Consider the following 57,671-nt stretch of genomic DNA (forward strand, 5'->3'; position numbering starts at 1 on the left):
CTTTAGCCGCCCATTGTCGCTGCGTCGCAGCGACAGAAAATCGCCTCAAGGCTAGACACCAACGATGGCGGCATGCCTTTTCCGCCCCGTCAGTTGGTGCCGCGACCCCGGGCCAGCCCGACCGCTTTGCCGTGGGGTGATCAGGGCGTTACGATGGAGACGTTTGTAACGCGTCGCGTGTCTCGTTCTTGTGAATTCCTTCACCGGAGAACCTTTCCATGCCTGCCGGTCCAGCGCCTTCGATTCGGGCCGTCGCGTGCCGCATTGCCGTCTCACCGGTGGTCGCCTTTGTCGTCTTGTCGGTGATTTTTGCATCGTTTCCGCATCCATCCGCCGCGGCCGATCGCAACGAGGCCCGCTTTCGTCGATTGCTGACCGGTCGTCATGACGAAGCGCGTGTCGCGGCGCTGAGGTCGGTTCCGAGCGACTTTCAAAGCCGTCTGTATGCGTTACCGATCATCGTCGACGCCTTGGAAATACTCTGCGAGGACGCCCGTTTCGACCGGGCGATCAAGCAGGGCCAGCCGGAGTTGCCCGGCGGCGTGCGATTGATGATCGACTTCATCGGAACAGTCGATCGCCCCGAGGCGACCGAAGCGCTCGTCGACCTGCTCGATTGCGGTCGTCTGACCTGGGCGATGGCATCGATCCAAACCCTCTGCAAGAACCAACACCACGCCGCCATCGATGACGTCGTCGGCCTGATCGGTTCAGACGCCTTTGATGCCAGCTATGGATTCCGGTTCACACTCGCACGCGGACTGAAGGAGATGAAACATCCCGACGCGTGGGAAGGCCTCGCCAAAGTCTTCGAGCGCGTCGATGGACAATTGGCCCATCGGCTCGACCAGGAATTCCGACACGTCACGAGCGAAGATTTCGATGGCGACGAGGAACGCTTTCAAGCCTGGCGAGGCCTGGTCGGATTAACCCCCGAACCGAAGTCTGCTCAAGTGGACGCCTTGGCCAAGGCGTCCGAGATCCTCCGCCAAGAAGGCCAACCGGAACTGCCGATCCCGCAGCAGATGGGATTGCAACCGGCCAAATCTGCCGCCTCCTACGCGCGTGAAAAACGATTGCAGCCGTCGCACTATTATGGCATCAACATCTATGCCAAGCGATTGCTGTTCGTGATCGACCGCAGCGGCAGCATGCGGACGGTGGTGGGCGGCCATGCCAGGATCCAACGCGCCAAAATGGAATTGATCACCGCGATCAACGGACTGGACGAACAATGCCAGTTCGGCATCCTAGTGTTCGACAACGACGTCCGTGCCTGGCGCGAAGAATTGGTCGAAGCCGACGAGACGAACAAACGCAATGCGATCCGATTTGTCGAGTACTTGTCCGCCGGGCGGAGCACCAACACCTATGCCGCGCTGCGTCGATCGCTCAGCTTTGATCCGCAACTCGAAGCCGTCTTCTTACTGACCGACGGCGAACCGACGTATGGACCAATCGTGAATCCCTCGGCAATCCTGCTGGACATTCTTCGCCGCAACGAAGTCCACAATGTGACGATCAATACGATCGCGATCGCCGTGGAACCGCTGATGGCGACGTTCCTGAGAAACCTGAGCGAACCGAGCAACGGGGAGTTTCGTGAGGTCAAATGAAGGCGTGGGCGAGTCGCGTGGGACGCGAGTGGAACCGTGCGGGAGGTGGCAAAACGATGTGGGCAAAACAATGTCAAGCCACCCAGGACGGCACCACCTGCCGCCCCCATCGTCTTGCCCTCATCGTCTTGCCCTCATCGTCTTGCCCTCATCGTCTTGCCCTCATCGTCTTGCCCCCATCGTCTTGCCACACCCGCTCATTTCTTCTCCACCACCGAGCCCTCGATCGTCTCCGGCTCCTTCAACGTCGCGGCCGTCACCAGCTTTTCTCGCTGATGGGTGTGCCACAATTTCAGCGACAGAAACAGGGTGGCGAAGGTGACAACAAAGGCGATCACGGTCAGAAACAGTGGTTGCAGATAATTGACCGAGACGTGGGCGATGGCTTCACCACCGGCCTTCATCGTCCGCCCGGCGATGCCGGCCTTGCTGACCACGATCGGGTTTCCTTCGGCGTCAAAAACGATTTCATCCCCGCCGAGAATGCGTTCCGACTCGGCCAGAATGATCGTGGTGGTCGCCGCGGTGAATAGCGTCTTGCCGGGATTGTCCGCGGCGAACCGCCCCATGAAGCCGACCATCCGCTCGGCATCATTTCGCAACAGCGACAACACGCCGTTGCGTGGCGTGGTCGGCAGCGCGGCCAGATCATCGGCATGTCGGCCGACGACGATGGCTTGATCGCTCGTCAGTTTGGTCGCCAGTTCCGCCCCGTCGTCACCCAGCACGCGGGCAAGCATCCCTCCCACGCCCGGATGCTTCAATTCACTTCGCAGTGCCGAAACACCCACGCGTCCGACGGTCTGGGCCAATTCGCGTCCGGCGGGCCCCGCCGACAGACGTGCCAATGCAGCGCGAACTTGGGACTCGGGCAATTCGTCCAGTGCGGCCAACAGCGGCGCCAACTCGGGGGCATTGTCCAGCGCCGTGAGCGCTTCGGGGCCATACTTGCTGGCCAACCGACCGACCTGTTCGGCCGCCTCTTGGCCACCTTCACGCACGGCCGCGGCGCCGACACGCTCGGCCATTTCACGTCCGCCTTGGCGAGCCAAAAATTCGGTCGCCTCCTCGGTGCCTTCTTTACCAAAGTACTTCAGGATTGCGCGGGCAACCGACGTCCCCGACAGGACGGCCAAGGGTGATCCCGCGCGGGCGACGGGCGAGGGCCCGATCGCGGACAGGGCGGTCAGGATTCCGATCAACGCGAGTGTCAAACGGCCACTGGCATTCATCACAACGATTCTCCGTCGACAATTTGCTGATAGAAACGATCACGATAGGCGTCGCGCAATTGGCCACACAGTTGGGGCAGGGCATCCCGAAGACCGTTCCGCTGCCCCGCGGCGCCGCCGGCTGCTTGGTTTGTCGTCGCATCGCCACGCGACGCCCCACCCGAAATCAACGTCGCCTCCAGATCGTTCAGGTAGATGTGCATTTGCTCGGTTAATTCCGTTTCAAACCGTTCGGTCATCCACCAGTCGATCACCAGACCGATCGCCAACCCCGCCCCGAAACCGACAACGGCACCGACCGGCCCCCCGATGGATCCGCCGCCGGCACCGGTCGCCGAAGCCCCCACCGTCGCGCTCGCACCGGCCGCCGAGCTGATCGCCACCGAGGGTGCAAAACGGACCAGCAAGCCGGCAACGACCGATCGAGCGGCAAAGGCGCCGACTTCGCCGAGCACCAAGGCCCCGAGCATGTTTTCCACGCTCGTCGTTCCCTGACCGGCCGCATAACGCCCCAGATCGGTCGACAATTCTCGAAAAAAGGTATCGTGTTGTTGCATTTGCACGCCCGGCAAGTCGGACGTCGTCAGCGCCGCCTGGACGCGTGTCAGCATCAACGTCTGGTTCGCATCGATGTCGTTACGAAATTGAAGCAGCGCGGTGGAGATGTCATGGAGCAGCGTTTCTTCGGAAAACAAATGTGACTCAAATTTGTCCTGCACGTACGCTTCGACGCGGCCATCGCTCGTCCACCAGCCGCCGGGCATGCGTTTCAGCACGCCCAGTCGCGTGGAAAGGCTGGTCATGTCTGCGACAAACGGCTCGACCCCCGCATGGTATCGCTGCAATGTCCGATCGATCCGCTGCAGGCAACGATCGGCGGCCGACCGATTCTGTTGATCGATCTCTGCAATCAATGGAATGATTTCGGCGTCATAGAACCGTGCCCGCGCGACGCGTCGTGCCGTCTGCGAACTCAGTGCCGCATCCCGAGTCGATTCGGAGGGACGCGGCATCGATTGCGTTGATGCCTGGGACAGTTGCTCCGCCTGGGGCTGAAGCGCCACGCCCAACGTGATCAAGGCGACCGCGGTGGCGACCGTCAGCGGCACCTTCAAGGGCGTACGGCTGGGAAGCATCTGATCTGCCATTTCTGATCGTCGCCGAACCAACGTTTCATCTCCCCCCGTTTCGAAACAGGTCCGCAAGACGGCCTGTCGAATTCATCGATGTTCCCAATTCAACGCGATCACGTGAGACGCGAACGCGCAAGCGAGGGAGTCGCCGCCCAGCCCCTTGGCAACGCATGGCAGCCCATTGGCAACGCATGGCAGCCCCTTGGCAACGCATGCGGGCTTGATCAATCGGCCGAAGAGGGCTTTTGGCCCATCCGCCCGCAGCGTCAGGAGCGACACGGACGCCATGCTTACGATGCCCAGAATTTCCACTTCGATCGCTTGGGAGTCGGTCGCTTGGGATGCACGCCCAAGACGCCCCACTGCTGTGTGTCGCCGACCTTGATATCGGCCACTCTCAACAACGACGCCTCCTTGAGTTTCCGGATCAATCGATTATTTCTGTCGGTCTGGACCACCTGGACACGATTCTGGAATTGAGCCATCGCCGACATGATCGCGGACAGAGCCTGCCTGGCCGATGTCGGTTCCCCGAAATCTTCAATCACAAACACTGATTCGTTTTTGGGGCGTCCCACGGTATCCGCGAAACGCCATCGGTCGCCCTCCTGGTCCCAGCCGTGGTAATCACCAGCCATTGATATGCCTCAGTCCCAAACGACCCGAAACTCAATTCTCTCAGACCAGTAGCTTACACGAAGAACGGCAGCACAATCAAAGTCGATTCAGCCAAGCGATCAAACAATCGTCCATCCAATACGATCGCTGCCGGCCGACAAATCCTGCATGCCCCCCGGTTGTGGTCAACAACACGCGTGTTCGATCGGGCCATCGTGCATTGAGGAAACAATCCGCCGGGACGATCGGATCGTCCTTTGCCGCCAGAACCAAAGTTTTGACGGGGTTGGACGCGGTCACATGGGTCGCCCCACACTGTCGGTAATACTCCAATGCCCCCTGGAAACCACTCAACGGAGCGGTCAACCGATCATCCAGCTCGAGCAGTGTTTTGGGGCGACCGAGCGAAGCGATTTTCTGGAAATGCTCGCGCTCGCGGACCGCCGGCGCGATGCGTTCAAACAGGGCCCGGATGAAGTAGTAGTTGTACAACCGTCTGGAGAGCCGCTCCATGTTTTCGCTGCAGCGGACCAAATCGATGGGCGGGGCGACCACCGCGATTCGCTCCAGCCGATCGAACCACTCCGGCCTGGCATCCAATCCCGCCCCGACCCGACCGGCCAAACGCAGCAACTGGTTCCCTCCCAGCGAGACGCCCACCGCGGCCAGCTGTGAATCCGGATGCCGCCGCGCGACGAAATCCAGCGCGGCCATCACGTCTTCGCTGCGGCCGGCGTGACTCAAGCCCCGCGACAAATCCCGGGCCGCCCCGCAACCACGCATGTCCACGCGGTAAACCGTCCACCCCAACCGCACGAACCGCCCGGCCAAACGAATCATGTACGGAGAACCGTGACAACCGCTGAGCCCGTGGAACAACACCACAATGCGATCGCCCGACACACGATCGCCCGACACACGATCGCCCGACGGCACCGCCCGGTCGACCTCCGATGCAAACGATTGCCCGGCCGATTGCCCGGCCGATTGCCCGGCCGCGACCACCCCACCATCGACCGCTGCGTTCTCATGCAGCACAATGGCGTCCCCGTCGGGCAACTCCACCACGTGGTTTGCGTCAGCGGCGATCTGTTGCCCGGGTGCCCGAAGCGACGCGAGCGTTTGCAAATGCCCGCCGCGGATCAACAGGTCGGGCTTGAACGGTGGGGGCACAAAGTTTTTCATTTCCCGATCAGTGTAAAGAAACGCGTTGGATTCATGCAAACGATCCGATCCTTCATCTCCATTCCGGTCCCTCCCGTCGTCACCTCGGCCGCCGGAAAGATCATGAAACGGCTCAAACCGCTCGACGACAGCTTCAAATGGGTGCCGATCGAAAACTTTCACTTAACCCTGAAGTTTCTCGGCGAAGTCGACAACGTCGAAGTCCCCGCGGTTTGCAAAGCGATTCGTCGCGTGACCGACAACCTCGAACCCTTTGAATTAGGTTTTGCCGGGACCGGCGGTTTTCCCAATGCCGAAAAACCACGTGTCGTCTTCATCGGTGTGGATGACCCGACGGGAAACCTGGTCCAACTGGTCGCCGGACTGGAAAAGCAACTCGCCGAGCTGGGATTCAAACCCGAACCACGCGACTACACCCCGCACCTGACCCTCGGACGCACCCGCAGCAATTCCAGGCGGGGCGGCGATGCGTTGGTCGAGGCGATGAAGGATTTGGCCGACATCCAGATCGGCGAAATGGTCGTCGACGAAGTTCACCTGATGGCCAGTTTTCTCGACAAGTCCGGGCCGACGTATCAAGTCATGGACACGATCGAGTTGGAATAGCCGTCGTTTGCCGCGCGGCGCTCGGCCGGATTAAACTGGTGGCATGAGCACCGTACCCGATCCCGATGCCTCGCCGTCGGCTACCCCAGCGGTCACCGATCCGCTGGCGAGGAAATCGCCGCCGACCGATTCACCCTCGCCCCATCCCCCACGGAATCTTAGCGTGACGGATCGCGTCGCCGACGTGCTGGCCGACCTGGGCGGGATTGCCGCTGATCGCCTGTACTCGGGAACCGCCGAACCCGCCGGCCCGGATGAATTACTCAAAGCACACCGGCAAGGCAACGTGTGTGAATTGGTCGACGGCTATCTGGTGGAGCGTGCGATGGGGTATCGAGAGTCATTGATTGCGGCCGTTTTCATCGAACTGCTCAACCAGATCGTACGGACCAATAAACTCGGTGTCGTCTCGGGAGCCGACGGATTCTTCCGCTTGTCCCCCTCTTTGATCCGTGGCCCCGACGTCGCGTTCACCTCCTGGGATCGTCTTCCCGACCGCAAGGTTCCCGCCGAAGCCTATCCCGCCGTGATCCCCGACCTGGTCGTTGAAGTAGTCAGTGCGGGCAACACGCGAACAGAGATGACCAACAAACGTCGTGACTATTTCGCGCGTGGCGTCCGACTGGTTTGGATGGTCGATCCGGATCAACGCAGCGTCGCCGTGTGGCGATCGATGACCGACTACCGCGTGCTCGATGAAACTCAATCGCTCGACGGCGAAGACGTGATCCCGGGTCTTTCCATTCCCCTGGCCGAAGTCTTTGAAGTGCTCAACGGACCCGATGAAGCACCCCCGGAAGGGAATGAAGGTTCCGTTTAGTTTTCCCAACAGACGTTTCCCGGTTTCATCGCGGCGTTCTAATGACGGTGTCGACTGAAACACCAATCGGAAACGGATTCACTCCACTTTCTCTCCCCTCCTATCTCCCATCGCTTCCATGAATCTTGCTACGCGTGTCTCACTGTTCGTTGCCACCGCGCTGTTCACATCTGGGATCGCATCGGCGCATGAAACCAGCGGCGATCACCCGCACGACCACGGCACCGCACCAAGCGTCTTGACGACCCGTTCGGCGGCGAAAGTCATCGCGCCGACGGTCGCCGAAGACGGTTTTCAATTCATCGTCTACGGCGACCGAACCGGGGGCGTTCCCGCCGGTTTAAAAGTCCTCGAACAGGCCGTTGCCGACACCAATCTGCTGGACCCCGATCTGGTCATGACCGTCGGCGATCTGATCCAAGGTTACAACGAAACGCCCGAGTGGCTTGAACAAGCCGACGAATACAAACAGATCATGAATCGTCTGAAGATGCGTTGGTTCCCGGTGGCGGGAAACCACGACATCTACTGGCGCGGCGACAACCCCGCACCTCCGGGACACCATGAATCCAACTACGAACAACATTTTGGTCCGCTCTGGTATTCCTTCCGCCATAAAAACGCCGGCTTCATCGTGCTGTACAGCGACGAAGGCGACCCGGCGACCAACTTAAAAGCGTTCAATGCCGGGCGACTGCAGCAGATGAGCCGGCAACAACTCGATTTCCTCGATCAAGCGTTGAAGGACCTCTCCGGCCAAGATCATGTGTTCGTGTTCTTGCATCATCCGCGCTGGATCGGCGGCGGCTACACCGGATCCAACTGGGACACCGTTCATCAACGCTTGGCCGACGCGGGCAATGTTTCCGCCGTCTTCGCCGGACACATCCACAAGATGCGTTACGACGGCGTCAAGGACGGCATCGAGTACTACGCCTTGGCGACCACCGGCGGCCATATCCCTAACGATGTGCCGATCCCTGGCGCGGGCCATCTGCATCACTTCAACGTCGTCACCGTGCGTCCCAAACGCATCACCGTCTCGTCACTGCCGGTCGGCGCGGTGTTTGACCCCAAGCAATTCACGCCAGAGTTCTTGAAGGAGATTGAACTGGCCCAATCGATTCGACCGAAACAACTTTCCGAAGACGTGATGCTCTCGTTCGACGGTTCGGCCAACGGAGCAGTCAAACTGCAACTCAACAACCCCGCCGAGCACCCCGTCGACTTGACGATCCTGTTGTCCCGCCAATCGTTGCAAAGCCAATGGTCCTCGACGCTCGATCACCAACACATGAAGCTGCAAGCGGGGGAAACGAAGACCGTTGAATTCGCGATCCGTCGCGGCTCCAACTCCGGCGTCGCAACCGGCAACCCGGCGGTCACGATCGCCAAACGCTACCGCGGTGAAAACGCCGCAGTCGACTTGCCCGAGGCGGAGTTCCCGATCGGACTGCAATTGGTCGAGGTTCCGGCTGACTTTTTTGCCCCGTCGACCAATCGATCACTGCTGGTCAACGACGAAGCCTCCGCGATCGCGATCCGCAACGATGCCTTTGAGTTGCCCGCCGGTCCCTTCACGATCGAAACCTGGGTCAAACCGACACGGCAAGATGGCTTTGACGCGATCCTCGCGAAAACACAAAGCTCGGAATACGCGTTTTTCTCCGACCACGGAATCGTCCAATTCGACGTGCACCTGGGCGGCCGCTACGTCTCGGCGATCAGCCAAGACGCCTTGCCGCTGAACCAGTGGTCGCACCTTGCCGGCGTCTACGACGGAAACAACGTGATCTTGTACATCAACGGCAAACGGGTTGCCTCGAAGCCCGCCAAGGGGAAACGCAAATCCAACCAGTTGCCGTTGTTTCTCGGTGCCGATCCCGATCACAGCGGCAATCCGACTCGATCGTTTACAGGCCAGCTGGACGAATTCAGACTGTCGACGGGGGTCCGCTACGATGACGACTTCACGCCAGCGAAGCGTCACGAGCCCGACGCAACGACCGTGCTGTTGCACCACTTTGATCGGACCGTCGGACCGTTCCTGCTCGATCACAGTGTGTCGGCCGCCAACGGATTGCTGGGCAAAACCAGCGAACTGGTCCCGGTGGAGTAGCATGCGATCCAAACACCAAGTGGGGTAAGCATCCTGCTTGCCATCCCCGCCGGCTCTGCCGGCGAGTCGGTAGGGCATGCTGTGCATGCCATTGGTCAGCCATTCGTCACGCACAGCGTGACCTACGCCTCTGCCGCTAAAAAAGCGTGCCCACCTCTCGGGCATTTACGATTAATTTTCAATCGATCAGACAAATCCGCGACGCCGGCGCATCAGCCTTTTGCCCTGACGATCCCATCCGCCGCCGGCACGCCTTTTCATGTCTGAATCAACCGCTGCGCGACTCCTCTCTCTCAACCAGCAAGCGATCGCCATTGTTGGCCTGAACCTCCCGTTGGACTTTGGACTCGGGAGCGAGACGGCGGAACGGCTTTGTGAAATCAACGAACGGTTGCTCGTCGACGTGGGACGCGACCTTTCGCCCGATGCGTTGCTGGAAAAGCATGACTTGCCGGAGCGATATCGGGCGATCGCAAGAATGCTGCTGGCGTCCGACGATCCCGTCCCGGTGTTCGAGTCGATCGCGATCCAACAGCTTGATCGTGAAGCGACAACTGCCCCGCTCCGCCAAGCGATCAAAGAACCACTCGTCGTGGCCGGGCTCGCCTACCTCGGGATGATCCTCTTTTGCACGCTCTCGGTCCCGTCGATCGAAACTCAATACACCCAACAGGGGCTGTCCCCCGGCGGTGTGACAGCGTGGTTGATTGCGATCCGTGGTGCCATGCCGTATTGGATTATCGGCTTTCCGATCCTGATGATCGCGTGCTGGTGGATCTGGCGCAAACTGACCAACGGCCCGCTGTTGTCACTCTTTCCCGGCGGTCCCGCGTACTCGCGATGGCTCGCGGCCGAATCACAATCGCGTCGATTGGCGGTGCTGATCGCGTCGGGTGTCGACCAAGAAACGGCTCTCTCACTGGCCAGCACCAGTGTTTCTCCGCGCGTCCCGATCCGGCCGATCGTCGAAAACATCGTTCGAAACGGATCCCCCCAGTCCCAGTCGCGAGCATTGACCCGTCTGGCCGGGTTTTACCATTTCTTGGCCGGTGACCGTCGCCAAACCTTCGTGACAAAAGTGCCCGCCTTTATCGGTTTGCTGTTCGCCGGACTGATCGTGCTCGGCTATGGCTTGGCCACGTTCCTGCCCTGGATCGCGATCTTGCAAACCGAGGGTGCCATGGAGGTGTTGAACCGATGAAGATTGAATCCAGACGCGACGACTCGCGCGGCGAAACGACGCTGACCCCGATGAAGTCGCTGTACGAGCGCATCGAACAGGTGCGAAGCACGCGCCAGGACTTGCCGGCGCAACTGCGAAACATCGCCCAAGAGATCCCGAGTACTTGGACGCGCAATACACTGCGTCAACTCGCCGCCGCTCTCGAAGACAACGCGACCCCCGCACAGCTCGTCGCCCGATTCCCAGAGCATTGCTGGCTGCTCACGCTCCAGTCGTCGGCAGCGACGACCGACGCGTTGACCGCGATGCTCGAACAGTCCGCCTTTCAGCACAGCCTGCGGACCAAGAAGATACGCACCATCGCCTATCCGTTGGTCCTGATGCTGATCGCAATCGCCTTGCTGATGGCGGTGGTCGTCTTCCTGGTCCCGACCTTCGATGAAATGTACCTGGAGTTCGGCTTGCGACTGCCGGCTCCGACCGAGGCATTGATCAATCTCTCCCGCGGGATCAACTCCCATCCCCTGCTGGCCTTCATCCTGCTGTGCACGTTTCTGTCGGGCGTGGCGGGTCTGTTGTGGGTCTGGATTGGCGACACTTCCATCAAGCGAAAGCTGTTCGGAACGTCGGTGCACGGCCCGATGATGAGACAATCGCTGGCCAAAGTCGCCTTGCAAGTCGCGGAACTGGTCGACGAAGGGATCGGGCTGGACCGGTCACTCAAGATTGCCGCCGAATCCAATGCCGACGTCGCGATGCGCAGCCTGATCGGCGACCTTGCGATCCAAGCCGGCCACGACGCAAGCCTCTTGCACCGGACCCGTTCCGCGTTGATCTTTCCGCCGAACTTTCTGTTTGCACTCAACCCTGCCCTACCGGCTGCCCAGCCCGTCCCCTCGCCGCCCAACACAACCATGCTTCGCGAACTGGCCGCCAGCTATCGTGACTTGTCCATGCGTCGCAAGGACTGGGTGGCGTTTATCCTCGGACAGTTCACCGTCATCGGTGTCGGTTTGATGATCGGCTTTCTCGTCCTCGCGTTGTTTTCGCCAATGGTCAGCCTGGTCTCGTCTCTCTCCTCCTGATCGATCACATGTTCAATTTTCTCTCCGGAATGCTCCAATCGATGCTTCCCAGTGGGCTGGTCGGCAATTCGACGCGCAGCAAACAGAACGCGCTGCTTCGAATTCTGGCACTGTCCCACTCGCAACGTTTGGATCCGAAAACATTGATTCGGAATTTGGCGGCCGAGCATCCCGGACGCTACGGAAAAAAGCTGATGATGCTTCAGCGTTGGATCGCCGCGGACAGTTCGATGAGCGCCGCACTGGCACACACGCCGGGTGTTTTGGATGAAGACGACACGTTGGCCATTCAATGTGCAATTGAAACTCAGACGCTCGATGAAACGTTTGCGTTCTTGCTGGAACGAAGCGATGACGCGGGCCAAGCCGCGGCCGGCGAAATCATCCGCGGCATGCTCGGTTACGTCCTCGGCGTGCTCTGCTTTGCGATGCTGGTCGCTTCGTTCTTGATGATCTTTATCGTGCCCACCTTCGAGCAGATCTTTGAAGAATTTGCAATGGAATTGCCGCCGTTGATGCTCGCATTGGTCAAATTCAGCAACACCTTCGCGGCCGCATTTCCGATCGCACTGCTGGTCGTCTTGGGTGCCTGCATCCTGATGCTCTTTGAAGACGTTCGGCGTGGAATTCGATTCTCCCCGCTGGGACGACTGCTGCCGACGACCGCCGAACGACGATCCGCCGGTCTGCTGCGACTGTTGGCCGTCCCCACCAAGCAAGGCACACCGATCGCGCCGACAGTGACCGCCGCAGCCCAGTTCCATCCCGACCGCCGAACCCGAAAACGCCTGCTCCGCGCCCGCACCGATGCCCGCACCGATGCCCAGACCGATGCGGACATCTGGATTCAATTGGCCAGTCAAGGTTTGATCAGCAGAAACCAGGCCGACCAGATCAACAAAATCCGATCGCCGTCACTCCGCGGTTGGACCCTCGACACGTTGGCCGTCAAACAACGCAGACATGCCTACCAAAAAGCGGAATCGATGGCCCGCGTGCTGCAACACGTTCCGATCCTTGTCCTGGGACTGTTGGTCGGTTGGATCACGATCGCCGTCATGCATACCCTGACAAGCTTGGTCACTTCACTCGCCTAATCCCCCACGTCAATGCTCCACCGACTCCACCCACGAAAACGCAACCGACGCAACGGGCTCGTGTTGCTCGAAACATTGATCGCCGCCGGCGTCACCCTGGTCATGCTCTCGGTCGCAGTCCCGATGGTGATCCGTTCGGCGCGGATTTGGAAACAAACCCGACACCAACAGGTTGCCGCCGATGAACTGTCCGGACAGCTGGACCGTCTGATCGCGATGCCGGCCGAATCCAGGCGGCAAGCGATGGAACAACTGACGGTCTCTCCGGCAATCGCAGAGGTGCTGCATGACGCGACGATCGATGCAACCCTCGTCAACGACGACGACGGCAAACGCATCGAAATGTCGCTGCAATGGACTCGCGCCGGTGACCCGTTGCCGGTCACCCTGGTCGCCTGGATCGATCCCCTGCCGACCACCTCATCGGAATCTCCCAGCCCCGACGAGACAAACTCCGACGAGACAAACTCCGACGACGCTGAACCGACCGACGCTGAACCGACCGACGCTGAATCCGCCGCTGGCGATCAGGAGGCCGACCAATGAAGTCGCTGACCCGAACCCGAACCGCACGCCGCGGATTCACGCTCCGCGAACTCAGCATCGCGATCGCCATCGGCAGCTCGGTGATGATGGTTGCCGTGGGCTTGGTCCACCATGCCTTCGATTGGTCGACACTGGCGCGACATCGACGCTCGGACGACCAGACGTTTTTTCAGCTCAGCCGCCAACTCCGCGACGACCTGCACGTCGCCCACCAGGCGGACCTGGATTCCGGCGACACGTCGGGCCAGTCCCTTCGACTTTCCGTCAACGGCAATGATCTGGTTTACACCCTCACGGACATGACCGTCACCCGCACCGAGCGTCATGGTGATGCAGTCGTTCGAAACGAAGTCTATCGATTCAAACGTCCGCGGACCCTCGTGTTGACGCGATTGGAAGCGGACAACCAGATTCAACTGAACGTCAAAACGATCACGCCCTTCGCCGAATCCGAAACTCCCCTTTGGCGATCGCTGCGGATATCGATCGGCTTGCGACTACGCCATCAAAACGGAGACATCGCATCATGAGGATTCAACCAAGACGCCGACGGCGTGGCGCGCTGATGATCTGTGTCCTCGCCTGCCTGATCGTGGTCGGGTCGCTGATCGGCCTGATCGCCAAAGACGCATTATCCGCCCGAAGCGAAACCCGAATCCGGTTGCAAATGCATCAAACCCAGCGATTGCTGGACGCCGGAATCCTGCGGGCGGCGATGCAATCGAAACGAAACCGCGACTACAGCGGCGAAATCTGGCAGCCGCGGTTGTCCTTTGCCGGACGCGACGCCGAGGCAACGGTCACGATTTCTGTCGACGACGACCAGACGACCGTGACCGCCAAACTCGGAACCGCCCCCAACATCACCTCCCAATCCTACGTTTACTCATCGAGCGAAGTCCAATGAAACGAAACGCATTTACCCTTGTCGAATTACTGGTCGTGATCGCGATCATCGGCGTGCTGGTCGGCTTGCTCTTGCCGGCCGTCCAAGCCGCACGCGAAGCCGCGCGGCGCATGTCCTGCTCCAACAACATGGTGCAAATCGCTCTTGCGGTCCATCATTACGAATTTTCGATGGAACATCTTCCCGACGGCGTGACCGACGACCAAGGCCCGATTCGCAACGAAGAAAATGCCGGCAACCATATCGGCTGGATGGCACGCATCTTGCCTTACATCGAACAGCAATCCGCGTTTACGAAACTGGATTTCAGCAAGAGTGCCTACAGCCCGGAAAATGCTGAAGTGCGTAGCTACAGCATTCCGACCTATCGATGCCCGTCCAATCCAATGATGTTCGGCCGCAGTGGGATGAACCAGGTCGGCACCTCGGACTACGCCGGCTGTTATCACGACGTCGAAGCCCCCATCGATGCCGACAACAACGGCATCTTCTTTCTCAACAGCTCACTCCGCTTTGCCCAGATCACCGACGGGTCAACCAACACGATCTTGATCGGCGAACATCTCGGCGATCAAGACGCCTTGGGCTGGATCACCGGAACCCGCGCGACCTTGCGCAACACTGGAGAATTCATCGACAGACCCCGAAACGACCTGATGAACCAAGAACTGGGTGCCTTGGAAGTCGGCGGCTTCGACAGCTACCACGCCGGCGGAGGAAACTTTGCCATGGCCGACGGTTCGGTCACCTTCCTGACCCACGGCGTCGACGAACAAGTCTACCGCTACCTCGGCAACCGTGCCGACGGCGAACTGATTGACGAATCCGATCGCTATTAGCCCAGGACGCGTTCGACCATGCGTCGGCTGTAGTCGGTCAACTTGGGATGCGTCGCGCACCAGCCGCACAAGAAACGATGAAAATCGGCCCAAGCCCAAGGGAACAGCGATCGCCATTCCCGCTCCAGCTCGTCGGCGATCGATGCATCGAGCCGCGATTGCAACACGCCGAAGTAGACGTCCAAGCATTCCGCTTCGCGACGGTCACATTGCTCGTCGCTCAGACAGCTGCCCATCAAGTACGCCAGGTCCTTCATCCCACACCCGCCGCCGACATATTGAAAGTCCACCGCGGCCACGCTGTCGTGATGATCGCCGAAACAAAAGTTGGCGACTTTGGCGTCCCCGTGCACGAGTGTCTGGAAACGACACGCCGACAAACGGGCATCGATTTTGGCCGCGGCGTTCTTGAGCGGACCGGGTTGCATCGCGGACCATTCGTCCGGCCGGGTTTCCCAATGCCAGTACGTGCCGGTTTCCCAGAGCCCGCTCGGGACTCGACCGAGAAACGTTGCGTGAAAACTCGCTAGCCAACCGATACAGGCATGGAGCTGCGGATCGGTCAGCCGCCCGCAACGACTCGGGAAACCGGCCGCGTCAAGGTCTTCCAACACCAACACACGGCCGCCGGCCAACGACTCGATCGCGTAGCACACCGGGACGCGACAGCGTGCATCGCATGCGCGACTCCAATCGCGGTACCAATTCGTTTCGACTTCGTAAGACCGCAACTTGCGAGCGTGCGAAACATCGCCGGACCAGCCCCTTGGATTGGCCACGCCGAAGCCCGGCGGCGCGATGTGTTTAACGATCACCGATGACGGCACGCCATCGCCGCGGAGCGTCATCCGCAGAATTTGACCGTAGCCACTCCACAGCGATTGGATCGGCTCGGTGGCGTTCACGCCGTCGGCGCCCATCATCCGACAGACGACCGACTGAAGTTGCTGTTCGTTCATTCCACCGTATGGACGACAACGGAATTGTGCGCATTCTCAGTGACGCCGCTGCCGCTGACAAAGACGATGCGATCACCGGTCTTGAGATAGCCTTTGCGTTTGGCCCAATCGCACACCTCGGCGCGGATCATCGCGGGATGTTCCATCTGTGACACCTTGCGGGGTTTGATGCCCCAAAACAGGTTGATCCGTCGCAGGGTTGCCGGGCAATCGCTAACGCCCAGGGTCGGAATCAAACTGCGCGATTTACTTTTGACCCAAGCCGTCCCGCCGCTCTTGGTGGCGATGATGATCATCGCGGCACCGATCGCTTCGGCGATATTGGTCGCCGCATACGTGACCGCGGTCGTGATCGGATGCACGCGGTTGGTGATCGTCCGATCGGACATGTCGTGCCGCAACGATTTCTCGGTGAACTGCATGATGCGACTCATCATTTGAACCGCTTTGACCGGATGATCGCCCACCGCCGTTTCACCGCTCAGCATGCAGGCGTCGGCACCATCGAGAATCGCGTTGGCGACGTCGCTCGCTTCGGCACGCGTCGGTCGCGCGCTGTGATGCATCGACTCCAACATCTGCGTCGCGACAATGACAGGTTTTATTTTTTCCTTGCAAACATCGATGATCCGCTTTTGCGCCATCGGGGTTTCGGCGACATCGATTTCGACGCCCAGGTCGCCGCGCGCGACCATGATCCCGTCGGCAGCGCAAACGATCTCTTCCAGGTTTTCCATCGCTTCGGGTTTTTCGATCTTGGCGATCACCAGCGCCTCACAATCATGCGCCGACAAGACACTCTTGAGCGAGTAGACGTCTTCGGCGGTCCGCACAAACGAAAGGCTGATGAAGTCGATCTCGTGATCCGCGGCCCAGATCGCGTTCTTGATGTCCTTGCGTTGCAGTGCCGAGACGGACAATTTGACACCGGGTAAATTGATCCCCTGTCGGCTACGGACTTCGCCGGCAGCGGTCACCCGACAGACCGCGCGTGCGCGGTCGACCGAGACAACTTCCAACGCCACCATTCCGTCGGCCAACATGACGCGATTGCCGGGACGCAGTTCGTCGATCAGCTTGGCGTAGCTCGCCGTGACTTCGTGTGCCGTCGTGGGCTCGCCTTCACGGAGGAACGTCAGCTCCATCCCGACATCACACTGCAGGGGGTCACAGAACAATTCCCCCAAACGAATCTTGGGACCGGCCAAGTCCAACAGAATTCCAACCGGAGTCCCCGTCTGCTCGGACGCCTGCCGGATCGCCACGACCTTCTTTTCGTGATCCGGGATCTCCCCGTGAGCGGTGTTGATGCGAAAGACGTCCACGCCGGCGGTGATCAACTCGGCAAGCTGCTCGGGCGAATCACAGGCCGGGCCGACGGTGGCGACGATCTTGGTGCAGGACTGATGAAGCGTCGGACTGGTCATGGTCAATGTGGGTGCGTGAGTGGCGTTTCCGTCCTGGAGTGTGACATTTTGTAGCGTCCTCAACCCAATCTGCAAAGAAAGCGCGCCGCGGGGTCACTGTCGATCACCGTTACTTTGCCTACAATGGGCCGATCGCTTCCATACACCGAGTGGTCGTGATCACGTCACTTCCGGACCGCCCTGCCCTTCCCTGCCCTCCCCCACCCTCTTGCCCAAACCACCCCCAACCGCTGGCGTCTCGACCGTGCTCGTCACCGGGGGCTCGGCCGGTTTGGGCCAGGTCATCGCGGCGACATTTGCCGACGCCGGATACCGGGTCATTCTTGTCGGGCGATCGAGCGAGCGACTCGATGCGGCAAAGCAGCAACTGGACACGAAACCGGGGCGAAGCGTCGTCACTCTGGCCGGTGACGTCAGCCTTCGGGATGACGGTGAACGAATCGCAAACACCATCGACCATCAATTCGGACGTCTCGATGTGCTGGTCAATTGCGTCGGCGCCAGTGACCGCGGGCTGGTCGGCGAACTGACCGCGGATCGCTTGCATGAATTGATCGATCAAAACGTGGTGACCACCCTGCTCTGCTGCCAAGCGTTTGCCCCACTGTTGGAATCCTCCCGCGGCAGCATCGTCAACATCGGATCGCTGGCCGGCAAAGTGGGTGCTCGATACCTGGGAGGCTACAACGCGGCCAAACACGCGCTCGCCGGGCTGACGCAACAGTTGCGACTGGAGTGGCGGGACAAGGGGATCCACGTCGCCTTGGTCAGCCCCGGTCCGATTCGCCGCGACGATGCCGGCACGCGTTACCGCGATCGCACCGACACGACACTCCCGGCAAGCGCCTCCGCCCCCGGCGGGGGAACGAAAGTCAAAGGCCTGCCGCCCGAAACGGTTGCCCGCGCCGTGCTCGCCTGCGCCCAAAGACGACGAACCGATGTCATCCTGCCGGGCTATCTGCGACTTCTGATCGTCTTGGGAAACGCCTTTCCGCGACTGGGAGACTGGCTGCTGCTCAAGTTCACAAGCTGACCCCCTGTATCAGTTTGTGTCCAGCCTTTTGGGCGATCCCCGGTCGCTGCGAAGCAGCCAATCGAGCGGCTGAAGCCCAATANNAAGCCTGCACACCAACGCTTTTCCGCGGCCGAGCCGACCAGTTCAAGATTGACTTCGTCGTCAGCTTCACTACCCTCTACAGTATCCCACCCTTGCTGCGATCGGCCTCCACCGCTCCCCCGCCAGCATCCTGCCCCCCTCCAAAACGCCCGACTCGCAAGACACGGGCGTTTCCAACGACTAACGAGTTGCCGAATGAATCGATCACGGCATGCCCGCTTTCTCCCTCCGGGCCCACGCGTCTTTCGCTTCGTCATGGCCAGCCTGCTCGCCAGCCCGCTTCTTTGGATGGCTTCGCTCCCCGCTCAGGAGCTGCCGGCACCGCAATCGCCGCAGGCAGACACGGAACCGCTGACCGACCCGCAGCCGACCTCGGCCGACGCCCCCGAAGCGGAGGTCCGGTTCGCCTTCGCCGGAGTTCCTTGGCGAGAGGTGATTGACTGGATCGCCGATGAAGCCGACTTGGCGCTACACATTGATGGCGTTCCCGCCGGCAGCTTCACCTACAGCGACCCGTCTTCGTTCACGCATCAAGAGGCGATCGATCGCATCAACTTGTTCCTGTTGCCACAGGGTTACACCTTGGTGCGAAGTGGAAAGTTGCTCTCGGTCATCAATCTCAGCGATCCGCGCAGTCTTCAACAGCTCGACGCGCTGGCGGAATTAATTCGCGCCGACGAGTTGGCTGAACGAACAAACCATGACGTCGTCAAATGCCTGTTCCCGCTCGGCGCCCTCTCGGCCGAGGAGGCGGTGGAGGAACTGGGCGCGATCAAGTTGATGATGACACCGGCGGTCTTCAAAAAGACCAATCAGTTGATGGTCACCGACACGGTCGCAAAGCTAAAGAATGTCAAAGCCATCCTGGACTCCTTCGAACCCTCCAAGCTGGACAACGGCACGATCGTCAAAAGCTTTCCGCTGCAGCACGTCGAAGCGGAAGACGTGTTGCTGGTTGCTCGCCCCCACCTGGGGCTGGCCACCGGCGAAATGATCGGGATCGACGTCAGTCTGTCGGCGGACCTGGAAGGCAAGAACATCTTCGTGACCGGCATCGAAGACAAAGTCAAACTGATCGAAAAGCTGGTCGAATCGATTGACGTTGCGACGCCGTCGCTCACCGATGCGGAAACCGATGCAAAGTTTCAGACGCATGTCGTCGCCGGCGGGAACGTCGATCTGGCGTACGACGTCTTGCAAACGCTGCTGGCAGGTAAGGATGTCCGTATTTCCAAGGACAACACCGCCGGAGCGATCGTCGCGCTCGCACCACCGTCGATCCAAGAAGAGATCGCGATGACGGTCGAGCAGATGGCCGCCGATGAAGCCCAGTTCGAGGTCATCCAGCTCAAGACCGTCGACCCCTACGTGGCGATCGCCCTGATCGAACAGATGCTTGACCTGACACTGGAATTCGACACCAGCGATCGGAGAGACCGCGATCGAGACGAACAGCCCGTGCAGCCACCGAGAATCGACGCCGACCCGGAGAACCGACGCCTGTTTGTTCGAGGCCGCCCCGCACAGATCGCTGAAATCAAACAGATCGTCGAAGGCATCGATCAAAAGCAAGACGCGATGGCGTCCAACGAAAGCATCCGCTTGCTCTCGCTGACCGGCAATCATGCCAAGCAATCCCTGATGCTGGCGGCCCGATTCTGGAGACTGCCCAATCCGATTGTCCTCTTCGAATCGGACGAATCGATCAACAACGCACGTCGGGAACGAGTCGCGTTCGATGCCGACGACCAATCCCCGGACCAACGCGACGACTTTTTGGAGGCCCTGGAAAGCAAGACGCCCGCCCAGTTCGTGTCGGTCTCCGACCGCGGTCGATTGCTGCAGACCCCATCACCCGACGTCACCAAGGCGGCGATCGAGTGCCAGTTGACGACGCGTGGTCTGTTGATCCAGTGCGACGACATCGACGTCCTGAATCAATTCCAAGATCACCTGGAAACCCTCGCCGGGCCGGGAACATCGATCCCCGCCGAGCCGGTCGTGTTCTATCTGAAATTCACCCGCCCCGAAGACGCCATCCGGATGCTGGCCGAATTGCTCGATGGCGGTCAAGCCGTCGCCAGCAGCAGTGACACCCTGGTCAACGCATCAATCACCTCCCCGAGCAGTTCCTTTCTGGGCAGCCTGGTGACCAACCGCGAAGGCACGATCACGTTGATCGCGGGGACCGCAACGGTGGTCGCGGATTCACGACTGAATCGGTTGATCGTTCAAGGCACCGTGGACGATGTCGAGCTGATCGAGAACTACCTGCAGATCATCGAAAAAGACAGCAGCATCACTTCGATCGAAACCTATGGCACGTCACACATCATCGAGCTGGAAAACTCGAAAGCGGTAGAGGTCGAAGCGGCGATCCGACAGGCATTCGCCGGACGGGTCGCGGCGGCCACCGGAGCACCCGGTGCCCCCGGCGGGGGCGGGGCGTCAAGAGCCGACGCGGCTCGGAATGAACAGCAGGAATCGGCCAAAGACAAAAAGTCCGAGAACAAAAACTCGCCACCCAAACCCGCGGCACAACAGGCTCGCGACTTGGAGCCGAAAATGACACTGGCCGTTCACGAGCCCAGCAATTCGTTGATCGTGACCGCACCCGACCCGCTGTTCAAAGAAGTCGAAGCGTTGGTCAAAACGATCGATGTCCGCGGCGAACAAATGATCCAGGTCATCACGCCCAGCAACAGCGAAGTGTTGGAAACCGTGCTGCAAGAGATTTTCTTGGGGCAATCCGACGGCCGATCCCGATCGACTTCGCGAACGTCACCACGTTCGACGTCGTCCCGCTCGCCATATCCGACGAACGGCAAAAATTAGTGCCCCCGCGACGCCCTCCGTTGATGAGTCGAACGATGATCCGTTTCAATTGCTTCCGTCGTTTCCACGCCGGGTCCGGGCTCGACCGGACATCAGCCGGTTCGCGTCTGTTCGCCGGCGCGGTGTGCCTGGCCGTGGGGATGGCCGCTGGAGGCTTCGGCACCACCACGGCGGTTGCCCAATCCGGCCTGCGGGAATCCCTGGATCTACTCGACCGAAACGAGAACGGATACATCGAACCCGATGAGATCACGACGCTGTCCCGGCCTTACCTGGAACGCATCGCTGAAGCTCGACGGATGTCCCTGGACCGCCCCAATCGAATCGAAAACTGGCAGGAAGCGGCGCGCATTTACCACGCGTTGAAAAATGGCGTTGCAGGTGAACGGGTCCGCGCCAGCGATGATCGGGCGGTCAAAAGTTTTCGGCCGCGAGACGAAGATCCGGTCGTCCCCGAGTTCGGTCTGCCGCAAGTCAAGTATCCCTATCAATTTCGGGACCTTGAAGAAGCCGACGAAACCCTGGAACGCTACGACCGCAACCGCGACGGTTACTTGAGCCGTTACGAAGCCTCCCGCGCCCGCTGGACGCACCGCGATCCCTTCAGCATGGACCTGAACAACGACGATCAACTCAGCCGGCTCGAGCTCGCCCAACGGTACGCGCGGCGGCGAATGCTGAGCGACGATTCCAGCGAACTGATCCAGCAACGCCGGCGCACCGGCAGCGGCGTTCGCCCCAGCGAAAAAGAAAGCGAAGACGACCGTCGGCGGCGTGAACGTTCGGAATGGTGGAGAACCGGCGGCGACCGATTTTGGCTGACCGCCGCCGTGCTGGGACGCTTCGACGACAACCGCAACGGTCGACTGGAGATGGAAGAAACGGTCGAACTGGGGATTCCCGCCGGTGCCGTCGACGCCGATCAAAACGGCGAACTGTCGCGCGACGAATTGTTCGCCTACTTCAGCAACCTGCAGGATCAAACCGGCGATCAAATCGAAGGCCTGCCCGGCTGGTTCTACGAACTGGACCTCAACCGCGACAAACAAGTCGACCTGACCGAGTTCGCGACCGAATTGACCGACGCCCGGGTCGCGGAGTTTGTCGCGTTGGACACCAATCAAGACGGTCTGCTCGCACCGCAGGAAGTGATGGCGTCGAAATCGATGATGGGCGGCGTGTTTGAAAATACCGACGCCGAGATTTTGCCCCCCAAGAAAACCATCGTTTCAGAAATCGACATCACCGAAAACTTCTTGATCGCAGACCTGAACTTGCAACTGTCGCTGACGCACACCAATGTGTCCAACTTGGACGGCTACCTGACCGGGCCCGACGGGACGCGGATCGAACTGTTCACCGAGATCGGCGGACGCGACGATCACTTCGACCGCACTGTTTTCGACGACGAGGCATCGACACCGATCGTCAAAGCCCGACCGCCCTTCGAAGGCTCCTTCCAGCCCGAAGGCTTGACCAAACGGCAGCCCAGCCTCAGTGCCTTCAACGGCCAAACCATCCACGGCGTTTGGCAGCTGACCATCCGCTGCTCCCGTAGCGATCGGTTCGGCATGCTGCACCGCTGGTCGCTGATCGCCCGACCGGACGAGGAATCACTGCTCAATCGGCCGGAGCTGCCCGATTCGAGCCCCTCCTCACCGACCGGCGAAGAGCCTGATCCGGATCCCACCTCATCGGCGACGGCGTTCCGGACGGATTCGCAAACAACCGCCAACCCCGGCTCCGAGTTTTCCAAACAGGACTTCTCGATCGGCAAGGAGTTTGGAAAGAAAGCCGACGCCGATTTCTGGACGCCCGAGCGGAAAGCCGAGTACGCCCAAAAGCTTCGCAAGCCGTCGTCGGAGGAATGGCAAACGATGAGCGAGGAGGCCAAACGCAAGTTCATGGCCACCCGCACCGAAGCGATCAAACAATACAAGGACGCACTCAACCAGCGCAGCGGCGCAGCGAAAGATCGCTGACCCCAGCGGACAACGCGGTGAAGCATTTTTTAGCCGCTGGGCGCGAGCGGGCTGTCGTTTTTGTGAGCCGCGACGCGTAAGCGGCCGGCATTTCGGCGCCCGCCCGAGGCCTTACGGCCAGCGGCTCACCATGGACTCAGCAGATCCCGATTCGATCGACAGGCTGGTCAGCGACCGGCATGTGTTGCCCCACGCAACCCTCACTCGCCACTGGCTGGCGCCGCGTGCTAAAATGCCGGCGTGAATTGAGATCCTTTCCCACCCGAATGAGTCTGCGTCTCAACTTCACGGCTTATCGGCTTGTTTGCGAGCGTCAAGGTTTCAAAACTGGGCGTTTCTGATTCCCGATCGTTCCCTGACGATTCTTTCCCAACACCCCACTCCCCCTAACGTCATGTCAGCGTTCCCCGACATCTCGACCGTCCAATACGAAGGCCCCCAGAGCGACAACCCCCTCGCGTTTCGTTGGTACAACCCCGAAGAGGTCGTAGAAGGCAAAACGATGAAGGACCACTTCCGGTTCTCGATCGTTTACTGGCACACGTTCCGTGGCACCGGCAGCGACCCGTTCGGCCCGGGCACCGCGGTTCGCCCCTGGGACGACGGCACCGAATCGGTCGAAAACGCTCAGAACCGGGCGCGTGTCGCATTCGAATTGTTCGAGAAACTGCAGGCCCCCTACTACGCGTTTCACGACCGCGATGTCGCCCCCGAAGGTGCGTCGCTGTCGGAGACCAATGCGAACTTTGACGCGGTCGCCGATGTGTTGGAGGAGGAACAAACACGCAGCGGCGTGAAGCTGCTGTGGGGCACCGCGAACATGTTTTCCAACCCCCGCTTCATGCACGGCGCGGCCACGACTTGCAACGCCGATGTGTTCGCCTACGCCGCGGCGCAAGTCAAGAAAGCGATGGACGTCACGCATCGACTCGGCGGCGAAAACTATGTGTTCTGGGGCGGACGCGAAGGTTACCAAAACCTCTACAACACCGACATGAAGCGTGAGCTGGACCATCTGGCCAAGTTCTTTCACATGGCCGTCGACTACGCCAAGGAGATCGGCTTCACGGGACAATTCCTGATCGAGCCGAAACCGAAAGAGCCGACCAAGCACCAATATGACAGCGATGCGGCCGCCTGCATGAACTTCCTGCGTGCCTATGATCTGACCGACCACTTCAAGCTGAACCTGGAAACCAACCACGCGACGCTAGCCGGCCACACGATGATGCACGAAATCGATTACACCGGTGCCCAAGGCGCACTGGGCAGCATCGATGCGAACACCGGCGACTTGCTGCTCGGTTGGGATACCGACCAGTTTGCGACCGATTACTACCTGACGACCCAGATGATGTACTACATCCTCAAGCACGGCGGACTCGGTAGCGGCGGCGTGAACTTTGACGCCAAAGTCCGGCGCGAATCCTTTGAACCGATCGATCTGTTCTACGCCCACGTCGGCTCCATGGACGCCTACGCCAAGGGGCTCAAGATCGCCGCGGCCATCCGTGCCGACAACGCACTGGAAGGATTCATCAGCGAGCGTTACAGCAGTTTCGACCGCGGCATCGGAGCCAAAATCGAAGCCGGCGAAGTCAGCTTCGCCGACCTGGAAGCCTACATGCTGGAAAAAGGCGACGCAGAACCGAACGTCAGCGGACGGCAAGAATTGCTCGAAAGCGTCATCAACCGCTACATCGATCGCGTTTAGGTTTGAGAGTTTCAGGTTCCAACCTTAGCTGGAACCCGGGTATTGAACCTGCGTTTCAAAACTTGAAACTCAAAACTTGAAACTCGAAACTCGAAACTCAAAACTCAAAACTCGAAACTCGAAACTTGAAACTCGAAACTCGAAACTCGAAACTCGAAACCTATTCCCCAACCTTCCGCCGAGCCCACGCGGCGGCGCCTTTCACTCCGGCGTCGTCGCCGAGTTTAGCGGCGACGACTGTGAAGCGGTCTTTGTAGACGCTCATCACGTTTTTGCGCGCCGTCTTGGTGACCGTTCCGACGATCAGGTCCTCCATCGCCTCGACCATACCGCCACCGAGCACGATGGTGTCGGGACAGAGCAGGTGAATGATGTTGACGACGGAGATGCCGATCGATTCGGACGCCTCTTCGACGAGCCGCCGGACGACTTTGTCACCCGCCTCGATCGCGTCCGCTAACGCGCCACTGCGAATATCGGACAGATCGGTGCCGACGTTTTTGGCCAGTGACGGGGCGTCTCCGCGGAACGCCGCTTTGGCCGCTTCGGCCGCGATCGACAATCGACTCGCTTCGGCTTCCAACGTCCCCGGCAATTCGTAGCCGCTGCTGCGTGTGCCGCTGCTGATGCGGGTGTGACCGATCTCCATGCAGCTAACCCCCGCCCCCTGCAAGATCGTGCCTTCGTACACGCACGCACCGCCGACACCGGTCCCGGGAAAAATCCCCACGGCACAACGTGACCCGGTGGCGGCCCCAAACTGATACTCGCCATACAGGCCGGCATCGACGTCGTTGAGCACGACCACGGGACAATCGAATTTCTTGTGCAGAAACTGCTCAATGTCGACGTCGTCCCAGCCCAAATTGGGTGTCGTCAGAATCCGCCCCTTGTCCAGATCAATCGGCCCGGGACATCCGATCCCGATCCCCCGAATCCGCTTGCTATTCAAATCGTTTTCAGCGATCAAACGCTCGATCGTCGATCCGATCCGGGCGATGCCGCTATCGCTACCGTCACGACCTCGCGTTTTTCGGCGGCGGCGGCCCAACGCATTCCACCCCTCGTCATAGGCGATCGCCAGCATTTTGGTGCCGCCAAGGTCAAATCCGATCCAGATGTCGTTTGATTGCTCTGCCATGATCACTCCAGCATGTCTCTCTACGTTCGGCTAAGCTACATCTTCCCACCACGCACCGGATCGCGTCAGTAGGGCGGGCGAAATTTTTCTCGCCGGCATCGACCGATTTCGTGAGGATTCGCCGGAAAAAATCAAAATCCTGTCGAATCCGTGAAATAAATCGACAGCGGCGCGCAATGAAAGTCGCGGCAAGCGCAGAACATGAGCAACCTCCCCGCCGATGATGGCGACGCCTCCCCCGAATCCTCTCCCGATGCATCGGGAGCCCCGCAGCCCGGTGACGGTGCGACCGGGGCGGGCAGTCAAGACGTCTGGCGTGAGGTGTTCAAGGAAGCCGAATCGGGGTTGCGACGTTTCCTGGCGGGAAAGTTGCCCCAAGCGGCCGATGTCGAAGACTGCTTGCAGACCGTGATGGTCGCGATGCTCAGCAACAATTCCCAGATTCCGCACGCGGCCCGACGCGCCTGGCTGTACCGAGTCGCCGCAAACGAAGCCGCCCGATGGTGGCGAAACAAATCGACGACCGACCGAGTGCTGGAAAAGCACGCCCATGCGAGCTTTCGCATCGACACCGAACCCCCATCCGATCTTGAGACCCGAGAGACACTGCGACACGTTCATCAAGCGATCGAAAAACTGCCCGAACACACCCGGCAAGTGATCCGTTTGCGGCTTGCCGAAGGAATGACCTTTCAAGCCATCGCGGACCGACTCGACCAACCCCTGGGAACCGTCCTGACGCGAATGCGTCGCGCGATGCAGCAATTGCGAAACGAACTCGATGACGACGCCACCCCGTGATTCCAACCGTTCCATTGACCCCCGCGGCCCTGACCTGAAGGGCATCCCCATGACATCCGACACCGAACCCTCCCCGCAAGATCCTCTGCTGCGTCAACGCTGCTCGGATTACCTGTTGGGTGAGATGACGCCGCAACAAGCCACGCGTTTCGAATCCGAACTGAATTCCCCTGCCGTCGCCCAAGCCTTGATCCGAGAAAGCGAACTCCTGTGCCGCGTCGCCCAATCTCAGCTCGCCCCATCCGCAGACCCGATCAGCCCTGCCGCACGATCGCTTCCTTCCACCGCGGTCGCAAATCGGGTCAAGCCACTGCAACGAATCAGCATCGTGATCGCGGCGCTGGCGGCAACCATTTTGGTGATTTCACTTGCTTCGATGAGTCGGCCCAGTCATCAAATCGAACGCACTGCCACGGCGCTGAATTTGGAATCGGCGACGTCCAGCACTTCGTTCGAGTTTGAACTGGCCAAGACCTGGGTCCAGCCGGCCGTCGACTGGGACACGACCGGTTGGGCAGCCAGCGTGGAGGAACCATCCATTTTCATCGACGAGGACAGCTTGCCGGCCGAGTTCGGCGAAGCAGTCAACGACGAAACCTTTTCTTGGATGGTGGTCGCCCTCCAAGCCGCCATCGGTGAGGCAGACCGCGACGATGGTTAGATCGCCTTCCATCCTGTCCACGTTCGGCCTGCTCGGCGTCCTTTGCGTCGCTCTCTCGACCGGCAGCGGGCACGTCGTCGCCGCCGATGGCTCCGCTCTTTCGAAGGCCGAGAAAAAGACGACGCCACGCAAACTGGATCAAGAACAAGAACGCGGCGTGCTGCAGATGGTCCATGATCACCTGCCCGAAATCAAAGGCTTGCTCGATCAACTGCGAGAAAAAGAACCCCGGCAATATGACGCCGCCATCATGAACCTGGCCAAGTCGTCGCGGCGATTGCAGGCGGCCAAAAAACGCGGTGAAGCCGCCTTTGAACTGGAAGTCCAAGTCGTCCAAGCACAATCGGCGATCAATCTGTTGGTCGCGAAACTAAAAGTCCGTGACAACCAAGCCGATCGAGCGGCGTTGCGAGACGCGACCAAACGGCTGGAACTGGCCGAGTTCGCGCGTGCCAAACACGACGTCGATCAAATGCGATCGCGGCTGGACAAACTTCAAGAACAACTTCAAGTCGCCGAAAAGCGACTCGGTGAAAAACAGTCCCAACGGGACGAAAACATTGAACGGGCATTCCAAATCTATTTGCGAAAGTCCGGACGAAAAGAGTAACCCACAACCTCTCCGCTCCCCTCCCACCGACTTGCCTGAATCTTATGAAACAGCTTTCAACACGCCTGTTTGCTTGCTGCCTCGCAGCCGCCGCAATTTCCGTGGCCGGGTTTCGCGACGCGCCGGCAGAGCCGATTGCACCCGTTCGTTCCGACCAAACTGCGGAGGCTGCCACGATCCCGGCACCTTCGATCCAGTCACGCTTCTCTGACGAGGATAGCGACGAAGTCCCCGATTTCCAAAAACACGTGATGCCCTTGCTGGGGCGACTGGGATGCAACGGGCGAGCCTGTCACGGCTCGTTCCAAGGCCGCGGCGATTTTCAGTTGTCGTTGTTTGGCTACGACTTTTCCGGTGACCACGAAGCGTTGATGGCCGAAAACACCGGCCGCGTCGATGTCGATGATGTGGAAGAAAGTCTGGTCCTAGCCAAACCGACCGACGCCGACATGCACGAAGGCGGCAAGCGTTTCGAGAAAGGTGAGTGGCAGTACCGCGTGCTGAGGAACTGGATCGCCGACGGTGCACGGTTCGACAAAGAATCCTTTCAGGCACTCAAGAAGCTGCAAATCGAACCGTCAGAAATTCGTTTCGGCGACACCGCACAAACGGTCCAGCTGACCGCGATCGCACACTGGGCCGACGGAAGCGTCGAGGACGTCACCGCACTGTGCCGTTTCAGCAGCAACGACGATGCGATCGCGGCGATCGACGCCGACGGCAGCATCCAATCCGGCGACGCCGGCGACACCCACGTCGTCGTTTACTATGACAACGCCGTCGTGCCGGTTCCGGTCCTGCGGCCGATCTCCACTCCGACGATCGACGCCACCGAATCGATCGCGCAGCGCACACCGAATCGGGGCGAACCGACCGAGCCGATTGATGTGTTCGTCAAGCAAAAGCTGGACAAACTCGGGATCGTTGCTTCGGACCTCTGCACCGACGCCGAGTTCATCCGTCGCGCGGCGCTGGACATCACCGGCGTTCTGCCCTCGGGAGAACGAGTCGAAGCCTTCTTGGCCGATGACGCAACCGACAAACGCCAGCGACTGGTCGAGGAACTGTTGCAATCGCCGGCCTACGGCGCCTGGTGGGCCACTCGGATGAGTGACTGGACGGGCAACAACGCCGAACAGCTCAACAATGTCCTGCCGATCCAGAACATCGGCACCAAACTGTGGTTCAACTGGCTGAGAAAACGTCTTCAAGACAACATGCCCTATGATGAAATCATCGAAGGCATCGTCAATGCCGAATCGCTCGAAGACGGCGAAAGCTATCTCGAGTACTGCCGCGAAATGACCGAAATCTGCGGCGGCGACGTCGATCGATACGCCGAACGAGAAAGCATGCCGTTGTTTTGGGCACGCCGCAACTTTCAAAAACCCGAAGACCGCGCGATCGGATTCGCCTACACCTTCCTGGGCGTTCGGATCGAGTGCGCCCAATGCCACAAACACCCCTTCGATCAGTGGTCCAAGCAAGACTTCGACGACTTCTCGACACTGTTCGGCGTGGTCCGAGCCGGGAACGCCAACCAAGTCTCTCCCGATTCCAAAAAGGCTCGCGAAGCGTTGATGGAAAAACTGACCGGGGGCGAAAAACTAAACGGTGGCGACTTGCGTCGCAAAATCCAACAGGCCGCCCGATCCGGTGAAGTCGTCCCGTTCGGTGAACTGTACATCACCGCCCGAGGCATGACCGACGCCCAAAAGAAACAACGGGCCGCCGCCAAGAAAAAAGGACGCAAGCTGCCGCCGGTTCGCGTCCCGACCGGAAAGATTCTCGGCGTCGAACAAAAAGTCGAACTCGACGAAGACCCGCGACCGGCGCTGATGCAGTGGTTGCGCGATGAATCCAACCCGTACTTCGCCAAAGCGATCGTCAATCGCGTCTGGAGCAACTACTTCGGCATCGGCATCGTCGATCCGACCGACGACATGAACCTGGCCAATCCGCCAAGCAATGCCGCCCTGTTGGATCACCTGGCGAGCGAATTCATCGCCCATGACTTTGATCTAAAATGGTTGCATCGCGAGATCGTCAACAGCGATACCTACCAACGCAGTTCCGCGACGAATTCAACCAACGTCGCCGACCGCAAAAATTTTTCCCATCATCTTCCCCGACGCCTGCCCGCCGAAGTCGTTTACGACATGGTGGTCCTGGCGACCGGATCGACGCAAAAAGCGGATCAGCTGCGTGGCGAGTTGGATCAAATGGCGATCGCCGACGGGAAAGCCCGACGACGCAATGCCTCCGATTTCGCACTGGAAGTCTTTGGCCAGTCGATCCGAGAAAGCAATTGCGACTGTGACCGCAGCGACGCGCCGAGTCTGTTGCAATCGATCTACTTGCGAAACGACGCGGAGATGTATGGCCGTATCGCCGCCCGTGACGGCTGGGTCGCCGAAGCCTGCAAGGAACTCGGAATCGCCGCACCCCGTGCCGGCGTTGGTGCCGATCCCCGAGCCGCTGCAGCATTACGTGCCGCCGATTCGATGCGGCGGCAAATGATCGACCGCATCAGGCAATTCAACAAGTTGCCCGAGGCTCGTCGTGAGCAAACCCAAAAGCGGCTCGTCCAGCAATACAACAGCGTCGCCAAAAAGCTCCGCAAGGATTACCACGTGCCCTCGTTCGAGGAACTGGTCGCCGCCCCGAATCGTTGGACCGAGTTGACGCCTCCGATCGCCACCGAGGGTGCCGACGGAACGATCGAGTCGGACCGATCGCTCGAAAAGGTCGTCCGCCAAGCCTACCTGCGAACGCTCAGTCGTTACCCCGACAACGAGGAACAACAAGTTGCAATCGACTACATCAATGAGTCGGAAAACAAAACCAATGGGATCGAGGGCTTGATGTGGGCACTCGTGAACACCAAAGAATTCATCATCAGCCACTGACCCACCCCGCACCCCATCCTTCCAATCATTCTCCGGATACCTACCATGAAACTCCATAAAACCTGTGATGGCGTTCGACGACGCGATGTTCTGAAGATCGGCACCCTGTCGGTCGGCGGCCTGACCTTGGCCGGCTACAACCAACTGGCCGCCGCCGGGCAAGTCGCCCCCGGCCATGCCGATCGGGCGATCTTCATCGAGTTGCCCGGTGGTCCATCGCACATGGACACCTTCGACTTGAAACCCGACGCACCGGACACGCATCGCGGTGCCTTTAAACCGATTTCGACCAACGTTCCCGGCATTCAAATCTCCGAGCACTTGCCGAAATTGGCCCAGTGCATGGACAAGTTCGCCATCCTTCGCGGCGTCAGCCACACCCTGGCCGCTCACCGCCTGGGTCGCGAATACGTCAACACGGGCAGCAAACCGATTCCCGCGTTGGAATACCCCAGCTTTGCCGCCGTCATGTCCAAGGAACAACCCGCCGATCCCGATATCCCCAGCGCGGTCGCGGTCCCCAAAGCCAGCCAAGGTCCCGGGTTCCTGGGAATCCGCTATTCGCCGCTGGAAACCAATTCGTCGCCCAGCTTCGGAAAACCCTTCAACGTCCGCGGCATTTCGCTTCCCGGAGGCATCGGCGTCGACGAAGTGAAACGCCGACAATCGCTGTTGCAGAAGCTCGACCGCCGCTTCGCCGCGCTGGAAAAGAACGACCAGCTGCTCGATGGGCTCGATCAGTTCGGCGAGCAAGCGTATTCGATGATCACCTCATCTCGCGCCCGATCGGCATTCGATATCAGCAAGGAACCGGAGAACTTTGCCCGCCAGTTCGGCGAAGACTCGTTCGGCCAAAGCTGCATGCTTGCTCTGCGGCTGGTCGAATCGGGCGTGCGGTTCGTCACCGTCCAACTGGGCGGCTGGGACACGCACACCGATAACTTCACCAAGCTCAAGACACAGAATTTGCCCAAGCTGGACGCCGGCCTGAGCGGATTGTTGACGGGACTGGAACAACGCGGACTGCTCGGGTCGACCGCCGTCTACGTGACCGGTGAATTCGGACGGACGCCCAAGATCAACACCCGATCGGCCGAAGGCGGACGCGACCACTATCCCCGCTGCATGTTCATGCTGATGGCCGGTGGCGGCGTGCGGGGCGGCCAGGTGATCGGAGAAAGCGACGACACCGCGTCAGGCCCGCGGCACGAAGGCATCTCGCCGGACGACGTCGCGGCCAGCTTCTATCACAACCTGGGAATCGACCCCACGTTGGAATACGACAGCACCACCGGTCGTCCGATCACCCTCGTCCGCGACGGCTCGATCATCAAAGATTTATTCGCGTAAAACTGCCCGGATCCACTGCGATAGGCTTCCTTCAAATGCGATTCCAGCCCGGCCAACCAGGCTGCGGCGTCTCGTTTGCTGTTGGGGTAGGTTCGACACCACGCGATCACCATCGGTCCGATCAACCACGACCATCCGGTTCCCTGGTGATACGCGGCATCGCGTTTCCACACGTCGCCTTGGTAAATGCCATGATACTCGGGGTCGGTGCCCGCGACCGATTTCTGACCGGGGTGAGCAAATGCTTTCTGACCTGATCAGACGCTACGACCTCAGGCCTGATGGCCAATGAATGGGATAAGCATTCAGCTCTCAAACGCGGTGGCGGAACGGTGCCCCTCAGCTTGGACTTTGACATCGCGGATTGCCGGTTTCTCGAATCAAGCAACGATTCGTTGACGGCGGAGCAGATTTTCATGCGAGGCTGGGTCCGAACGCTGCTCGATCGGGTCTTTGAACAACTGCGTCAGGAATTCGAAATGGCGGGAAAGACGCAAGAGTTCTCGCATCTCAAGGATTATATCACCGCAACAGATGATTCTGCCCCGATGTCGACGGTGGCCGATCGACTGGGTCTCTCCGTGGGTGCGGTTCGCGTCGCGGTTCACCGCCTGCGGCGGCGCTATCGACAGGTCCTGCGCGAACAAGTGGCCGCGACGGTCGAAGATCCGGAGGACATCGAAGACGAAATTCGCAGTCTGTTCACAACGTTTGAGTGATTTTCTTGTAACACTTTCCGCCGCCTGCTTAACTCCGAGGTAGAGACCTCCACCAATCCAAGGCGACGTGATGAACCAATGCTCTCGATGCGGAACAGAATTGCCCGCCGGAACCACCGACGATGGCTGCCAGAAATGTCTGCTGCAAATCGGGTTGGCCAGTGGCACAGATTTGCTACTACATCATCGCGCGGGCACCTGGATGGCCAATTGAACAGACTTTGTATGGCGGTTTACTGGTGATCCAAATCGTCGCGACCCTTGTTTCGATCGTGATGATGTGGAGGCGAGCAGACCGGCGAGCGCTGCATGATTTGGCCGCCGGAACGATCGTCATTCGTGATCATCAATGACACCTGTTCGCTAAACCGCATTTAATTTCCAGTTTTCGCGCCTGACTGTATTAGCCGCGATGCCTAGATGCTTAGCGGTGCACTATCTAACTTCCAATGAACGAGCCTGACAATCAATCTTCCTCGATCGAAGAGCGACCCTACAGCCTGAATCGAGGCTGCGAAGGATGCCTCGCAGCCTGGGTCGTGATGTTCGCACTGATGCTGTTCGTCTCGTTCATCCTTGCCGACACCTTTGGATGGATCGGTTCCAAAGGCGAATGGCGACTTGTCTACTTCAACTGGCTGATCGGAACGGCGGTCGGAGGCTACGTGGCGGCCCGCCGTGGCAAGACGACCGGGTGGAGCAACTCGCTGTTGGTTGGAATCGTTGCACAACTCGTGATCGTCGCACAACTCACCGACCCGGGTGACATACAGTCTGGACTCCGAAAGCTTCTAGCCGAGCCAAGTGAGTCCTGGCCTCAATTGATGGCACTCGTTTTGACGATTCCCGCAGCGGTAGCCGGTGGACTCGTTTGGAGCCGAAACGCGAAATGAGCAAACCCTGGCGATACCGCAGCGTATTGATTGTCGCAAGCATTGGTCTGACGCTCACTGCGGTCGGACTGGTGCTTGCGTACCTCAGCAATCCGTCCCGATTTTCGATCAATGTTCGCGACGACAGTAGAATCGTGTGGCTGTTCGCAGCAGGAGTCCTGGTCACGTCCGTTGGTTTAACTGCGTTCGTCGCGGCGATCAACCAAACCGCAGTTGCGATTGCTCCCAAGGCACGACGTGACATCAACCTCGGAATCGGCGGCGGAATCACATTCCAAGTCTGTGCGTTCGTGGAGAATGATCCCGTTATCATCGCTGGCTGGCTGGTGGCCGCAACGTTGTTTATCGTCTGGGCTTGCATGCGTTATGCTCAGGCCAAGGGATACTCGAAGGCGTATGCCGCGTTCGGATTGTTGAGCATCGCCGGGCTCGTTGTCTTGATTCTGCTGCCACAGCGGGCCAACCACCAAACGAAACAGAAGATCTCCAGTCCAACCTAGTCCTTCGCCACGTTGCGCATCACAGATCTCTGCACAGGCTCTGGTAGGGTAAGGAGAAAATGAAATGGTAAAACGTCTTGCTCAAAGTTGTCTCGCGTCGTTCGCTGCGACGCTGATCGGATTGTCCGCGGCGTTGCTCGTCGGCGTGCTATGGTGGCCGCCCGGTGCCGGCCTCACGCTGATTGTCATTGGGCTGGTGACAGCGGGGACGTCGGCTCGTCTGCTTGCGGTTCGTTGGCATTGGCCCGCCTCAGTCGTCGCCAGTAGCATTGGGGCGATGGCCGCCTGTTTCTTCGCAGGATCAACAGCAGAATTACTGCCGCCCGGTAGTATCGAGTGGATGTGGAAAGGCGGTTTGTACGGCGCCTGTTTCGGTTTGCCAGTCGCGGCACTCCTATCGCCAGCCGGACTTGTGGAAAATGCATCGATTCGGTCGACGACTCCCGCTCCGCAAGGACAGAAGGATGTCAAATGAATCAGAACGGTCTGGCCTTGCTGCTAATCTCGCTCGGACTGCTGGGCTGCCAAGAAGGGGCCAGCCGTGTGTCATCCACGGCTCAGGAACCAACCCAACAAGCGACCAACGCCGATCCGAACACGTTTCGTGGGCGTTCGATTGCCGATTGGGTCTCGCAGCTTCGTCGTGGCCCGGTCAAGGAGTTGACCGAAGCAGGTGAGGCCGCATTGCCTGTCTGGAAAGCTGCCGCAAAGGACGCGAAGGCGGTGACATGGGTTCGCCATTCGTTCATGTTTCATTTCGATGATCAGGCCTGGGTCGGTCCCGTCTACTTTGCGATGCTGGACCTTCCCCAATCTCATGAGAAGCGATTCGCCTTACAGAGTCTCGCCAGAAATCACGCCGCGTCTCGCGAAATCGCCACGAAACTGATGGACAAGATCCGGCAATGGCAGAGTAGCGAAGACGCAGCCACGAAAAGACTGGTGGGACCGGCAATTGGTATGCTGGCGGAAATGACCCCCGCCCCCGACGGTGCGATCGAATTGGTCAGCGAACTGTGGCCAAGCACAAAACAACAGACTTTCGTTCGCTGGGATTTGATGATCCTGTTGGGCCGCGCTGGCCCCGAGGGAGTTTCAGCGATCATTGAGTTGAGTTTACAAAACGATGACTTTGAGAGGTACCTGTATCACTTCGTCAAAGTGCTCAATCGCCCGGCGGTCGTCACCCTCATCGAAGCCAGCGACCATCAAGATCCGGGACACCGTCGTGTAGCAACCATGATGATTGATCGAGTTGCCGATCAAGAGGATTGTGCCGAGTTTCATCAAATGCTCGTCGAACCGACAATCGCGAGATTGAAAGACCCCGATCCACATGTGTTGCGATATGCGTTGTCAGCGGTCAAAGAGCTTGCCTCACAACCGCGAGCGGAGAAAGCAATCCCGCTGCTGGCCGATCGCCTCAACGATGAGAAAAATCAGTCGCGGAACGCGACGGCAAAGGTCTTGGTCGCATTCGGTGAAGCGGGTTTGCCCGCGATCCGCGATGCGGCCCACAGTGAGAATCCGAGTGCACGCGTGGCTGCCTGTTCCGCGCTCGGTGATGTCAAGCCGCTGTCGTCGAACGATGTTGAATTGCTGCTGCAGTTGGCCGAAGATCCGGTCGCAGACGTGCGTCGCTACGCTGTCTATGCGCTGGGCGAATCGGAAGTCGATGACCCTCGAATCGTGGCGACCGTTGTTGCCGCCACCAATGACTCGGAAACAAAAGACTGGGCAACTCGGGCGCTCGGAAAAATGGGGACCTCGGCCGCCGACGCGACCCCTGCACTCCGAGAGCAACTGAAATCAGACGACTTGCGAGTACGGTTGCAGGCGGCCGACACGCTGTGGAAAATCAGTCAGGACGTCAAACATGTATTGCCGGTTGCAAAGGCGATCGCCGGAAATGACCAAGGCGTTACGACCGGTGGCTACTGGGTGAGCTACCGAGATGTCGACGGTAAACGGATGGAGCAACGACACCACTATCGCGATCCCCTGTCCATTCGAGCAGCCAAGTTGCTCGGACAGATGGGGCCATCGGCAAAGCCCGCGGTCGGCGAGTTGATTGCACTGTTGCAACATGAAAATCCCCGTGTTCGCTCGGCATCGGCACGGGCCCTGGGAAAAATCGGCCCCGCTGCGGCTGAAGCCGTACCCGCCCTGCAGGAACTGCTTCGCAAGAATTCCAATCAACAGTTGATCGACATCCTTAAGATAATCGCCCCCAAAGCAAAGGTGCCATGATGAAGGACAACGACATCGAACCAAGTGTCCGGCGATCAAGACCGCATCAACAAATCTTTGCTGCTTTCTTGGCATCCATTTTGGTCTTGTTCACGATCTATTTTGTCGGTCGATCTTAGCGGGCCACGGGACTGATGTGGACCTCCGAAGACCCCACGCTGACCGAAAAACAATTCCTCGAAAATTTGTCAATCAGTGCGACCGTTGATGAGAGGGCTCTTGTGACCGTCCAACGGTACGACGGACATACACCTGAGTTGCTCCTGTACCACAAGGCGACCCTCGTCACATCCGGGCATAAACGGGCGTTCGGGCACAATTACGGCATCCTGGGACTTGCCAGTACTCGACTCGAAGTGCCGCTAGATTCCTTGGACGACATTGATCCGGCGGACTCAATCTACCGGCTTCACTACGCCGTCTACGAACGAAAAGATAGCGTCCATCCCAAACCTGAACGCGGAAGAATGCCATTTGGAGGAGTCATCGAAACCCGTGTGAAACCAGCTCAGAACAATCATTGATCAAGCAAACACTGGTCGGATTGATCGCCGGTATGACAACGTGTGGTCTGTTGGCCAGCCTTCATCTGCTTTCGGCGTACCCGAACCACTTTCGCACCGGCGCAGCAGCAACGGCCGGCTTCGTTGCAACGCTCGTGTACTTGTTCGTTCTACACGGTGAGGTGTGGAATTAAGATTGATTTTCAGTGAGTGTTGCTGCTTGTCACCCCAGGACATTTTTTCTAATCCCCTGCGACGAACCTCGAAATGATTGCCAACAACATTCAGACCGAAGATCATCTAGCGGTCCAGTCAGAACAGCCAACCCGAGATTGGACGCGGGTCTACTGGGGCATAATGGTTAACCAAATCCTCGTCATTTGCATCGTCGCACTGCTCGCAGCGGTGATGCCAAGAGAGTCCTATCGCGCCAGCGAGGCTGCGTCTTTGGATCTTCCTGGTTTCACGCAGTATTACTTCTGGGCCGGCCCTTTGGCGATGGCCTACGCGGGTTTCGTCTCCGTGGCTGTGTCTCTGGCCGTCTTCGGGCTTCGACGGCGATTGATTGCCGTGGTTGTGACCTCCGTGGCGTTCGTTTCTTGTGTCGTCTTTCTAGCCGGTGGGATTTTCTCGGCGATCGCCCCGTTATTGGTTGCGGTCCGAGACATGCTTCCGCCCGACCAAAAATGGTAAATTGAAGTTTTTTCGCGAACAATCGGGCCCATCGGCAATTGAAACGTTGAATGACACGTTCTTCCGAAGCCACATTCGATGACCGGAGTGGCGAGTAGAAAATAGCATTGCGGGATCGAGATCAGCGTGACTGGAATCCCGATGGTCAGGCCAGCGGTCGCTGACGTTTGTCGAGGCAGCAGCCAGGCAATGAATGCCACCAAAAACACCCCCGCAAACGTAGAGAATTCGATCACGGGCTGACTTGGATATCGAGTTCTGCAGAGAATCGATGCCAAAACGACTTTGGGTATCACATAGAAAATCGCTGCGAGTGATGTTGAAGACGATCGCTGCTTGATCGCGGCACGCGCGGACATCACGTTAATGGATGGAAAGCACTCGAACGGAAGCGTCACCTTTCGAACTTGAAACGACCGTGGCAATATTACGACCGTTCGGGGAAACGAAAAGCGGTTGAAAACCCTTGCGTTTGACAGACCATTTATTGATCACTTTTTTCGCTGTCGTATCGACCGCAACGATCGTCTTCCCGTCGAAATCGACCGCCACAATTTTCCCGTCGTCGCTAATACTCGATGTGAATGGCCCGCCCCAATCGCCAATTGAGAATTCAATCGAAGGGACCTGCGCTTGGTTTTTCGACTTCGACGCCAAATCGGGTGAAATTTTGAAAACCTGAATTCGAGCTGGATCCTGGCGTGTCCCCACGCGAACTCCCCAGCGTTTGTTGTTCGACAAGGAGTGCACGCTCCAGACGACGCCGTATCGATTCGGTTCAACCGACCAGACCGAAACCGCACCGCCCAGGTTGATCGCTTGCCGGGCCTCAATCAATCGATCTTCGTGAATGAATGCTGCTCGGTCATGATGGCCCCAAGGAATATTCTTCTCATCTTTCAATTCACCGGATTCCATGTCGAACAGCTGCATCTTCGAGTAGGCCTCGACTCCACCTTCAATGCACGCGACCAGACATTTCCCATCTGACGACAAAGCGATGCTTCGCAAGCTCGCAACAGGTCCCGGGAGTGCGAATTTGCCAACGCTTTGCCCGTCGTTGAGGTCGATGACGCTGAAGTTGGTTGCCAGCCGATTGTTTTCTGAGACCGCTTGGAAGCTGGCAGAACGCAAGGAGTGAACGAGCGCCCCATCGGACGTACGCCAAACCATGGTTCTCGATTGCGGCCCCTTTTCATTCACTTCCGCCGTTGCGTAGGCGACGAGATACTTGCCGTCGGCGGTGAACTCGATTCTGTCATCCTCTGCTGGAAAATACCGCCAGCGTTCAAACTTCAGAATCACATCCGATGTTTTCGTGCGTACCAGTTCGATCTGCTGGTCTTTCGGCCAACGTGTGTGCCCCTCCGCCCAACGCCCAGGGCGCTGGATGACCTGGTATCGACCATCGGCGGAAAACGGAAACCTTAGACCCGTGATCTCGCCCGCCAAGTGGTCAAGTGGCTGAGCGGAAGACGGATCCCAAAGGTGCCCGCGGCCGAATTGATCCACCGTGGCAAGGACACTACCGTTCGACGAGAACCCCACGATTTTTCGTTGTCCGTCGATGGAAACAACAGCGTATCGTCCATCGCTCACGATCACGATCACGACTGCAACCATCACGACGATCGCAGCGAGCGAAAGCCAATACTTGCCAGGCACTGTTCGGTTAGTCGATCCGTTCATGCGTCCTCCAAGATGGAATTAACCCTGACGGGGAAGCCGGAAAACTTTCACCGCCGAATTCGGAGCCGGAGTCTTGATTGCAATACAATTTCCATCGGGTGAAAGTTGAACATCAAGTTCACCGAGTCGAAAGTCATCATGACGTTCCCAAATCACTTTCTGCGACGACACATCAATGACCGCGATCGCATGGGTCGGTGCGACCTGCATGCCGTTTCCGCTCGAGTAGTGGTCCATGTACCTGACAGCCACGCGACTTGCATCGTTCGTGATTTCGCACTTAAATGGCCCTCCCCAGTCTCCTTGCGGAAAACTGAGTGTGGTCGTGGGGAATTCATTGATCATAGGTGACGCCTGATCGGCGGAGATTGCAAAAATCCGGATGTCCAACCGGCCATCGTTTCGATCTGCCCTGACGCCCCAATGGTCATTGGCCGAGAGCGAATCAACTTTCCAGGCGATTCCGGGACGATTCGACTTTGACAAGCAGATAGCGATCGGCCCATCGGTTGAGTCTTGATGGACTGCAACGAGTTGATCATCGTGGATGAAGCGGGGACGATAGAGCCCATAGGAACGGATCTCGTGCTCAGCCAAAATTTGTTTTGATCGAACATCCCAAACCTGGACTGATGCACGTCCCATGGAACCGCCTTCGACACAGACGACCAAGCGATCTCCCTCGGACGAAAATGCGGCGATTTTCCGAGATGTGAGCCAACTATAGCTTGTTAACCACGATTCAATGACTTGATTGCGAATTGAAAATAGTCCAAGCATGATCGCCTGGTTGTCGTCGGTAACCGATTGAGTGGCAAAATGCTCACCGCTGGGCGATATCGCCATCTCCACAATCTTACCCAAGTAGATTTGGTTTCCGTCAGGGAGGCTCCAGACGGCGGTCGCCACGGCACCTCCTCCGGAATCTGCAATCGCCGAATAGAAGTAACGACCGTCAGGTGTGAAGCCCATTCTCGGGCCAAACTTGTCGGAGAAGGGAACGCGAAATCGGATGATCGATTCGCCGGATTTTAAATCGACCAAGATTCCATTCTGAAATGGCCCCTTTCCGCTCACTGGATTCGCAGGCTCAAGATCAATCCGATAACTGCCATCGGAAGAAAACGGAAACGGCAAACCCGTCAGCATTCCCGCCAAGTCATCGCATGGTCGCCCCGTCTTCGGATCCCAAAGGTAGCCAACACCGTCACGACCAATCGTCGCCAATGCGAGCTCGTCCGCTGAAAAACCGGCAAGCTGGCCCTGCCCTTCCAGCACGTACGGTCTCGGACGACTCAAAGCGTACGAAGCGATCACGGCCGCCGATGTGACAACCGCAACAATCAACCACCGCTGATGGCGGATTACGGCAGCTCTGATGCTCGAAGTCCATGGTCTCATCACATAAACTCTTATTCGATGTTGCACTCAAAAACTTTGACGGTCGCCATACACCAACAAGCGGTGCGCTGGTTGGCTGCGTGACGCTTTAATGTCGCTTCGACCGAGGATTCTGCAATCATAGCTGGGGCATCCAATTCGAGGGGAAAGAACAACCGCAAACGGCATTGGCGGTTTAGAATGCGGGGTCGCGATCTGGCTGGAATCCCGAAAGAATTGGTCGGAGCGGCGATCCGGCGAAAGGAAGGACCAGCAGAGCAATGAAAACTGGAGTTGACGAATTTGAATGACCGACCGATTCATAGTATGGATCAGTGCGAGCTTTCTGGCACAAGGGTTCTCGTCCGCGTCGACCATAACGTGCCATGCACCGTCGAGGGTGAAATTCGTGACGACGGGCGGATCGTTCGATCACTGGAAACATTGCGTGAACTCGTCTCAAAACGTGCGAGAATCGTGGTGCTTTCCCACTTTGGTTATCCCGAGGGGAATGTTGTATCGCATCTCAGTACGCGCATCCTCGCCGAACGCCTTGGTTTGCTGCTCAACCATCGAGTCCAGCACTGCGAGGAATTGTCGCTCAATCGTGCCAAGGAACATGTCGAGAACGTCGCACCGGGAGAGATTCTCTATTTGGAGAACTCTCGCTTCTGGGAAGGTGAGCAGACCGATTCAAAAAGTTTAGCGGAGGCTTGGGCAGAGTTCGGCGACATCTATATCAATGAAGCCTTCTCCGCATGTCATCGACGTCATGCGTCGATCCATCGTTTGTCAAGGTTACTACCGGCATTTGCCGGTCGCCGACTTGAACAGGAGCGCCGCGAACTGTTGAGCCAACGCGATGAAAAAGTCGCCCGCGGCATCATCCTGGGTGGAGCAAAGCTGGACCAAAAATTGAAAGCGATTGCCGAACTGAATGGACCGCTTTCGGTGCTTTGCCTTGGTGGCCTGACTTCGATCGCGGTCGCAAAGGCCCAGGGAAAACCGACGGGGACCACAGAGTTTTCGTCATCTCGCATGGAAATCGTCGAGGCGGCCTGCGACGCATTGTTCGAAAAAGGGATTCAACCGCAACTTCCGATCGACTGGATAGTACACGCAAGCGACGGAACCGAACGGATCGCGAACTGGAACGCAGTCGCGGCGAAAGACACAATCGTTGATGTTGGCCCCGAAACGGTGCAGCGATTCTTGGCTCAACTCCGTTCGGTGTCTTCGGTATTTTGGAATGGCCCTCTGGGAATCTATGAGAAAGCACCGGGTGAGCGAGGATCAGTCGCGATGGCTGATGGCCTGGCCCAGCGCGTACGTCACGGCACTCAGGTTGTACTCGGAGGCGGCGACACTCTCGCTCTTGTCTCGTCGGCCAGATTGTCGGACTCGTTCAGCTATTGTTCGTCGGGCGGAGGAGCAGCACTCGAATTCATTGCCCGTGGCGATGATCTTCCTGGACTCGTTCATTTGTTTGGCGGACACTGAATGAGCCGGTGCTGGGCCACCTGTCGGACACTCGCTTCGACTTCTGCCGCGATCGCATTCCATCCCTCGCGTCGATTTTCCACGTTACCAAAGTACATCGGCTCCCCGATCGTCATCGATATCTTTTTCCACCGAGGCATGACTCGGTCAGGCGGAAATGCGACACCGGTGCCCTGCAGAAAGCAGGGAATGACGGGCACGTCGGTTCCAGCGGCGAGCATGCCAAGACCCGGTCGAAAGGCTCCCATTTCACCATTTCGCGTCCGCGTCCCCTCGGGAAACAAGATGTACACGCAAGGTTCGCTGAGCAGGCGTTTTCGCAGGTCGATCATTCCTTGTTTGCCGCACTTTCGTCTCCAGATGGGTAAGGCGTTGAGAGTGATCGCCGAGAATGCGGCAATGGCGTTTCGCTCGAAGAACAGGTCGCCGGCGGCAAGCGGAAAAAGCTCGTTTCGCATCCGCAGGGGTAGCGATGAGCCGATCACCATCGCGTCAAGATGGCTCTCGTGATTCGCAACCATGATAAAGGAGGGCTTTTGCGGAAGATGTTCGCGGCCCTGGTAGTCGATACGGTGAAAGACCTTGAGCGAACACCGCACGAACGACCACCAACCGCCCCGCACAACACTTTCGAGTAGACCACCCTCGCGTGCAATGCTCCGATGTTGCTGGACCGGTGGCAGATCCATGCCCGCCGCAGGTTTCAAATCCCAATCTTCCATTGCTACCCACCGGTTAGGATTCGGATCGGTTGATCTCCGCCCAGCGGACCGAGGTTCAGCGACACAAAGTGGTAGACCGCCGGCGGCACCAACACCAGACTATCGAAACGATCGAGCAGGCCGCCATGTCCAGGAATCACGGCACCAATGTCCTTGATCCCAACGTCTCTCTTGATCGAGGACAACACGAGGTCACCGAGCTGACCGAGTGAGCTAATCAACAAGCCCAAAATGATCAGCTTGATGGGATGCCCCATGTTTGTCCCAACAAATACATGATGACCTACAAAAATCGTCAAAGTGGTCGTCAACAACAGACCGCCAACGGCGCCGGAGATCGTTTTCCCCGGACTGGTCTCCGGAAGCAACTTTGGCCCCTTGAGTAGTTTTCCGGTGCAGTAAGCGAAAATGTCGTTCATGGCAACGCCGAGCAACATCAGCACCAGAAGCGGACGGTAATCCTGCGAATTTGCGATATTCCCGATGTAGCCCAACGAAAATCCGAACATCAGGAATCCGAGCGCCCCAAGAGCAACCCGCTGGACATATCCCTGAGGTCGATCCACCGGGATCGAAATGACCGTAATAAGTGCAACCGTCAGTGGAGCCATCGAAAAGAAGAGGCGTTCGTAATGATCGAGGACTGCAAAATTGAGAATCAGGATGCCCAACACGACCGCAACCGAAATCAGCCGTTGGCGAAACAGGCCTGTCGCCCTGGCGAACTCCCGATAGCAACCCAGACTCAACAGAGTCACCGCCGCGATCGTCCAGGCGGCGCCGAGCAATACCGGCACCAAGATACCGACACTCAGCCAGGTCCATGACTTCCAACGTCCGAAGGCATCGTTGAATGCAGCGTCGCCGAATCTTCCCGTACGCCGGCCGCACCACAGGATGCTGCCGGAAACCACGATCAGAACAGCGATCCCGATCGTGACCCAACGCGTCACGGGATGGTCCCAGGCGGCTTGAAAGCCGAGCAGTCGGTCGCGTGTCTCAGTTGTCATCATGATCGGTCCGTAACGCATGGGCAATTCTCCGCAGTCGTCGAACTCCCGTCCAGACGGTACCGATGATCGCGACGACTAAGCCCCAGCCCATCAGACTGCCGCTCATCCCTAACGCCGAATGTGTTGCCATTTCCGCGTGCCAGGATGCCGGCACCAGCCCACACAGCAGCGAGGTCAGCGTCATCAAGAAGACACGCTGCGGCTTGCCCAGCGGACCGCAATACTCTTGATGGGCACCGGCGACTTTTCCTTGAGCTCGCAGGTACGCAACGAAGAGCGCCAGACAAGCGGCGATGTAGCCCAGCGTCGGATCGCTGCCCCACGCGTACCCGGCCCCCACGAACATCGCCGCATCGGAAACTCTGTCCGGTATCTCGTTGTAAAGCTCGCCAACGGGAGAAGCAGATCCCGATTCAACGGCCACCATGCCATCAAGCATGTTGGCCAACAGCCGTAGTTGCATCAGCATCGCCGCGGTCAGAAAGAAAACGGCCGGATACGGCGAATGGTTCGTCATGGCGAAGGCAAACCCAACCGCAATCCCTGCGACCATTCCCGCGATCGAGATGCTGTTGGGCGTCACCTTTCGTCGCACCAACCAATTCGCGAAGCGTTTGGAAACCGCGCGTTCACGTGAAGCGATGGGCCGGCGGTCGGGCTGATAATCATCCGTAGGCTTCGTCACTTTCCAAGTCCCATTAGAAACATGCCAACAATGAGCACCAACATACCGAACAGATTCACAGGCCGAATTGGTTCATCAAATGCATAGTACGCAATCAATGCTCCCCAAATGAACGTCGACGCGTAGATCGGATAGAGAACGCTCATTCTGCCACCCGACTTGAAGGCTGCCACGAACAAGACCATGACAACGATGTAGCAGACAACCCCGGCGATGAGCGGGAGATTCAACAGATAGCTTGCAATCGAACCCGTTGCGCGATCGGCACCTGTCTTGTACAGAAACTGACCGACGGCGCCAAACACGGCGGCAACGATGAACATCAAGATTGCCGCGAGAGGAGTATTCATCTTAAATTTTTCGTTGTTCAAATGACAATTCCCAATCCTACCAGGCTTTGCCCCGAGGAAAAGGCGTGAACGATTTTGGCAACATCCTCACCCACACATCTTTGTGCGTCGATGGTTTGGGCGGCGACATGTGGCGTCGCAACGAAGTTATCCAGCGACAGCAGAGGATGGTTCCCCAGTTGCCCCGACACAGACAGCGGCTCCGATTGAAACACATCCATTGCAGCTCCGGCCAATCGGCCGCCTCGCAGGGCGTCGTACAGCGATCGCTCGTCGACAACTCCGCCACGACCGACGTTGACCAGAACGGCGGTCGCCTTCATCAGAGCAAGTCGATGACCATCGACCAAACCGCGAGTCGTCTCGTCCAACGGCGTTTGAATCAAAATAAAATCTGAACCGGCGAATAGATCATCGAGCGGCAAGAACCGAACGGCTAATCTCTCCGCGGCCGCTCGTTTGTGGCTCTTCTCGGGACTGCGATCGTGGGCCAACAAGTTCATCCTAAATGCTTTCGCTAGCTCTGCGGTTCGAATTCCGATTCTTCCGAAGCCAACCAGGCCGAGGGTTTTTCCGCTCAGCTGGATGCCTAGTCCCGAGTGCTTCTCCCAACGACCCTGCCGCAATGCATGGTTCAATTGTGGAATCCGACGACAGACCGAAAGCAACAAACCGATTGAATGCTCGGCAACCGAATCGGCGGACAATGGCACCGCAATGACAACGACTCCGCGGCTCTTCGCCAAGGGCACATCAATCGCGTCAAGGCCGGCGCCGGCTCGAATGATCAATTTGAGATTGCGAGCCGATTCCAAAGCGGCACGGTCCAGACGCACGGGACTTCGAACAATCACGACCTCGGCATCCGCGAGCAGACGATGCTTCTCGCCGTCTGCCGGATTGATCGAGACCAGACAATCAAATTCTCGCTGAAGTCGCTCAGTCGTTTCCGGCCAAATGGAGCTAAGAATTAAGATTCGCATTGAGGCCGTTGCTCCCTCCGTTTTGCAAGGATCGGTCGGGACCGCTATACGAGGCGTCCGACCGCCAAATTCCCAGCGCGCGATCGGTCTTCTCGATCGATTCCCAGGGATCGTCTGTTCGCCTGAGAGCGGCGCGAATGCAATCGACGGTTTCGGGAATCGTGATCGATTCCATGTGCACACTGATCGCCGCCATCACGGTTGATCCGTTCACGGCTAATGACTCCTCAAAGACATAGATTTCTGGCCGGTCACCGCGACGGCGCCCGAGTTCGACGTAGCGTTCGGCAAGTTCGGCCGTCGATCGGATGCCCCGCCCAACGACAACACGGGGGATCATCTGCAACGCCGCGATGATCTGCTTTCGAGTTGCATTACCCTGAAGGTCGACCTGAAAATGCAAGACGTGACCGAACGTCGTGGGACAGTTGACCGAAACCGATGCCAGCCGCAAATTACGAAACACAGAATTGACGTCGCGAGCATGATGTGATGGCCCCATGGTTGGAACAAGCGAGTTCAAGGGAACTTTGCTCAACTTTCCGGGATCCGCCGAGCGCCGCGTGAGGGTCACGAAGGCCTGTTGGACTCCGAAAGCTCGGTCCAAGGCGTACAGAAACCTGGTCGTACCCGTCGAACTGCAACTGATCACACGAATGCGTTTTTCCCCAGCAACTTCGTTGAAATTGGTCATCGAATGAAAAGACGCTTCACAGGATCCGCTCGTTTCACCGCCTTGAACGATCGTCACCAGATTCGGAACCGATTCCAGCAGTTCGCGATGCTGTTGCGGAACACCACTCGGTGTGCAATCGAGAAGCACGTCGATCTTCGCGAGCAGATCAGCAAACTCGCCTTGGATGGTTGGAAGCCTCGCCGCCACCTCGCGGAGACCGATCGCTGAAGATACGTAGATGTCGTACCCCTGCCACATCGCATCTCGCAGACTGAAACTATTGGAACGGCCGGAAATGCCTGTCAGCTCCATGTCGGATTGCACGTTCACCGCATCGGCCAACCGCCGACCGATGACGCCGTATCCCAAGATTCCAACTCGTACGTTTGACATTCGCTTGCCGCTCACTTCACGATGCTAAGGGTTTCAAGCATGCCTAGATGCCGGTCGGTCAATCGTCGAATTTCAGCAAGCGAAAGCTCGGGCGCCGCGATCAGACGGATCGCGTCAATCACCTCAGGTACAACGATTACATCGGGCGAAATATCTTGCATCAGGTAGACGCACTTCTGGTCAACTAAGATGGATTCAGCCCAGACGAAGGTTTCCCACCGGTCTCCCCGGACTCGTCCAAGGTCACGAAAGAACTCTTGGATGTCTGCCGTGCTGGAAAACCCATCGTCAGACGTACTCACGAGTATTCGCGACTCGTCATGAAGTCGGTCGATAAGAGTCTCTCGGTCTATCGAATCGACAAGATCGAGCTTGATCATGTGAAGATGCGAATGCGTGTAAGAAGCAACCACGCGACGTATCTGGCACATGGGGACGCAACCGGCAAGCGTCGTTCTAAGTTCATCCTCCAGCGCCGGCTCCTCAAAGACCGGCTGAAGGGCGTCCAAGCTGGAGGCTGCGTCATCGGCCGCGTGAGCGGCACGTCGAACGACGGTCGAGTACACACGTTCGACCGCAGACAAAGCATTTACAACCCTAACCAGACGTGCGAGAGAAAGCGAGTCGGCCGAAGGCACAAACAACCCTCCCGGTCCATTGCGAATCGACTCGGGTGTCAATGAAGTGAAGACGGCGCACCGCTGCTCATGGCAAGCACCCGGGCTCCGGCCATCCTCCGTGATCCGTACGGTCAATCCCTTCACCTCGACCGACACGCGAGTGGCTCCACCGGATCCAGAATTGGATGCCGTGGTGCCGCACGGCTCCGAAGAAGGTAATAACAACATGTCGCATTGCGCCTTCACCCCGTCGGCAAGGTGGTTTGCGATACGACCACGTCCCCTCAGGCTGACTTCGATAGTCATCAGTGCCCCCTTTCAAAACGACCAGCCGAAAAGCTTTGCCGTGAGCCGAGACCCTTGTCCCTACCCTCCTTCTCTAACAACTCCCTCTGCGTACTGAGCAAATCACCTAGAGGAGCGATCCATTGGTCGACACCGCCCGCGTGACGATCGGCTTGAATCTGTCTCATTGCCGCCTCAGTGGCGCCGATCGCCGCGCGGAGCCCTTGGTTTGCATAAATCACGAATCCGATGGTACCGTATGACTCCATCTGATCGATCGACAGAGTGGGATACATGGTTGGAATCAGTACAAGTGGCGCTGTCCCTTGCCAACTGCGCACGACCTCAATCACCTCCTCATCACATTTTGTCTTGGCGTGGATGACGATGGCGTCTGCTCCGGCTTGTCCGTAGAGCGACGCTCGTCGCAGCGCCTCCTCGCCCCCAAGTCCAGCAACGAGTGCTTCGACGCGGGCAAAAATCAGGAAGGAATCGTTGGTACGCGCCGCACATGCCGTTGAGATGCGATCGGCGAATGATGTTGCGTTCGACAACCGGCGTGATCCGGCCAGCAAACTGTTACACTTGGGATACGCGGTGTCTTCCATGCAAATTCCACCAGCGCCAACGGACTCAAAGGCCGAGACAACACGCGAGACATCTCCGTCATCTCCCCATCCAGTTCCCACATCGGCAAGAACCGGGATCGAGACCGCTCCGGCCATCGCGGCGGTGACCGCGAGAACGTTGCACATGGTTAATCTGTCATCATCGATCTTTCCGTACGACGCCGCAATTTCGAGGCTGCTGGCCCAGACACCATCATAACCGCATCGCTCCAGCAGCTGCGCTCCGAGTACATCGTGTGCGCCCGCCAACATCGCGACGCGATCGTGTTGTGACTTCATCACCGCAGAACGATGCATCTTTGGGCTCGGCTGAAAGTGGTTCATGAGTAATCCTGTAGAAAGATTTCTTGAAGTATTCGGTCGAGATCGGCTCGCCCGATGGCGACCGGATTGACCGACAGATCACCCGCGACCCCCGCAGCAAGCTTCGGCAGATCGTCATGAGTGAGATACCGTTTCAGTCCAAGCTGCAACCCGATACGGAGTATCCAATCGGTCACGATTTGGCTGCACATGCCGGCCGCTTCGTCCGATGGCAGTTCCGCGACCCCGGGCCGCAGGATCGCAGCAATCCTGGCGAATCGCTTCGTCTCGTTGTGAAAACAAGAATCGATCCAGTGCGGGTAAAAGAGTGCGACGCTCTGCCCGTGCGCTATCTCAGGTCGCAATCCACACAATGACTTGTCAACTCGATGGGGGAAACAGGTGCCGACACAGGCGAGATTCATTCCCATCGTGGTGCTGGCGTAGGCAAGCTGTTCACGCGCCCGACCGTGTTCGGGATGCTCTAATGCGATCGGCAGGTAAGTGCTGACAATCCGCATGGCACGCAAGGCCATTTGATCGTGGATCGGCGTGCGTTTTGGCGACACGTATGATTCGATGGCGTGAGCGAGCGTGTCAAAGCCGGTCTGTGCCGTGACTAGCTTCGGAAGCGTCCAAGTCAGCTCCGGATCGACCAACGCAAAACGAGGAAACAAGTAGTCACTTCGAATTCCATCTTTCAAACTTTTCTCGGGATCTCGAACAATTGCCGACCGATTCAGCTCGCTACCCGTTCCAGCCGTCGTAGGAATACAAACCAATGGCAACGCCGTTGAATCGACCTCCGTCTTTTTGTAGAGAAAATCGGCGGCCGTGCGGCCAGTTGCGGCGACTCCAGCAATCGCTTTGCCGCAATCAAGTACGGAACCACCTCCGAGAGCAACAACGACGTCGGCGCGATGTGCACGTGCCGCGGCGGCACCCCGATCGATGTCTGCCGTAGTGGGACTTGACTGCAGACCAGAAAAGCGTCGGACACTCAACCCATGTTGACTCAAATCATCCAACAACCGCTCGGACGGGCCAAGCCGGTCCATCGCAGTACGACCTGTCACCACAAACACACGTTTGCCAAGTGACGCGGTCACCTCGCCGGCCCGCTGAAAGGTACCGGCACCAAAGAAAAGCTTCGTCGGTACGTGAAAAGCAAAATGCATCGATCACTCGGGCGCAGAAAAAGGCCTGATGATTCGCGAGGTTGGAGCAACCGGTGAACCTGCCCTTCCTCAAGACACCCTTTCCTGCGAAATTCTTCGCGGAATCCCACTCGATTCGCTGTGCTTCGGCTCACAGACCGATTCGTAGGAAGCACCCAAAAAACAAGCCCGACGTGCGAACACGTCGGGCTTGCGGGTCGGGTGACTGGGCTGCATTGCTCCTTCAGAAGGATTGCTCCTTCGGAAAGGAGAAGGGCCATGGTGAAGCCCTCCCTGCCTCACCATGGCCCATCAGTGCTGGAACGATGGCACCGATCGTTCCACCCTCCCAATCCATGGTACCTGGAGTATCGGCTACTGCACCGCGATTCCTGTAGCGGTTTCGCGGCGTCGTCCGATTTTTTTCTTTGTCCAGGTCAGGCGATTTGCTAGCAACCCGAATCGCGGCTGTGGTCACTGGGCGTTGCCGGGCGCCCATTCAGCGGGCGGTGGTCCGCAATCGACCGGCGGTGCCGCACAACCTCCGCGATGGCATCCGTTGTCACAACCGTTGTTGCAGCCGTGCGACTTGCCGTGGATCGACAGATCGATGTGGGGCTTGCACTGGTTTCGGTAGCCATCCCACACGTGGACGTTGCAGGCGTTGGAGCGCCAGTATTGGTAGAACGTCGACGTCGGCAACTGGGGCGGCATGTAGGGCTGGCAGGCTCCGGGTTGGATGAAGTCGCGGTGCTTCAGCCCGGCCAATCGGCAGTGTTTGCCACAGCTGGGGGTGCATTGGTGACAGCACGCGGAGGCCTGGACTGCCGCGGCGGGTGCTTGTTCGTCCACGATCGGCTCGGCGATGGGCGGTGCCGGTAGGGCTTCCGAGTCGGCCGGCATCGTCATCGCTTCGGCCGCGGGCGTGGTGGTCAATTCCGTCACGTCGGCCACCACGTCGCGCGATTCGACGACCGCCTGGACGTTTCCGTCGACCAAGGTTGTCGCCGCGTCTCGGATCGGGGCGGGCTGAGCCGCGGCCGGCAGGGCTGCGGCGGGAGCGTTGTCAAAGTTGACGTCGGCCAACAACGCGTCGAAGTCGCTTTTCGCTTGGGATTGTCCGGCCAGTGAGAAGGACCCGGCAAGCATGGCGGTCAGGACCAATCGTCCTAAGGGGGTGCGAGTACGCATAAGAAACATCCATGTGATTGGTGGAGAGGGAGACGAACGACATGTCGCTCGCGGCTGTCGCCGGCGCAGCATCCATGCCTCTGCGGTTCTATCACTGTAAGCTTTCCCGCGCATCAGCCTGGACGCAAATCGCAAGCGAGAAAACTTTGCCAATCGCCTTCCCCCCGGGTCCTTTAACCGCGTCGACTCGATCGCCTTCTGTAGCCGTTAAACCGGCAACGGTGCGTCGGCATTGCCGGACCGTCAGAACCCCACCTGGAAAACGCGCAGAAGCATGGTTAGCGGAACGGCGCGAGCGGGCTGTCGCGTTTCAAAACACCTCGTGAAACACGGGTACTCAAGGCTTCACCGCGTTGCACACCTGGGCAACCGCGGATTCCACTGCGGGCTCAGTCTTCCTGTGACTCTTTTTCATCCGGTGAGATCACAGCGAGCACGGCCGCCCGCACTTCGGCCTGACGATCCTTGGCATCCACTTGACGGCCATCGGCCTCGGTCAAGTAGAACACGTCGGCAACCTGATCCAAGTGCGTATCAATCTTGGCGAAGTGCAGCACCAGGTTCAGGTCAGAAAGCGCCGAGGCGACGCGATAGAGTAAACCAGATTGGTCATAGGCGAACAGCGACAAGATGGTGAACCGATCCAAGGTCTCGTTATCCAGGTCGACCTTGGTCGGCAGCACGTTGACCGTCTTTGAATCATCTTTCTTGCCGACCGACCACTTGCGTTTGCGTGGCGGCAGCGGTGTTTCCGGCGAATCGAGCAACTGCTTCACACGCGAGGACACCGTTTGGATCCGTTTCGGCGGAGGCTGATCGGGGTACTCGGGATCGTCGACCCAGAACTCATCCCAGACGATATTTTCCAACGTCACGATTTCAGCGCGGAGGATCCCGATCCCGCAGGACATGAACGCGCCCGCGACCCTGGCAAAGATGCCGACCCGAGTGTCGTCCTGGTGAAAGATGACGACATACCGCATCGCCGAGGCAATCGGATCGTACTGGGCAAAGCAGAGCGTCCGTTCGCCCGCATCCAGGGCCGCTGCGACGTGAATCAGCTGTGTCGCCAGATCCTCCGATTTTTCCCGGCGCAGCATCGACAAGGGGATCTGCTTGAGCAGCGCCAAACTGGTCGCGGCGGAACGCTCGTCTCCCAAGTACTCGCGGACCTGGTGCCGAATCTCATCGGTCAGCTCCTCTTGATCCGCATCCAGATCACCCGTCTCGAAATAACGCCGCGTGCGCAAATAGAGATCCTCGATCAACTTCATTTTCCAATCGGTCAAGACATCTGGACCGACGGCCGCCAGATCGGCGACCGCGTGTATGATCAACAGTTCCAGCCGACGGATCGATCCGACTTCCTTGGCAAAGGAGATGACAATTTCGGGATCGTTTAAATCGTGTCGGAACGCGACCGTGTTGACCGCCAAGTGCTTGAGGACCAGCCATTCCAAAATCTCGATGCTGCTGGCGTCCAAATCCAATCGCTCGCCGGTCTTTCGGGCGATCCTCGCACCGACGATGGAATGGTCCTCTTCGTATCCTTTTCCGATGTCGTGAATCAGCAGCGCCAGGTGCAACAGCGTTTTGTCTTTCAATCGTCGATAGCGACGGCCCATGGCGGTAGGGTCTTCGGCAAAGTCGGTCGCCGCTTCGACGGCGCGAATGCAATGCGCGTCGACGGTGTACTTGTGATAGGCGTTGAATTGCAACAATCCGCGAGTGCGTTTGAACTCCGGGATCAACTGATCCAGGATTCGCAACTCGTGCAATCGCTGCAGCAAGGGCGCCAGCCGCCCGCCGCGACTGAGCAGCGACAGGAAGGCGCCGACCGATTCGGCGTCCGGAGGTGCCGGCTGGCGTTCCTGCATGGCCTTGCGAATCGTTTGCCAGGTGTGGTGCCCGATCCGCCGATTGTTGTGGTTGGCCAAACTCATGAAACGCAAGATCCGCGGCAGACTCAAGGCGAACTCTCGCAACTGAGACGCCTCGACCCAGATGTGCGTCGGTCCCATCAAAACGTCGGCTCCGATTCGCTTGGCCCGAATCCGTTCGATGATCTGACCGATCAACGGACGGCTGCGGTTGTCATCGGCAAAGAATCGGGCGGCATAGCGGACGTCCCGCGTGACATCAAAGTACTGTTGCATGAACGCTTCGACCGGCAGCACCCCTTCACGTCCCTTGTAACCCCAGGCGTTGGCGATGACCACTTGCGTCGTCCGATCCAGCACGTCCTGCGCCCGGCCTTCACGAAAATGCAATTCGTTCCGCAACCGAATCAGAAAGTCATAGGCCCGCCGGAGCATGCGGTAGTCCTCATCGGTCAGCGTCCCGAGTTTCAACAGCCGTTCCAAATCCACTTCGCCGTATCTGGCAAATCCGATCCAGCGAATCATTTGAATGTCGCGCAAACCGCCGCGCGACTTCTTCAGGTTCGGCGTCAACAGATAGTTGGTGTCTCCCCACTTGTTACGTTCTTCGCGTCGCGCTTCGATCAGATCGCGAACCAGACGTCCGCCACGACGAACCGCTCCGTGTCGCAGCGATTGAAAGAAACGCTTAAACACCTTCAAGCTGCCGGCAAGAAATCGCGATTCGGTCAGCGAGGTAAAGATCACCGGGTCGGACCAGGACAACGAACAGGCTTCGCGGGGCGTCCGCAGCGAGAACCCGACGTCCAGCCCGATGTCCACCAAATCACGCGTCAGCGCCTGGGCCAGCTTTTCGGCGACCGCGGTCGAACGCCCGCGGACGATCAGCATCAGATCGGCATCCGAATAGGGCGCCAAATCACGACGGCCGAAACCGCCGTGGGCGACCAACGCCACCCCCGCCGGCGTTTCTCCACCAAAATGATCAGCGCAGGCCTGATTCCAGACCTCCAGCACCAAGTCGTCATAGAGGTCACTGACGAGCGTGGAAACCTGGGTGCCGCGGGACCCGGCGTCATGCTGACGGCGGCATCGCTCACGTCCCTCGCGTAGGATCGCGCGGCCGCGTAGAACAACATCCGAGAGCGAAGAACCAGCCATCACGAACACGCCGCCTAGGGTCCAAGAATGCCGGCGTCGGAGGGTTCGCCGAGATTTGGGTAAGCGAAATCAGCCCTCCCCAGGGCCGGCGACCCCGGCCACGGAGTTCGAACCCGAAATGCACCGCGCGAGAAATCGCCTGGCAGGCCGCCCCCGTGTTAGAGTGCTTCTTCGCCCCGCTCACCGGTTCGGATGCGGATCGAATCTTCCAGATTGGTGACGAAGATTTTGCCGTCGCCGATTTGTCCGGTTTGGGCGGTTTGCAAAATCGTGTCGACGACCGTCTGCAAATTCTCGTCCGTACAAATCACTTCAATTTTGACCTTGGGGACAAAATCGATTGCGTATTCCGTGCCCCGATAAATCTCCGTGTGGCCCTTTTGCCGACCGAATCCTCGTACCTCACTGACCGTCATCCCATGGATGCCCTGGTCCGTCAACGCGTTTTTGACATCTTCCAATTTGAAGTGCCGAACGATGCCTTCAACTTTTTTCACGTTTATGCCTCGCAGGATGCGGCTGGAAATCCAGTCCCATAGGGTGAACTGAGGTCGTACTCGTACCGCCAAGTGAATCCCGGCAGCCTACTGTCGACCCCATTGTACACTCGGCGGTCGAACTCCATCCAGCGGGTATCGCCCGATCGTCAAACGGGCCGCTGCCAGGGCACGTCGGCGATCCCCGCCTGCGAATTCACTTCGCGCGAGAGCACAAACAGATAATCGCTGAGCCGATTCAGGTACACGATCACCGCGTCAGAAATCTTGACCCCCTGCTGATCGCCCAGCGTCACCACGCGGCGTTCGGCACGGCGACAGACCGCCCGGGCCAAATGCAACATCGATGCGGCCTGGGTCCCTCCCGGCAGAATAAACTGCTTCAGCGGACTCAGCCCGCTCTCGTGCTCGTCGATCCACGCTTCGATGCGGGCCACATGGGGCGTGCCGATCACCCGCAGGTCGTGCTCATCGGGATTCGGGGTCGCCAGTTCGGCACCGATCGAGAACAGCTCCCGCTGAATCAGCTCCAGCTGCTCATCGACGCCTTCACTCACACCGCCCGCGCCGAGCGAACGCACACAGCCCAACGCCGCATTGAGTTCGTCCACCGTCCCGTAGGCCTCGATCCGGGCATCGTCTTTGGAGACCCGAGGCCCCCCGAACAGACCCGTGCTCCCGGCGTCACCGGTTCGCGTATAGATTTTCATGTCCCACCCGCTCAAGTTCGTTCCAGTCCTGTGGCCGTTCTTTTTAGGGCGATTCGCCCCGCCGACAAGTCCGCTGTGCCAAAGAAACCGCAAATCGAAATCCATGACAGACCCCATCGCCTCACCGACCAAACGGGCCGCCGGCATGTTGCTGGTCACGCGAACCCAGCCGAGACAATTCTTGCTGATGCGTCATCACGACCGCTGGGACTTGCCCAAAGGACATTGCGATCCCGGTGAATCCGATCTGCAAACGGCGATCCGCGAAACCGAAGAAGAAACGGGAATCTCCACTGACTCCCTCCAGATCGATCCCGACTTCCGTTTCGAATTGAGCTACCCGGTTCGATACAAACGCCACGGCGACCAAGTCTTTCACAAGACCGTCGTCTACCTGCTCGGCTGGGTTGACGCGGCCTTTGCACCGACCCTGACCGAACACCCGGGATTCCAATGGTTCCCCTGGAACCCGCCGCACCGCATCCAAAGCCAAACGATCGATCCGCTGCTCGAAGCCGTCGCAATCCATTTGGATCAGCAACAGCAAGACCATCGAAGCTTGAGTGGACAGGGGTAGGAAAATTTTGGAGGTAGGAAGATTGGCCTCCTCGAAGGGATGCTGAATCTCATCATTTTCTTACCTCTAGAATCTTCTTACCTGTTTCACACGACGCACCGTCAGTCGCCGTAACTGGCACCGCGGATTTCCACGTTGATCTCACCCAGTCGCCGGAAGACCTGCGCGAGCACGACATTCAAATCAGCGTCCCCGGCCGGACGGCTCAGACACAGTTGATCGGCGCGGTTGATCTGGGACGTCATCGGATCGATCGAAATCCATCGTCCCTCGATCGATGCCACCACCCAGGCGGCCAGATGCATCGTGACGCGATTCTCCGCGGAACTTCCCGTCGCTTCGGAACGCGTGAGGCCAAACACGACTCTGGCGGGGATTTGTCTGGCACGCAACAAGGCCGCAATCAAGACGGCGTGATCCATCTCTCCGCCCTGCCCGCTGCGAATGATCGCCGACGCCGGCCGCAGCTCTCCTTGGGGGATCAACGACAAATCGTTCTGCGCCAGACGCGCCAATTGCTCCGCCAACTCCTGGATCGGTAATTCGCCGATCGCGCCGGCCATGCGGGTCACCGACGGATGCCGGATATCGAGCAACGTCGACGCGGCGGTATCGATCGGTTCGGCGACCGAACGGTCCGCTTCAAATCCCGTCGGCGTTTTGGCCTGCGTCGAAACCATCACCTGCACCGCATCGCCGCTGCGTTTTACCGATTGGCCGGCAACGGCCGGTAGCAGCACCACATCGGCCCCGTCCGCATCGACTGGGCGGAATTCACCAGAATCGTCCTCGGATGTCGATCGCGAGGGGTCGCTGACCACAAACGCAACTTCCGTTGGATCGGCATCCGCCCGTAGCGAGCCGGTCACACTGAAATGGACTCGCCGATCGTCGGGCCGACGGAAGAGCTCATCGGCCGACGCCCGATCGGTCCGAAACGATTCCAGCCGCAATCCGAGGTGCAATGTTTTCTGGATCACACCCTGCTCGTCGATCCAGACGACCAGCGAATCGACCTGCTGGCCGTCCCGAAACGTCGACACATCCACTTCGCGAAGCGTTTGATAGGTGCCATCGAACATCGGCACCGACGCGTCGCCGGTGCAATGCAATTCGATCAGCCCGATCGATTGCAGCGAAGGCATCAGGACCGGCAATCGACGGGTCTCACCGGTTTCGATCACACGTCGCCGTAGCGTCTGCTCCAGGGCGAACAACCC

At 58.7% G+C, this 57,671-nt stretch carries 54 protein-coding genes and 2 pseudogenes (1 of these 56 running past the window's edge); 31 read left to right on the top strand and 25 right to left on the bottom strand.

The window, feature by feature from the left end; genetic code table 11:
- Positions 1-218: 218 nt before the first annotated feature.
- Complete coding sequence (locus NZK35_RS19485) at positions 219-1,616, top strand: VWA domain-containing protein (RefSeq protein ID WP_259634196.1); 1,398 nt, start codon at positions 219-221, stop codon at positions 1,614-1,616.
- 197 nt (positions 1,617-1,813) lie between these two features.
- Here NZK35_RS19485 and NZK35_RS19490 read toward each other — a convergent pair whose 3' ends face one another.
- The 4 genes from NZK35_RS19490 to NZK35_RS19505 all read right to left on the bottom strand — a co-directional run bounded on the left by NZK35_RS19490 (position 1,814) and on the right by NZK35_RS19505 (position 5,784).
- Positions 1,814-2,848, bottom strand: coding sequence for a hypothetical protein (locus NZK35_RS19490; RefSeq protein ID WP_259634197.1), 1,035 nt, complete (start codon positions 2,846-2,848; stop codon positions 1,814-1,816).
- On the bottom strand, positions 2,848-3,996 hold the full coding sequence (locus NZK35_RS19495) for a hypothetical protein (protein ID WP_259634198.1): 1,149 nt from the start codon (positions 3,994-3,996) through the stop codon (positions 2,848-2,850). Before NZK35_RS19495 ends, NZK35_RS19490 begins: the two co-directional genes overlap by 1 nt.
- Positions 3,997-4,271: 275 nt before the next feature.
- Positions 4,272-4,619 (bottom strand): hypothetical protein, encoded by a 348-nt coding sequence (locus NZK35_RS19500; protein ID WP_259634199.1) that lies wholly within the window; start codon positions 4,617-4,619, stop codon positions 4,272-4,274.
- A gap of 76 nt (positions 4,620-4,695) precedes the next feature.
- Positions 4,696-5,784 (bottom strand): YheT family hydrolase, encoded by a 1,089-nt coding sequence (locus NZK35_RS19505; RefSeq protein WP_259634200.1) that lies wholly within the window; start codon positions 5,782-5,784, stop codon positions 4,696-4,698.
- A gap of 33 nt (positions 5,785-5,817) precedes the next feature.
- Here NZK35_RS19505 and thpR point away from each other — a divergent pair, with 33 nt between their 5' ends.
- From thpR to NZK35_RS19555, 10 genes are all read left to right on the top strand, one after another.
- Entirely contained in the window at positions 5,818-6,390 is a 573-nt protein-coding gene (gene thpR / locus NZK35_RS19510; RefSeq protein WP_259634201.1) for an RNA 2',3'-cyclic phosphodiesterase, read from the top strand.
- A gap of 43 nt (positions 6,391-6,433) precedes the next feature.
- Positions 6,434-7,210: a Uma2 family endonuclease gene (locus tag NZK35_RS19515; RefSeq protein WP_259634202.1), complete on the top strand. Its 777-nt coding sequence runs from the start codon at positions 6,434-6,436 to the stop codon at positions 7,208-7,210.
- Between the two features lie 118 nt (positions 7,211-7,328).
- Positions 7,329-9,329: a LamG-like jellyroll fold domain-containing protein gene (locus NZK35_RS19520; RefSeq protein WP_259634203.1), complete on the top strand. Its 2,001-nt coding sequence runs from the start codon at positions 7,329-7,331 to the stop codon at positions 9,327-9,329.
- 259 nt (positions 9,330-9,588) lie between these two features.
- Positions 9,589-10,530: a hypothetical protein gene (locus NZK35_RS19525; protein ID WP_259634204.1), complete on the top strand. Its 942-nt coding sequence runs from the start codon at positions 9,589-9,591 to the stop codon at positions 10,528-10,530.
- On the top strand, positions 10,527-11,597 hold the full coding sequence (locus NZK35_RS19530; RefSeq protein WP_259634205.1) for a type II secretion system F family protein: 1,071 nt from the start codon (positions 10,527-10,529) through the stop codon (positions 11,595-11,597). The genes NZK35_RS19525 and NZK35_RS19530 overlap by 4 nt, the downstream gene beginning before the upstream one ends.
- A gap of 8 nt (positions 11,598-11,605) precedes the next feature.
- On the top strand, positions 11,606-12,694 hold the full coding sequence (locus tag NZK35_RS19535) for a type II secretion system F family protein (protein ID WP_259634206.1): 1,089 nt from the start codon (positions 11,606-11,608) through the stop codon (positions 12,692-12,694).
- Positions 12,695-12,706: 12 nt separating this feature from the next.
- Entirely contained in the window at positions 12,707-13,240 is a 534-nt protein-coding gene (locus NZK35_RS19540; RefSeq protein WP_259634207.1) for a type IV pilus modification PilV family protein, read from the top strand.
- Positions 13,237-13,770 (top strand): PulJ/GspJ family protein, encoded by a 534-nt coding sequence (locus NZK35_RS19545; protein WP_259634208.1) that lies wholly within the window; start codon positions 13,237-13,239, stop codon positions 13,768-13,770. The genes NZK35_RS19540 and NZK35_RS19545 overlap by 4 nt, the downstream gene beginning before the upstream one ends.
- A complete protein-coding gene (locus NZK35_RS19550) occupies positions 13,767-14,147 on the top strand; it encodes a hypothetical protein (protein WP_259634209.1) in 381 nt (126 codons plus the stop codon). The genes NZK35_RS19545 and NZK35_RS19550 overlap by 4 nt, the downstream gene beginning before the upstream one ends.
- A complete protein-coding gene (locus tag NZK35_RS19555; RefSeq protein WP_259634210.1) occupies positions 14,144-14,986 on the top strand; it encodes a DUF1559 domain-containing protein in 843 nt (280 codons plus the stop codon). The genes NZK35_RS19550 and NZK35_RS19555 overlap by 4 nt, the downstream gene beginning before the upstream one ends.
- On the opposite strand, the gene NZK35_RS19560 is transcribed toward NZK35_RS19555, so the two are convergent.
- Positions 14,983-15,945 carry an ecdysteroid 22-kinase family protein gene (locus tag NZK35_RS19560; RefSeq protein ID WP_259634211.1) on the bottom strand — a complete coding sequence of 321 codons (963 nt, stop codon included), beginning with the start codon at positions 15,943-15,945 and terminating at the stop codon, positions 14,983-14,985. The genes NZK35_RS19555 and NZK35_RS19560 overlap by 4 nt on opposite strands.
- Positions 15,942-17,372 carry a pyruvate kinase gene (pyk, locus tag NZK35_RS19565; RefSeq protein WP_259634212.1) on the bottom strand — a complete coding sequence of 477 codons (1,431 nt, stop codon included), beginning with the start codon at positions 17,370-17,372 and terminating at the stop codon, positions 15,942-15,944. Before pyk ends, NZK35_RS19560 begins: the two co-directional genes overlap by 4 nt.
- A 208-nt stretch (positions 17,373-17,580) precedes the next feature.
- Here pyk and NZK35_RS19570 point away from each other — a divergent pair, with 208 nt between their 5' ends.
- The 4 genes from NZK35_RS19570 to xylA all read left to right on the top strand — a co-directional run bounded on the left by NZK35_RS19570 (position 17,581) and on the right by xylA (position 25,020).
- Positions 17,581-18,405 carry an SDR family NAD(P)-dependent oxidoreductase gene (locus NZK35_RS19570; RefSeq protein WP_259634213.1) on the top strand — a complete coding sequence of 275 codons (825 nt, stop codon included), beginning with the start codon at positions 17,581-17,583 and terminating at the stop codon, positions 18,403-18,405.
- A 279-nt stretch (positions 18,406-18,684) separates the two neighbouring features.
- Complete coding sequence (locus NZK35_RS19575) at positions 18,685-21,324, top strand: secretin N-terminal domain-containing protein (protein ID WP_259634214.1); 2,640 nt, start codon at positions 18,685-18,687, stop codon at positions 21,322-21,324.
- A 35-nt stretch (positions 21,325-21,359) separates the two neighbouring features.
- Entirely contained in the window at positions 21,360-23,306 is a 1,947-nt protein-coding gene (locus tag NZK35_RS19580; RefSeq protein ID WP_259634215.1) for a proprotein convertase P-domain-containing protein, read from the top strand.
- A 394-nt stretch (positions 23,307-23,700) separates the two neighbouring features.
- A complete protein-coding gene (gene xylA, locus NZK35_RS19585) occupies positions 23,701-25,020 on the top strand; it encodes a xylose isomerase (protein ID WP_259634216.1) in 1,320 nt (439 codons plus the stop codon).
- 160 nt (positions 25,021-25,180) lie between these two features.
- Here xylA and NZK35_RS19590 read toward each other — a convergent pair whose 3' ends face one another.
- Entirely contained in the window at positions 25,181-26,161 is a 981-nt protein-coding gene (locus NZK35_RS19590) for an ROK family protein (protein ID WP_259634217.1), read from the bottom strand.
- Positions 26,162-26,362: 201 nt separating this feature from the next.
- Here NZK35_RS19590 and NZK35_RS19595 point away from each other — a divergent pair, with 201 nt between their 5' ends.
- From NZK35_RS19595 to NZK35_RS19615, 5 genes are read left to right on the top strand one after another with little or no spacing between them, the layout of a single operon-like run.
- Positions 26,363-26,962 carry an RNA polymerase sigma factor gene (locus NZK35_RS19595; RefSeq protein ID WP_259634218.1) on the top strand — a complete coding sequence of 200 codons (600 nt, stop codon included), beginning with the start codon at positions 26,363-26,365 and terminating at the stop codon, positions 26,960-26,962.
- Positions 26,963-27,011: 49 nt separating this feature from the next.
- Positions 27,012-27,623, top strand: a complete 612-nt coding sequence (locus NZK35_RS19600; protein ID WP_259634219.1) for a hypothetical protein — start codon at positions 27,012-27,014, stop codon at positions 27,621-27,623.
- Complete coding sequence (locus NZK35_RS19605; RefSeq protein WP_259634220.1) at positions 27,616-28,233, top strand: hypothetical protein; 618 nt, start codon at positions 27,616-27,618, stop codon at positions 28,231-28,233. The genes NZK35_RS19600 and NZK35_RS19605 overlap by 8 nt, the downstream gene beginning before the upstream one ends.
- 44 nt (positions 28,234-28,277) lie before the next feature.
- Complete coding sequence (locus tag NZK35_RS19610) at positions 28,278-31,142, top strand: DUF1549 and DUF1553 domain-containing protein (protein ID WP_259634221.1); 2,865 nt, start codon at positions 28,278-28,280, stop codon at positions 31,140-31,142.
- Between the two features lie 45 nt (positions 31,143-31,187).
- A complete protein-coding gene (locus tag NZK35_RS19615) occupies positions 31,188-32,492 on the top strand; it encodes a DUF1501 domain-containing protein (protein ID WP_259634222.1) in 1,305 nt (434 codons plus the stop codon).
- Here the strand turns inward: NZK35_RS19615 and NZK35_RS19620 are convergent.
- Positions 32,390-32,710 (bottom strand): annotated as a pseudogene (locus NZK35_RS19620) (amylo-alpha-1,6-glucosidase); the annotation flags it as partial. The gene NZK35_RS19615 and the pseudogene NZK35_RS19620 sit on opposite strands and share 103 nt — an antisense overlap.
- A 63-nt stretch (positions 32,711-32,773) precedes the next feature.
- Here NZK35_RS19620 and NZK35_RS19625 point away from each other — a divergent pair.
- The 9 genes from NZK35_RS19625 (at position 32,774) to NZK35_RS19665 (ending at position 38,050) form a co-directional block, all read left to right on the top strand.
- Positions 32,774-33,211, top strand: coding sequence for an RNA polymerase sigma factor (locus tag NZK35_RS19625; RefSeq protein ID WP_259634224.1), 438 nt, complete (start codon positions 32,774-32,776; stop codon positions 33,209-33,211).
- Between the two features lie 122 nt (positions 33,212-33,333).
- Entirely contained in the window at positions 33,334-33,564 is a 231-nt protein-coding gene (locus tag NZK35_RS19630; RefSeq protein WP_259634225.1) for an RDD family protein, read from the top strand.
- Between the two features lie 96 nt (positions 33,565-33,660).
- Positions 33,661-34,104, top strand: a complete 444-nt coding sequence (locus NZK35_RS19635) for a TIGR04086 family membrane protein (RefSeq protein ID WP_259634226.1) — start codon at positions 33,661-33,663, stop codon at positions 34,102-34,104.
- Positions 34,101-34,604, top strand: coding sequence for a hypothetical protein (locus NZK35_RS19640; RefSeq protein WP_259634227.1), 504 nt, complete (start codon positions 34,101-34,103; stop codon positions 34,602-34,604). Before NZK35_RS19635 ends, NZK35_RS19640 begins: the two co-directional genes overlap by 4 nt.
- A 64-nt stretch (positions 34,605-34,668) precedes the next feature.
- Positions 34,669-35,079, top strand: a complete 411-nt coding sequence (locus tag NZK35_RS19645) for a hypothetical protein (protein ID WP_259634228.1) — start codon at positions 34,669-34,671, stop codon at positions 35,077-35,079.
- Positions 35,076-36,854: a HEAT repeat domain-containing protein gene (locus NZK35_RS19650; protein ID WP_259634229.1), complete on the top strand. Its 1,779-nt coding sequence runs from the start codon at positions 35,076-35,078 to the stop codon at positions 36,852-36,854. The genes NZK35_RS19645 and NZK35_RS19650 overlap by 4 nt, the downstream gene beginning before the upstream one ends.
- Before the next feature lie 134 nt (positions 36,855-36,988).
- A complete protein-coding gene (locus NZK35_RS19655; RefSeq protein WP_259634230.1) occupies positions 36,989-37,378 on the top strand; it encodes a hypothetical protein in 390 nt (129 codons plus the stop codon).
- Positions 37,375-37,551, top strand: a complete 177-nt coding sequence (locus NZK35_RS19660; protein WP_259634231.1) for a hypothetical protein — start codon at positions 37,375-37,377, stop codon at positions 37,549-37,551. Before NZK35_RS19655 ends, NZK35_RS19660 begins: the two co-directional genes overlap by 4 nt.
- A gap of 73 nt (positions 37,552-37,624) precedes the next feature.
- Entirely contained in the window at positions 37,625-38,050 is a 426-nt protein-coding gene (locus NZK35_RS19665) for a hypothetical protein (protein ID WP_259634232.1), read from the top strand.
- Between the two features lie 363 nt (positions 38,051-38,413).
- Here the strand turns inward: NZK35_RS19665 and NZK35_RS19670 are convergent, their stop codons facing one another.
- Together NZK35_RS19670 and NZK35_RS19675 are read right to left on the bottom strand one after the other, a co-directional pair.
- A complete protein-coding gene (locus tag NZK35_RS19670) occupies positions 38,414-39,739 on the bottom strand; it encodes a WD40 repeat domain-containing protein (protein ID WP_259634233.1) in 1,326 nt (441 codons plus the stop codon).
- An 18-nt stretch (positions 39,740-39,757) separates the two neighbouring features.
- Positions 39,758-41,038 (bottom strand): WD40 repeat domain-containing protein, encoded by a 1,281-nt coding sequence (locus NZK35_RS19675; RefSeq protein WP_259634234.1) that lies wholly within the window; start codon positions 41,036-41,038, stop codon positions 39,758-39,760.
- 408 nt (positions 41,039-41,446) lie between these two features.
- Between NZK35_RS19675 and NZK35_RS19680 the strand changes: the two genes are divergently transcribed.
- A complete protein-coding gene (locus NZK35_RS19680) occupies positions 41,447-42,619 on the top strand; it encodes a phosphoglycerate kinase (RefSeq protein WP_259634235.1) in 1,173 nt (390 codons plus the stop codon).
- Here NZK35_RS19680 and NZK35_RS19685 read toward each other — a convergent pair.
- The 14 genes and pseudogenes from NZK35_RS19685 to NZK35_RS19745 form a co-directional block, all read right to left on the bottom strand.
- Positions 42,598-43,341 (bottom strand): lysophospholipid acyltransferase family protein, encoded by a 744-nt coding sequence (locus tag NZK35_RS19685; RefSeq protein WP_259634236.1) that lies wholly within the window; start codon positions 43,339-43,341, stop codon positions 42,598-42,600. The two genes, NZK35_RS19680 and NZK35_RS19685, sit on opposite strands and share 22 nt — an antisense overlap.
- A 2-nt stretch (positions 43,342-43,343) precedes the next feature.
- Positions 43,344-44,372, bottom strand: a complete 1,029-nt coding sequence (locus NZK35_RS19690) for a phosphatidate cytidylyltransferase (RefSeq protein ID WP_259634237.1) — start codon at positions 44,370-44,372, stop codon at positions 43,344-43,346.
- Entirely contained in the window at positions 44,341-45,039 is a 699-nt protein-coding gene (locus NZK35_RS19695) for a CDP-alcohol phosphatidyltransferase family protein (protein WP_259634238.1), read from the bottom strand. Before NZK35_RS19695 ends, NZK35_RS19690 begins: the two co-directional genes overlap by 32 nt.
- On the bottom strand, positions 45,036-45,389 hold the full coding sequence (locus tag NZK35_RS19700; protein ID WP_259634239.1) for a hypothetical protein: 354 nt from the start codon (positions 45,387-45,389) through the stop codon (positions 45,036-45,038). Before NZK35_RS19700 ends, NZK35_RS19695 begins: the two co-directional genes overlap by 4 nt.
- 17 nt (positions 45,390-45,406) lie before the next feature.
- Entirely contained in the window at positions 45,407-46,372 is a 966-nt protein-coding gene (locus NZK35_RS19705; RefSeq protein ID WP_259634240.1) for a hydroxyacid dehydrogenase, read from the bottom strand.
- The gene (locus tag NZK35_RS19710) at positions 46,353-47,441 is read right to left on the bottom strand and encodes a type II glyceraldehyde-3-phosphate dehydrogenase (RefSeq protein WP_259634241.1); all 1,089 of its coding nucleotides are present in this window, start codon (positions 47,439-47,441) and stop codon (positions 46,353-46,355) included. Before NZK35_RS19710 ends, NZK35_RS19705 begins: the two co-directional genes overlap by 20 nt.
- Positions 47,442-47,452: 11 nt before the next feature.
- A complete protein-coding gene (locus NZK35_RS19715) occupies positions 47,453-48,367 on the bottom strand; it encodes a hypothetical protein (protein ID WP_259634242.1) in 915 nt (304 codons plus the stop codon).
- On the bottom strand, positions 48,367-49,299 hold the full coding sequence (locus NZK35_RS19720; protein WP_259634243.1) for an isocitrate lyase/PEP mutase family protein: 933 nt from the start codon (positions 49,297-49,299) through the stop codon (positions 48,367-48,369). Before NZK35_RS19720 ends, NZK35_RS19715 begins: the two co-directional genes overlap by 1 nt.
- Positions 49,296-49,982, bottom strand: a complete 687-nt coding sequence (locus NZK35_RS35095; protein WP_456115276.1) for a hypothetical protein — start codon at positions 49,980-49,982, stop codon at positions 49,296-49,298. Before NZK35_RS35095 ends, NZK35_RS19720 begins: the two co-directional genes overlap by 4 nt.
- Positions 49,983-49,985: 3 nt before the next feature.
- A pseudogene (locus tag NZK35_RS35100) lies at positions 49,986-50,456 on the bottom strand (iron-containing alcohol dehydrogenase); the annotation flags it as partial.
- Positions 50,457-50,909: 453 nt separating this feature from the next.
- A complete protein-coding gene (locus NZK35_RS19730; protein WP_259634245.1) occupies positions 50,910-51,626 on the bottom strand; it encodes a hypothetical protein in 717 nt (238 codons plus the stop codon).
- A gap of 389 nt (positions 51,627-52,015) precedes the next feature.
- Positions 52,016-54,667 carry a [protein-PII] uridylyltransferase gene (gene glnD, locus NZK35_RS19735; RefSeq protein ID WP_259634246.1) on the bottom strand — a complete coding sequence of 884 codons (2,652 nt, stop codon included), beginning with the start codon at positions 54,665-54,667 and terminating at the stop codon, positions 52,016-52,018.
- A gap of 158 nt (positions 54,668-54,825) precedes the next feature.
- On the bottom strand, positions 54,826-55,164 hold the full coding sequence (locus NZK35_RS19740) for a P-II family nitrogen regulator (RefSeq protein WP_145391120.1): 339 nt from the start codon (positions 55,162-55,164) through the stop codon (positions 54,826-54,828).
- Positions 55,165-55,313: 149 nt separating this feature from the next.
- The gene (locus tag NZK35_RS19745; RefSeq protein WP_259634247.1) at positions 55,314-55,874 is read right to left on the bottom strand and encodes a cob(I)yrinic acid a,c-diamide adenosyltransferase; all 561 of its coding nucleotides are present in this window, start codon (positions 55,872-55,874) and stop codon (positions 55,314-55,316) included.
- 103 nt (positions 55,875-55,977) lie between these two features.
- On the opposite strand from NZK35_RS19745, the gene NZK35_RS19750 reads away from it, so the two are divergent.
- Positions 55,978-56,451, top strand: coding sequence for a bis(5'-nucleosyl)-tetraphosphatase (locus tag NZK35_RS19750; protein WP_259634248.1), 474 nt, complete (start codon positions 55,978-55,980; stop codon positions 56,449-56,451).
- Positions 56,452-56,552: 101 nt separating this feature from the next.
- Here NZK35_RS19750 and NZK35_RS19755 read toward each other — a convergent pair whose 3' ends face one another.
- Positions 56,553-57,671: the 3' portion of a transglutaminase-like domain-containing protein gene (locus NZK35_RS19755; RefSeq protein ID WP_259634249.1), read on the bottom strand. The gene runs 567 nt beyond the window's last position; only the last 1,119 of its 1,686 coding nucleotides appear in the window; the start codon falls outside the window, past its right edge; it ends in the stop codon at positions 56,553-56,555.

It is taken from the genome of Stieleria sedimenti, from assembly GCF_025060895.1.
Classification (GTDB): domain Bacteria; phylum Planctomycetota; class Planctomycetia; order Pirellulales; family Pirellulaceae; genus Stieleria; species Stieleria sedimenti.

What these genes read in the sequence shown, in the direction of transcription:
- NZK35_RS19485 (WP_259634196.1), top strand. Translation starts at nt 219, where the DNA reads ATGCCTGCCGGTCCAGCGCCTTCGATTCGGGCCGTCGCGTGCCGCATT.
- NZK35_RS19490 (WP_259634197.1), bottom strand. Translation starts at nt 2,848, where the DNA reads ATGAATGCCAGTGGCCGTTTGACACTCGCGTTGATCGGAATCCTGACC.
- NZK35_RS19495 (WP_259634198.1), bottom strand. Translation starts at nt 3,996, where the DNA reads ATGGCAGATCAGATGCTTCCCAGCCGTACGCCCTTGAAGGTGCCGCTG.
- NZK35_RS19500 (WP_259634199.1), bottom strand. Translation starts at nt 4,619, where the DNA reads ATGGCTGGTGATTACCACGGCTGGGACCAGGAGGGCGACCGATGGCGT.
- NZK35_RS19505 (WP_259634200.1), bottom strand. Translation starts at nt 5,784, where the DNA reads ATGAAAAACTTTGTGCCCCCACCGTTCAAGCCCGACCTGTTGATCCGC.
- thpR (WP_259634201.1), top strand. Translation starts at nt 5,818, where the DNA reads ATGCAAACGATCCGATCCTTCATCTCCATTCCGGTCCCTCCCGTCGTC.
- NZK35_RS19515 (WP_259634202.1), top strand. Translation starts at nt 6,434, where the DNA reads ATGAGCACCGTACCCGATCCCGATGCCTCGCCGTCGGCTACCCCAGCG.
- NZK35_RS19520 (WP_259634203.1), top strand. Translation starts at nt 7,329, where the DNA reads ATGAATCTTGCTACGCGTGTCTCACTGTTCGTTGCCACCGCGCTGTTC.
- NZK35_RS19525 (WP_259634204.1), top strand. Translation starts at nt 9,589, where the DNA reads ATGTCTGAATCAACCGCTGCGCGACTCCTCTCTCTCAACCAGCAAGCG.
- NZK35_RS19530 (WP_259634205.1), top strand. Translation starts at nt 10,527, where the DNA reads ATGAAGATTGAATCCAGACGCGACGACTCGCGCGGCGAAACGACGCTG.
- NZK35_RS19535 (WP_259634206.1), top strand. Translation starts at nt 11,606, where the DNA reads ATGTTCAATTTTCTCTCCGGAATGCTCCAATCGATGCTTCCCAGTGGG.
- NZK35_RS19540 (WP_259634207.1), top strand. Translation starts at nt 12,707, where the DNA reads ATGCTCCACCGACTCCACCCACGAAAACGCAACCGACGCAACGGGCTC.
- NZK35_RS19545 (WP_259634208.1), top strand. Translation starts at nt 13,237, where the DNA reads ATGAAGTCGCTGACCCGAACCCGAACCGCACGCCGCGGATTCACGCTC.
- NZK35_RS19550 (WP_259634209.1), top strand. Translation starts at nt 13,767, where the DNA reads ATGAGGATTCAACCAAGACGCCGACGGCGTGGCGCGCTGATGATCTGT.
- NZK35_RS19555 (WP_259634210.1), top strand. Translation starts at nt 14,144, where the DNA reads ATGAAACGAAACGCATTTACCCTTGTCGAATTACTGGTCGTGATCGCG.
- NZK35_RS19560 (WP_259634211.1), bottom strand. Translation starts at nt 15,945, where the DNA reads ATGAACGAACAGCAACTTCAGTCGGTCGTCTGTCGGATGATGGGCGCC.
- pyk (WP_259634212.1), bottom strand. Translation starts at nt 17,372, where the DNA reads ATGACCAGTCCGACGCTTCATCAGTCCTGCACCAAGATCGTCGCCACC.
- NZK35_RS19575 (WP_259634214.1), top strand. Translation starts at nt 18,685, where the DNA reads ATGAATCGATCACGGCATGCCCGCTTTCTCCCTCCGGGCCCACGCGTC.
- NZK35_RS19580 (WP_259634215.1), top strand. Translation starts at nt 21,360, where the DNA reads ATGATCCGTTTCAATTGCTTCCGTCGTTTCCACGCCGGGTCCGGGCTC.
- xylA (WP_259634216.1), top strand. Translation starts at nt 23,701, where the DNA reads ATGTCAGCGTTCCCCGACATCTCGACCGTCCAATACGAAGGCCCCCAG.
- NZK35_RS19590 (WP_259634217.1), bottom strand. Translation starts at nt 26,161, where the DNA reads ATGGCAGAGCAATCAAACGACATCTGGATCGGATTTGACCTTGGCGGC.
- NZK35_RS19595 (WP_259634218.1), top strand. Translation starts at nt 26,363, where the DNA reads ATGAGCAACCTCCCCGCCGATGATGGCGACGCCTCCCCCGAATCCTCT.
- NZK35_RS19600 (WP_259634219.1), top strand. Translation starts at nt 27,012, where the DNA reads ATGACATCCGACACCGAACCCTCCCCGCAAGATCCTCTGCTGCGTCAA.
- NZK35_RS19605 (WP_259634220.1), top strand. Translation starts at nt 27,616, where the DNA reads ATGGTTAGATCGCCTTCCATCCTGTCCACGTTCGGCCTGCTCGGCGTC.
- NZK35_RS19610 (WP_259634221.1), top strand. Translation starts at nt 28,278, where the DNA reads ATGAAACAGCTTTCAACACGCCTGTTTGCTTGCTGCCTCGCAGCCGCC.
- NZK35_RS19615 (WP_259634222.1), top strand. Translation starts at nt 31,188, where the DNA reads ATGAAACTCCATAAAACCTGTGATGGCGTTCGACGACGCGATGTTCTG.
- NZK35_RS19625 (WP_259634224.1), top strand. Translation starts at nt 32,774, where the DNA reads ATGGCCAATGAATGGGATAAGCATTCAGCTCTCAAACGCGGTGGCGGA.
- NZK35_RS19630 (WP_259634225.1), top strand. Translation starts at nt 33,334, where the DNA reads ATGGCTGCCAGAAATGTCTGCTGCAAATCGGGTTGGCCAGTGGCACAG.
- NZK35_RS19635 (WP_259634226.1), top strand. Translation starts at nt 33,661, where the DNA reads ATGAACGAGCCTGACAATCAATCTTCCTCGATCGAAGAGCGACCCTAC.
- NZK35_RS19640 (WP_259634227.1), top strand. Translation starts at nt 34,101, where the DNA reads ATGAGCAAACCCTGGCGATACCGCAGCGTATTGATTGTCGCAAGCATT.
- NZK35_RS19645 (WP_259634228.1), top strand. Translation starts at nt 34,669, where the DNA reads ATGGTAAAACGTCTTGCTCAAAGTTGTCTCGCGTCGTTCGCTGCGACG.
- NZK35_RS19650 (WP_259634229.1), top strand. Translation starts at nt 35,076, where the DNA reads ATGAATCAGAACGGTCTGGCCTTGCTGCTAATCTCGCTCGGACTGCTG.
- NZK35_RS19655 (WP_259634230.1), top strand. Translation starts at nt 36,989, where the DNA reads ATGTGGACCTCCGAAGACCCCACGCTGACCGAAAAACAATTCCTCGAA.
- NZK35_RS19665 (WP_259634232.1), top strand. Translation starts at nt 37,625, where the DNA reads ATGATTGCCAACAACATTCAGACCGAAGATCATCTAGCGGTCCAGTCA.
- NZK35_RS19670 (WP_259634233.1), bottom strand. Translation starts at nt 39,739, where the DNA reads ATGAACGGATCGACTAACCGAACAGTGCCTGGCAAGTATTGGCTTTCG.
- NZK35_RS19680 (WP_259634235.1), top strand. Translation starts at nt 41,447, where the DNA reads ATGGATCAGTGCGAGCTTTCTGGCACAAGGGTTCTCGTCCGCGTCGAC.
- NZK35_RS19685 (WP_259634236.1), bottom strand. Translation starts at nt 43,341, where the DNA reads ATGGAAGATTGGGATTTGAAACCTGCGGCGGGCATGGATCTGCCACCG.
- NZK35_RS19690 (WP_259634237.1), bottom strand. Translation starts at nt 44,372, where the DNA reads ATGCGTTACGGACCGATCATGATGACAACTGAGACACGCGACCGACTG.
- NZK35_RS19700 (WP_259634239.1), bottom strand. Translation starts at nt 45,389, where the DNA reads ATGAATACTCCTCTCGCGGCAATCTTGATGTTCATCGTTGCCGCCGTG.
- NZK35_RS19705 (WP_259634240.1), bottom strand. Translation starts at nt 46,372, where the DNA reads ATGCGAATCTTAATTCTTAGCTCCATTTGGCCGGAAACGACTGAGCGA.
- NZK35_RS19710 (WP_259634241.1), bottom strand. Translation starts at nt 47,441, where the DNA reads ATGTCAAACGTACGAGTTGGAATCTTGGGATACGGCGTCATCGGTCGG.
- NZK35_RS19715 (WP_259634242.1), bottom strand. Translation starts at nt 48,367, where the DNA reads ATGACTATCGAAGTCAGCCTGAGGGGACGTGGTCGTATCGCAAACCAC.
- NZK35_RS19720 (WP_259634243.1), bottom strand. Translation starts at nt 49,299, where the DNA reads ATGAACCACTTTCAGCCGAGCCCAAAGATGCATCGTTCTGCGGTGATG.
- NZK35_RS19730 (WP_259634245.1), bottom strand. Translation starts at nt 51,626, where the DNA reads ATGCGTACTCGCACCCCCTTAGGACGATTGGTCCTGACCGCCATGCTT.
- glnD (WP_259634246.1), bottom strand. Translation starts at nt 54,667, where the DNA reads ATGGCTGGTTCTTCGCTCTCGGATGTTGTTCTACGCGGCCGCGCGATC.
- NZK35_RS19745 (WP_259634247.1), bottom strand. Translation starts at nt 55,874, where the DNA reads ATGAAAATCTATACGCGAACCGGTGACGCCGGGAGCACGGGTCTGTTC.
- NZK35_RS19750 (WP_259634248.1), top strand. Translation starts at nt 55,978, where the DNA reads ATGACAGACCCCATCGCCTCACCGACCAAACGGGCCGCCGGCATGTTG.